Source organism: Stenotrophomonas sp. 99219_Sma (assembly GCF_056480785.1).
Window position 1 is genome coordinate 3,495,163 of the sequence record NZ_CM151117.1, and the last position, 57,671, is coordinate 3,552,833.

The 57,671-nt window shown below is 67.3% G+C and carries 47 protein-coding genes (2 of these 47 only partly in view); 18 read left to right on the forward strand and 29 right to left on the reverse strand.

The window, feature by feature from the left end:
• Positions 1-874, forward strand: partial view of a serine hydrolase domain-containing protein gene (locus ACZK13_RS16045; RefSeq protein ID WP_032130059.1) — the 3' portion only. 524 nt of this gene lie to the left of the window's left edge; only the last 874 of its 1,398 coding nucleotides appear in the window; the start codon falls outside the window, past its left edge; it ends in the stop codon at positions 872-874.
• A 107-nt stretch (positions 875-981) separates the two neighbouring features.
• Here the strand turns inward: ACZK13_RS16045 and ACZK13_RS16050 are convergent, their stop codons facing one another.
• Complete coding sequence (locus ACZK13_RS16050; RefSeq protein WP_032130070.1) at positions 982-1,740, reverse strand: SDR family NAD(P)-dependent oxidoreductase; 759 nt, start codon at positions 1,738-1,740, stop codon at positions 982-984.
• 114 nt (positions 1,741-1,854) lie between these two features.
• Between ACZK13_RS16050 and ACZK13_RS16055 the strand changes: the two genes are divergently transcribed.
• Entirely contained in the window at positions 1,855-2,748 is an 894-nt protein-coding gene (locus ACZK13_RS16055) for a LysR family transcriptional regulator (protein WP_478481912.1), read from the forward strand.
• 119 nt (positions 2,749-2,867) lie between these two features.
• Here the strand turns inward: ACZK13_RS16055 and ACZK13_RS16060 are convergent, their stop codons facing one another.
• Complete coding sequence (locus ACZK13_RS16060) at positions 2,868-3,386, reverse strand: hypothetical protein (RefSeq protein ID WP_032130057.1); 519 nt, start codon at positions 3,384-3,386, stop codon at positions 2,868-2,870.
• Between the two features lie 183 nt (positions 3,387-3,569).
• On the opposite strand from ACZK13_RS16060, the gene ACZK13_RS16065 reads away from it, so the two are divergent.
• Entirely contained in the window at positions 3,570-3,869 is a 300-nt protein-coding gene (locus ACZK13_RS16065; RefSeq protein ID WP_125895567.1) for a hypothetical protein, read from the forward strand.
• Between the two features lie 292 nt (positions 3,870-4,161).
• Here the strand turns inward: ACZK13_RS16065 and gcvH are convergent, their stop codons facing one another.
• From gcvH to nudE, 9 genes are all read right to left on the reverse strand, one after another.
• Positions 4,162-4,557 carry a glycine cleavage system protein GcvH gene (gene gcvH, locus ACZK13_RS16070; protein ID WP_005410701.1) on the reverse strand — a complete coding sequence of 132 codons (396 nt, stop codon included), beginning with the start codon at positions 4,555-4,557 and terminating at the stop codon, positions 4,162-4,164.
• A 93-nt stretch (positions 4,558-4,650) separates the two neighbouring features.
• Entirely contained in the window at positions 4,651-5,763 is a 1,113-nt protein-coding gene (gene gcvT / locus ACZK13_RS16075) for a glycine cleavage system aminomethyltransferase GcvT (RefSeq protein ID WP_125895566.1), read from the reverse strand.
• A gap of 476 nt (positions 5,764-6,239) precedes the next feature.
• On the reverse strand, positions 6,240-6,674 hold the full coding sequence (locus ACZK13_RS16080; protein ID WP_121504657.1) for an NfeD family protein: 435 nt from the start codon (positions 6,672-6,674) through the stop codon (positions 6,240-6,242).
• Between the two features lies 1 nt (position 6,675).
• A complete protein-coding gene (locus ACZK13_RS16085; RefSeq protein WP_005410704.1) occupies positions 6,676-7,635 on the reverse strand; it encodes an SPFH domain-containing protein in 960 nt (319 codons plus the stop codon).
• 66 nt (positions 7,636-7,701) lie between these two features.
• Positions 7,702-8,004, reverse strand: a complete 303-nt coding sequence (locus ACZK13_RS16090; protein ID WP_049422150.1) for an Mpo1-like protein — start codon at positions 8,002-8,004, stop codon at positions 7,702-7,704.
• Positions 8,005-8,249: 245 nt separating this feature from the next.
• Positions 8,250-8,579 (reverse strand): YnfA family protein, encoded by a 330-nt coding sequence (locus ACZK13_RS16095; RefSeq protein ID WP_032130110.1) that lies wholly within the window; start codon positions 8,577-8,579, stop codon positions 8,250-8,252.
• Positions 8,576-9,415: a nucleoside triphosphate pyrophosphohydrolase gene (gene mazG, locus ACZK13_RS16100; RefSeq protein WP_049422149.1), complete on the reverse strand. Its 840-nt coding sequence runs from the start codon at positions 9,413-9,415 to the stop codon at positions 8,576-8,578. Before mazG ends, ACZK13_RS16095 begins: the two co-directional genes overlap by 4 nt.
• A 13-nt stretch (positions 9,416-9,428) precedes the next feature.
• Positions 9,429-10,232, reverse strand: coding sequence for a 3'(2'),5'-bisphosphate nucleotidase CysQ (gene cysQ, locus ACZK13_RS16105; RefSeq protein WP_478481914.1), 804 nt, complete (start codon positions 10,230-10,232; stop codon positions 9,429-9,431).
• Complete coding sequence (gene nudE / locus ACZK13_RS16110; protein ID WP_010482713.1) at positions 10,229-10,792, reverse strand: ADP compounds hydrolase NudE; 564 nt, start codon at positions 10,790-10,792, stop codon at positions 10,229-10,231. Before nudE ends, cysQ begins: the two co-directional genes overlap by 4 nt.
• Before the next feature lie 77 nt (positions 10,793-10,869).
• Here nudE and bioA point away from each other — a divergent pair, with 77 nt between their 5' ends.
• Both bioA and ACZK13_RS16120 read left to right on the forward strand, forming a co-directional pair.
• A complete protein-coding gene (gene bioA / locus ACZK13_RS16115; RefSeq protein ID WP_285303450.1) occupies positions 10,870-12,261 on the forward strand; it encodes an adenosylmethionine--8-amino-7-oxononanoate transaminase in 1,392 nt (463 codons plus the stop codon).
• Positions 12,252-12,989 (forward strand): 16S rRNA (uracil(1498)-N(3))-methyltransferase, encoded by a 738-nt coding sequence (locus tag ACZK13_RS16120; protein WP_478444924.1) that lies wholly within the window; start codon positions 12,252-12,254, stop codon positions 12,987-12,989. Before bioA ends, ACZK13_RS16120 begins: the two co-directional genes overlap by 10 nt.
• Positions 12,990-13,097: 108 nt before the next feature.
• Here the strand turns inward: ACZK13_RS16120 and ACZK13_RS16125 are convergent, their stop codons facing one another.
• The 7 genes from ACZK13_RS16125 to pilG form a co-directional block, all read right to left on the reverse strand.
• Complete coding sequence (locus tag ACZK13_RS16125; protein ID WP_478450942.1) at positions 13,098-13,562, reverse strand: chemotaxis protein CheW; 465 nt, start codon at positions 13,560-13,562, stop codon at positions 13,098-13,100.
• A complete protein-coding gene (locus ACZK13_RS16130) occupies positions 13,559-14,899 on the reverse strand; it encodes a chemotaxis protein CheB (RefSeq protein WP_478481916.1) in 1,341 nt (446 codons plus the stop codon). The genes ACZK13_RS16125 and ACZK13_RS16130 overlap by 4 nt, the downstream gene beginning before the upstream one ends.
• Positions 14,886-21,584 carry an Hpt domain-containing protein gene (locus ACZK13_RS16135; RefSeq protein ID WP_478481918.1) on the reverse strand — a complete coding sequence of 2,233 codons (6,699 nt, stop codon included), beginning with the start codon at positions 21,582-21,584 and terminating at the stop codon, positions 14,886-14,888. Before ACZK13_RS16135 ends, ACZK13_RS16130 begins: the two co-directional genes overlap by 14 nt.
• 100 nt (positions 21,585-21,684) lie before the next feature.
• Positions 21,685-23,721 carry a methyl-accepting chemotaxis protein gene (locus ACZK13_RS16140; protein ID WP_032130100.1) on the reverse strand — a complete coding sequence of 679 codons (2,037 nt, stop codon included), beginning with the start codon at positions 23,719-23,721 and terminating at the stop codon, positions 21,685-21,687.
• 41 nt (positions 23,722-23,762) lie between these two features.
• Positions 23,763-24,293: a chemotaxis protein CheW gene (locus tag ACZK13_RS16145; RefSeq protein WP_005410716.1), complete on the reverse strand. Its 531-nt coding sequence runs from the start codon at positions 24,291-24,293 to the stop codon at positions 23,763-23,765.
• Positions 24,293-24,655, reverse strand: a complete 363-nt coding sequence (locus tag ACZK13_RS16150; protein ID WP_005410717.1) for a response regulator — start codon at positions 24,653-24,655, stop codon at positions 24,293-24,295. The genes ACZK13_RS16145 and ACZK13_RS16150 overlap by 1 nt, the downstream gene beginning before the upstream one ends.
• 18 nt (positions 24,656-24,673) lie before the next feature.
• The gene (gene pilG, locus ACZK13_RS16155; protein ID WP_005418455.1) at positions 24,674-25,075 is read right to left on the reverse strand and encodes a twitching motility response regulator PilG; all 402 of its coding nucleotides are present in this window, start codon (positions 25,073-25,075) and stop codon (positions 24,674-24,676) included.
• A 240-nt stretch (positions 25,076-25,315) separates the two neighbouring features.
• Between pilG and gshB the strand changes: the two genes are divergently transcribed.
• Together gshB and ACZK13_RS16165 are read left to right on the forward strand one after the other, a co-directional pair.
• A complete protein-coding gene (gene gshB, locus ACZK13_RS16160) occupies positions 25,316-26,263 on the forward strand; it encodes a glutathione synthase (protein WP_012511876.1) in 948 nt (315 codons plus the stop codon).
• Positions 26,263-27,147 carry an energy transducer TonB family protein gene (locus ACZK13_RS16165; RefSeq protein ID WP_253145515.1) on the forward strand — a complete coding sequence of 295 codons (885 nt, stop codon included), beginning with the start codon at positions 26,263-26,265 and terminating at the stop codon, positions 27,145-27,147. The genes gshB and ACZK13_RS16165 overlap by 1 nt, the downstream gene beginning before the upstream one ends.
• Before the next feature lie 158 nt (positions 27,148-27,305).
• Here the strand turns inward: ACZK13_RS16165 and ACZK13_RS16170 are convergent.
• The 5 genes from ACZK13_RS16170 to mrcB all read right to left on the reverse strand — a co-directional run bounded on the left by ACZK13_RS16170 (position 27,306) and on the right by mrcB (position 35,485).
• Positions 27,306-28,657 (reverse strand): IS3-like element ISStma2 family transposase gene (locus ACZK13_RS16170; protein ID WP_132810585.1). Its coding sequence is split into 2 segments (ribosomal slippage): positions 27,306-28,210 and positions 28,210-28,657, totalling 1,353 coding nucleotides; the frame shifts between segments, so codons are not numbered across the junction.
• Positions 28,658-29,160: 503 nt separating this feature from the next.
• Positions 29,161-29,874, reverse strand: a complete 714-nt coding sequence (gene tsaB, locus ACZK13_RS16175; protein ID WP_164081508.1) for a tRNA (adenosine(37)-N6)-threonylcarbamoyltransferase complex dimerization subunit type 1 TsaB — start codon at positions 29,872-29,874, stop codon at positions 29,161-29,163.
• Positions 29,875-29,883: 9 nt separating this feature from the next.
• Positions 29,884-31,932, reverse strand: coding sequence for a DNA repair helicase YoaA (locus ACZK13_RS16180; RefSeq protein WP_125892802.1), 2,049 nt, complete (start codon positions 31,930-31,932; stop codon positions 29,884-29,886).
• 578 nt (positions 31,933-32,510) lie between these two features.
• Positions 32,511-33,050 (reverse strand): hypothetical protein, encoded by a 540-nt coding sequence (locus tag ACZK13_RS16185; protein WP_180837845.1) that lies wholly within the window; start codon positions 33,048-33,050, stop codon positions 32,511-32,513.
• Positions 33,047-35,485: a penicillin-binding protein 1B gene (mrcB, locus tag ACZK13_RS16190; RefSeq protein WP_032130201.1), complete on the reverse strand. Its 2,439-nt coding sequence runs from the start codon at positions 35,483-35,485 to the stop codon at positions 33,047-33,049. Before mrcB ends, ACZK13_RS16185 begins: the two co-directional genes overlap by 4 nt.
• A gap of 96 nt (positions 35,486-35,581) precedes the next feature.
• Between mrcB and ACZK13_RS16195 the strand changes: the two genes are divergently transcribed.
• Entirely contained in the window at positions 35,582-37,681 is a 2,100-nt protein-coding gene (locus ACZK13_RS16195) for a glycosyltransferase (protein ID WP_134950716.1), read from the forward strand.
• Here the strand turns inward: ACZK13_RS16195 and ACZK13_RS16200 are convergent.
• On the reverse strand, positions 37,678-39,243 hold the full coding sequence (locus ACZK13_RS16200) for a hypothetical protein (protein WP_253145831.1): 1,566 nt from the start codon (positions 39,241-39,243) through the stop codon (positions 37,678-37,680). The genes ACZK13_RS16195 and ACZK13_RS16200 overlap by 4 nt on opposite strands.
• 30 nt (positions 39,244-39,273) lie before the next feature.
• Positions 39,274-41,430 carry a RelA/SpoT family protein gene (locus tag ACZK13_RS16205; protein WP_049400498.1) on the reverse strand — a complete coding sequence of 719 codons (2,157 nt, stop codon included), beginning with the start codon at positions 41,428-41,430 and terminating at the stop codon, positions 39,274-39,276.
• Positions 41,431-41,560: 130 nt separating this feature from the next.
• Between ACZK13_RS16205 and ACZK13_RS16210 the strand changes: the two genes are divergently transcribed.
• Positions 41,561-42,097, forward strand: a complete 537-nt coding sequence (locus ACZK13_RS16210; protein ID WP_032130197.1) for a hypothetical protein — start codon at positions 41,561-41,563, stop codon at positions 42,095-42,097.
• Positions 42,098-42,150: 53 nt separating this feature from the next.
• Here ACZK13_RS16210 and hrpA read toward each other — a convergent pair whose 3' ends face one another.
• On the reverse strand, positions 42,151-46,233 hold the full coding sequence (gene hrpA / locus ACZK13_RS16215) for an ATP-dependent RNA helicase HrpA (RefSeq protein ID WP_253145821.1): 4,083 nt from the start codon (positions 46,231-46,233) through the stop codon (positions 42,151-42,153).
• 86 nt (positions 46,234-46,319) lie between these two features.
• Here hrpA and ACZK13_RS16220 point away from each other — a divergent pair, with 86 nt between their 5' ends.
• The 6 genes from ACZK13_RS16220 (at position 46,320) to ACZK13_RS16245 (ending at position 53,145) form a co-directional block, all read left to right on the forward strand.
• Positions 46,320-46,868 (forward strand): Dps family protein, encoded by a 549-nt coding sequence (locus ACZK13_RS16220; RefSeq protein WP_006439098.1) that lies wholly within the window; start codon positions 46,320-46,322, stop codon positions 46,866-46,868.
• A 529-nt stretch (positions 46,869-47,397) separates the two neighbouring features.
• Positions 47,398-49,203: a DNA helicase RecQ gene (gene recQ, locus ACZK13_RS16225; RefSeq protein ID WP_478481922.1), complete on the forward strand. Its 1,806-nt coding sequence runs from the start codon at positions 47,398-47,400 to the stop codon at positions 49,201-49,203.
• Positions 49,204-49,288: 85 nt separating this feature from the next.
• Positions 49,289-49,672: a CopL family metal-binding regulatory protein gene (locus ACZK13_RS16230; RefSeq protein WP_329914569.1), complete on the forward strand. Its 384-nt coding sequence runs from the start codon at positions 49,289-49,291 to the stop codon at positions 49,670-49,672.
• Between the two features lie 75 nt (positions 49,673-49,747).
• Positions 49,748-51,559 (forward strand): copper resistance system multicopper oxidase, encoded by a 1,812-nt coding sequence (locus ACZK13_RS16235; RefSeq protein ID WP_032128515.1) that lies wholly within the window; start codon positions 49,748-49,750, stop codon positions 51,557-51,559.
• The gene (locus tag ACZK13_RS16240) at positions 51,556-52,551 is read left to right on the forward strand and encodes a copper resistance protein B (protein WP_478481925.1); all 996 of its coding nucleotides are present in this window, start codon (positions 51,556-51,558) and stop codon (positions 52,549-52,551) included. Before ACZK13_RS16235 ends, ACZK13_RS16240 begins: the two co-directional genes overlap by 4 nt.
• An 81-nt stretch (positions 52,552-52,632) precedes the next feature.
• A complete protein-coding gene (locus ACZK13_RS16245; RefSeq protein ID WP_032128517.1) occupies positions 52,633-53,145 on the forward strand; it encodes a GNAT family N-acetyltransferase in 513 nt (170 codons plus the stop codon).
• Positions 53,146-53,268: 123 nt separating this feature from the next.
• On the opposite strand, the gene ACZK13_RS16250 is transcribed toward ACZK13_RS16245, so the two are convergent.
• Complete coding sequence (locus tag ACZK13_RS16250) at positions 53,269-53,577, reverse strand: TFIIB-type zinc ribbon-containing protein (protein ID WP_132810656.1); 309 nt, start codon at positions 53,575-53,577, stop codon at positions 53,269-53,271.
• Positions 53,578-53,726: 149 nt separating this feature from the next.
• Here ACZK13_RS16250 and ACZK13_RS16255 point away from each other — a divergent pair, with 149 nt between their 5' ends.
• Both ACZK13_RS16255 and ACZK13_RS16260 read left to right on the forward strand, forming a co-directional pair.
• Complete coding sequence (locus ACZK13_RS16255; protein ID WP_478481927.1) at positions 53,727-54,494, forward strand: CPBP family glutamic-type intramembrane protease; 768 nt, start codon at positions 53,727-53,729, stop codon at positions 54,492-54,494.
• Between the two features lie 94 nt (positions 54,495-54,588).
• A complete protein-coding gene (locus tag ACZK13_RS16260) occupies positions 54,589-55,014 on the forward strand; it encodes a response regulator (RefSeq protein ID WP_032128520.1) in 426 nt (141 codons plus the stop codon).
• 107 nt (positions 55,015-55,121) lie between these two features.
• Here the strand turns inward: ACZK13_RS16260 and ACZK13_RS16265 are convergent, their stop codons facing one another.
• Positions 55,122-56,060 carry an alpha/beta hydrolase gene (locus ACZK13_RS16265; protein WP_478481930.1) on the reverse strand — a complete coding sequence of 313 codons (939 nt, stop codon included), beginning with the start codon at positions 56,058-56,060 and terminating at the stop codon, positions 55,122-55,124.
• Between the two features lie 84 nt (positions 56,061-56,144).
• Positions 56,145-56,996: an alpha/beta hydrolase gene (locus ACZK13_RS16270; RefSeq protein ID WP_478481932.1), complete on the reverse strand. Its 852-nt coding sequence runs from the start codon at positions 56,994-56,996 to the stop codon at positions 56,145-56,147.
• A 586-nt stretch (positions 56,997-57,582) separates the two neighbouring features.
• Between ACZK13_RS16270 and ACZK13_RS16275 the strand changes: the two genes are divergently transcribed.
• On the forward strand, positions 57,583-57,671 hold the start of the coding sequence (locus tag ACZK13_RS16275; protein WP_049463266.1) for a hypothetical protein. 229 nt of this gene lie beyond the right edge of the window; the window shows 89 of its 318 coding nt (coding positions 1-89); its start codon is at positions 57,583-57,585; its stop codon lies beyond the right edge, outside the window.

The window sequence follows — 57,671 nt, forward strand, 5'->3', positions numbered from 1 at the left end:
CGTGGCCGACGTGCTCAGCCACCGCGTCGGCCTGCCGTACAACGCCTACGACCGCGACATCGAAGGCAACGCCGAGTACTACGCACTCACCCAGAAGCTGGCCAATACCAGCCTGAAGTGCCTGCCGGGCGACTGCTACGCCTACCAGAACGTGGCCTTCAGCCTGATCGGCGACGTGGTCTATGCCGCCTCGGGGAGCTTCTACGAGCAGTCGGTCGAGCGCCGCATCTTCAAGCCGCTGGGCATGAACGATGCCAGCCTCGGCCTGGCCGGCATCCAGGCCAGCTCGCGCTGGGCGCGTCCGCACGTGCGCAGCCGCAATGGCTGGGTGTCGCTGACACCGAAGCCGACCTACTACCGCGTCGCCCCGGCCGCCGGCGTCAACGCCAGCGCCAGCGACATGGCGCAGTGGCTGCTGGCCCACACCGGCCATCGCCCGGACGTGCTGCCGGCACCGCTGCTGGCCACCCTGCATTCGAGCCTGATCAACACCCCGGGCGAAATGCGTTCGGGCTGGCGCCGCGAGCGCCTGCATTCGGCCGGCTACGCACTGGGCTGGCGCACCTTCGACTACGCCGGCCACGATGTGGTGTTCCATGCCGGTGCCGTGCAGGGCTATCGCGGCCTGGTCGCGCTGGTGCCGGAACGCGATCTCGGCATCGCCATCATGTGGAACGGCGAAAGCGGCCTGCCCAGCGGCCTGCTGCCGACGGTGCTCGATTCCGCGCTCGGCCTGCCGACGCAGCGCTGGCTGGACGTGGACACCGACTTCGGCAGTGACAACCTGATGGCCGAAGGCGCGAGCCCGGCGCAGCAGGACAAGCGCAAGGGCAAGGGTGCTTCGAGCAACCGTGCGGTGGCCTCGCCGCGCTGAGTTGGCGGGCTTCACCGTGTGTGCGAAGGGCGGCCTGCGGGTCGCCCTTTTTGTTGGCAGTTGTAGAGCAAAGCAGTCGAGCACCGCTCGACTCTACAAACGGAAGGCTAATGCGCGAAGTAGTGCATGCCGCCATCCACCGGAATCACCGCGCCGGTGATGTAGCCGGCCAAGGGCGAGGCCAGAAAGGCCACCAGCGGCGCCACCTCCTCCGGATCACCAAAACGCCCGATCGGAATGTTGCGTTCGATGAACTCACGCCGGCTTTCTTCGGTGGGATGCAGCCGGTCCCGGATCTGAGCACTGTTGATGCGTCCCGGCGCGATTGCATTGACCGTGATGCCCTGTGAGGCCAGCGCCGACGACAGCCCTTTGCTCCACAGATGCAACGCCGCCTTCGCCGCCGTGGCAGCATTCACCGCGCGCGGTTCCATTGAACCGCTGAGGTTGATCACCCGCCCCCAGCCCTGCGCCTGCATCGCCGGCAGCAGTGCCTGGGTCAGGCGTCGTGCCGAAGAGAAGTTCAAGGCCATGGCTTCCTCCCAGACATCGTCCCCCGCATCCACGGTGGTCGGCCGGCCTCCTCCAGCCGCATTGACGAGGATGTCGACACGCGTCAGTGCCGCCGAGGCTGCATCCGCAATGTGGCGTACCTGCTCCGCATCGGTGAGGTCGCCCAGCAGGACGATCGGTGCCGGCGCGCCTGCAGATTCGATCTCTGCCGCCAGTGCATGCAGCGGCTCGGCACGCCGTGCACTGATCGCAATGCGTACTCCCTGTGCCGCCAGCAGCCTGGCCACACCGGCACCGATGCCACTGCCCGCCCCGGTGATCAGCGCGGTACGCCCTTCAAGCCCCAGATCCATGATGTTCTCCCAATCCGCCAGCCGGTACATCCGGCCCGTGCAGTACATGCTGTTTGATCACCCCTGATTGATAAACTCCGCGCAGGTTTCAGCATTCAACACCCGGGGTGTCAGATGAATCTGCTGGAGAGCATGCAGGTCTACGTGCTGATCGTGGACAAGGGCAGCCTCAGCGCTGCTGCGGCGGCGATGGATATCTCGGCGACGATGGCCGGCAAGCACCTGCGTGCGCTGGAAGCACGGCTGGGGATGCAGCTGTTGAGCCGTACCACCCGGCGCCAGCACATGACGCCCTTCGGCGAGGACTACTACACCCGCTGCCGGGAGATCCTGCGGCTGGTGGAAGAAACGGACGCACAGGCGCAGCACCAGCAGCTGGCACCGGCGGGCACGTTGCGCATCAGTGCGCCGGTGATCTTCGGCACGCACGCACTGGTACCGGCACTGGCCGAATACATGGCGCGCCATCCGGATGTCCGGGTCGAAGTCACGCTGAGCGACCGCGTGGTCGACCTCGCCGAGGAGGGTTTCGAAGCGGCGCTGCGCATCGGCACGCTGGCCGACAGCAGCATGCTGGTGGCGCGTGCGCTGGCACCGTATCGCTTGATGATGTGCGCATCGCCGGCGTACCTGGCCAGGCGTGGCACGCCTCGCAGCCTTCAGGACCTCGCCCTGCATCAGTGCCTGTCCTTCGAACCGAGCGCACTCGCACAGTGGCTGCAGGCCGATGCTGGCGAACTCGAGCGTGTGCCTGGCGGCCGGCTGCAGATCAACAACGGCGAAGCGCTGCGCACGGCAGCGCTGCACGGGCTGGGCATCGTGCTGCAGTCGGCACTGCTGCTGGCTGCCGACATCGACACCGGACGCCTGGTGCAGCTGTTCCCTGAGTTCGGCCAGACCGGTCGGCCGATGCACGTGGTCTACGCCCACGATCGCTACCACTCGACCCGCCTGCGCAGCTTCCTGGACTTCCTGGTGGAGCGCTTTCCACCGGCGCCGCACCGCTAGCGTCGACCGTCAGAAAAGCAGTCGAGCACGGCTCGACCCTGCAAACGGCCCATAAAAAAACCCCCTCCCCGCTGGGCAGTCAGGGAAGGGGGTTTCAGGATGCGGCTATCGGGAAGTACTTAGATCAGCGGCGCCGGGGTTGCCGGCAGAGCGACCGGAGCAGCCTTCTTCTTGCGGGCGGCCGGCTTGCGCTTGGCAACCTTCTTCGCTGCCTTCTTCGGGGCAGCCTTCTTGGTCGCCTTCTTCGCGGTCTTCTTTACTGCCTTCTTGGCGGTCTTCTTGACGGCCTTCTTGGCAGTTGCCTTCTTCGCGACCTTCTTGGCCGGCTTGCGGGCCGTTGCCTTCTTGGCAGTCTTCTTGGTGGCCTTCTTGGCTACCTTCTTGACGGCCTTCTTCGCGGTCTTCTTGACGGCCTTCTTGGCAGTGGACTTCTTGGCTACCTTCTTCGCCGCCTTCTTCACTGCCTTCTTCGCAGTGGTCTTCTTGGCGACCTTCTTCGCAGCCTTCTTCACTGCCTTCTTGGCGGTCGCCTTCTTCGCGACCTTCTTCACTGCCTTCTTGGCAGCGGCCTTCTTCGCGACCTTCTTCACCGCTTTCTTGGCGGCGGGCTTCTTCTTCGCAGCTTTCTTGGTTGCCATGGGATGGCTCCTCGTCAGTGATAGGGAGTTGAAACGCCCAGGTGGATCAAACCCGCGGATGCTGCGTGCGGGGACCGCCGGCGCGTCAGGCGCGCCGTTACGGATGCGGCAATGCCCGCCTCGATCGGCGGAGCGGACATCGGAACGGGAGTTGCCTTGCATTTCTCCGGGGGAAGCGGGGCCATGTCCACCGTCATCAGGGTCGCGGTGGTCTTGAAGGGGCTGCTTCGCATCGGACGATTGATTCTGCGCACTCGGTTGGGCAGGCAAGGTCTGCTGAGGCGAAACCTAATCACGGTTTTTTTTACTGTCAACAACCCCCGCGAAAAATTTTCACATCCGCGCCATCCCGGACGCCGTCCTCGCCACCGCCGTGCGCGCCCTGCAACGACCATTGAAGCGGCGCGCACGCGCGCCGCATACGACGAAGTCGATGCGCTCTCTGAACAAAAAACACTTGAAATAAGCACTCTGCGCAGATAGGCACATGTTCCGGACAACAGCGCACGTGCATCGCCGATGGTCACCCGCACCGTCGCCAACGCCAGCACAACGGGGCCGCAACGGGGGGCGAAAAGTTTTCACATTCGATCGCTTCGGCGCGGGGCGGAAACGCGGATTTGCGCAAAACTGCGCACGCTGATCGGCACCGTTCGTCTGTCGGCTGATGCCACGCCGAGGGTGCAGAGCGAACCCGCCGTCATGAGTCCGACGCACTCGCCAAAACAAAAACGGCCACCCGAAGGTGGCCGTTCCAGAACCCGGAAGTGACGACTCAGTGGTCGTCGTTTTCCAGGGCTTCGGCATACGCGTCCGGATCCAGCAGTTCGTTGACCTCTTCAGCGTTGGTCAGTTCGACCACGAACATCCAGCCTTCGCCGTAGGCATCTTCATTGATGGTTTCCGGCTTGTCGGACAGCGCCGAGTTGACCTCGACGACCTTGCCGCTGATCGGGCTGTAGACGTCCGAGGCGGCCTTCACCGACTCGACAACGGCGATCTGCTCGCCAGCCTTTGCGTCGGCGCCGACTTCCGGCAGTTCGACGTAGACCAGGTCACCCAGCAGGCCCTGGGCGTGGTCGGAAATACCGACGGTGACACGGCCATTGCCTTCGACACGGGCCCACTCATGGGACTTGAGGAACTTGAGGTCGCCGGGGATCTCGCTCATGGGACTGCTCCAGAGATATGCAGGGGTGGAAAAAACGGGGCTAGTGTAACCAACCGGCCGCCACTGCTGTCAGTGACGATCGGCAGTTTCGGATCAGGCGTCGGCGAGCACGCCGGGCTGGGCCTGGCCTTCGCGCACGAACGGGAACTTGACCACGCGCACCGGCACCTGCCGGCCACGGATGTCGACGGTGACCTCGCCGAGTTCACCGGCCGGTACACGGGCGAAGGCGATGCCCTTGGCCAGGGTCGGCGAGAAGGTGCCGGACAGGATCTCGCCCTGGCCGCCGGCGGTGGTCACCGCCTGACCATGGCGCAGCACGCCCTTCTCGTCCATCACCAGACCGATCATCTGGCGGGCGGTGCCGGCAGCCTTCTGCGCTTCCAGCACCTCGCGGCCGATGAAGTCGCGGCCTTCGTCCAGCGACACGGTCCAGGCCAGCGCCGCTTCGTACGGGCTGATCTCTTCGTCCATGTCCTGGCCGTACAGGTTCATGCCGGCTTCCAGGCGCAGCGTGTCGCGTGCGCCGAGGCCCGCCGGCTTCACGCCCGCCGCCAGCAGGCGGTTCCAGAACGCGACCACGGCGTCCTGCGGCAGCAGGATTTCGAAGCCGTCTTCGCCGGTGTAACCGGTACGGGCGACAAACAGTTCGACGCCGTCATCGGACTGCACCTGCAGGGCGGCGAAACGGCCCAGCTTGGCCAGCGCTGCGCGATCGCTTTCGCGGGCCAGGCCGATGACGATGTCGCGCGCCTGCGGGCCCTGCACGGCGAGGATGGCCAGGTCCGGGCGCTGCTCGACGGTGACGCCGAACGGTGCAGCCTGCTCGCGCAGCCAGGCCAGGTCCTTCTCGCGGGTGGAGGCATTGACCACCATGCGGAAGAAATCGTCGCCCAGGTAGTAGACGATCAGGTCGTCGATGACGCCGCCGCGCGGATTCAGCATGCACGAGTACAGCGCCTTGCCGGTCACCTTCAGCTTGTCGACCGAGTTGGCGAGCAGGCGGCGCAGGAACGGCTTGACCTGGTCACCGCGCAGGTCGACCACGGTCATGTGGCTGACGTCGAACACACCCGACTCGCGACGAACGAGGTGGTGCTCGTCGAGCTGCGAGCCGTAGTGGATGGGCATGTCCCAACCCCCGAAATCGACCATCTTGGCGCCAAGGGCGCGGTGGGTATCGTTGAGCAGCGTCTTCTGGGTCATGACCGGGTCCGGCAGCAGAGGAAACAAGAATCCCCATTATCCCAGATCGGTCGCCCGCAGGTCGCGCCGCAGCGCAGCGGGGTGTTTGGCCGGCCTGCGGCCGGCCGCCGCTTTCTACAGCTAGAGCGCAAAGCCTGAGTTCATCGGCTCTGGATTGACTCGGCCTGGGCGGGTCGGAGCGAGTGCTTTTGCTCTTTGCTCTTTTTCTTTTTCCGTGGGCTGGACGCGCACGGAAACTGTCGGGGGTCGGGCGGGTTGGGTTCGCGGGACCGTTGCGCCATCGAGCCCCCATGGGTGAGGGCGCTTTGCTTGCGAAGCACTGCTTCGCAAGCGACCGAACGCGCAGCCGCCAGCGGCTGGGCCGGACCGCGGAGCGGGGTCTACGGCGTGTCCCGCGAACCCAACCCGCCCGACCCAAACACATGAACCACCTTCCGCGACCACCCACGAGGGGTTCCGCCGTTGGCTGGGAACCCCTAGGCCACCGCTTCGACCAGCAGCGTGCTGCCCTGCACCGCCACCACCCGTACCAGGCTGCCGGCCTGCAGATCCGGTCCACTCACCTGCCAGGACGCATCGTCAATGCTGACCCGTCCCTGACCACCGACGATGGCCTGCTGCAGTACCACCTCCCGGCCGACCAGCTGCTCGGCACGGCGGTTGAGCAACGGCGCATCGCTGGGCCGTGCCCGCGGCCTCCCCCAGCGCCGGTAGCACTGGATCGAGACCACACTCAGCAGGACGAAGGCGATCACCTGCCACAACAGTGGAATGTCGCTGAACACCGCAACCAGTACGAACACTGCCGCCGCGCCAATGCCGATCCACAGCATGAACGCACCCGGCGCCAGCGCTTCGGCAGCGAACAGCAGCAGCGCCAGCGCGCCCCAACCGACGACTTCCCAGCGCATGTCAGCCTCCGAGCGGCGGCGGCCGCTTGCCGGCGGCCTTGTTGTCCTGGCTGGCCAGCGCCTGCTTCGCCAGTTCGGCCACGCCCGCGATCGAACCGATCACGCCACTGGCCTCCATCGGCATCAGCACCAGCTTCTGGTTCGGCGAACTGGCCAGCTCCTTGAACGCTTCCACGTACTTCTGCGCGACGAAGTAGTTGATCGCCTGCACGTCACCCTCGGCAATCGCGGCCGACACCACCTTGGTCGCCATCGCTTCGGCCTCGGCCAGGCGCTCGCGCGCCTCGGCATCGCGGAACGCGGCTTCGCGACGGCCTTCGGCTTCCAGCACGGTGGCCTGCTTCTCGCCATCGGCGCGCAGGATCTCCGACTGCCGTGAACCCTCTGCCTCGAGGATCTGCGCGCGCTTTTCGCGCTCGGCCTTCATCTGCCGCGCCATCGCATCCAGCAGATCGCGCGGCGGCTGGATGTCGCGGATCTCGATGCGGTTGACCTTCACTCCCCAGGGATTGGTGGCATGGTCGACCACGCTCAGCAGCTGGGCATTGATCACCTCGCGCTGGCTGAGCGATTCATCCAGGTCCATCGAACCGATCACGGTACGGATGTTGGTCTGCACCAGGGCGATCATCGCCACTTCCAGGTTGGCCACCTCATAGGCGGCCTTGGCGGCATCCAGTACCTGGAAGAACACCACGCCGTCCACGCGCACGGCGGCGTTGTCCTTGGTGATCACTTCCTGGCTGGGCACGTCCAGCACCTGCTCCATCATGTTCACCTTGCGCCCCACCCCGTACACGATCGGGATCAGGAAATGCAGGCCGGGGGTCATGGTGTGCGTGTAGCGCCCGAAGCGCTCGACGGTCCACTCGTAGCCCTGGGGCACCATCCGTACTGCCTTGAACAGGATGACCACGGCCACGAAGGCCAGTACCACGGTAAAGAACATGGTCGGGAACATCTTGCTTTCCTTATCTATGACGTCCAGGCCCCAGCATAGCGCGTGAAGGCCACATTCACAGCGGAGCTACCAAGGCACGCGCCCGCGCAGGATGTCGGCGAACATCACCCAGTCGCCCATGAACGAGTACAGCGGGTGCTGGAAGGTGGCCGGGCGGTTCTTCTCGAAGAAGAAATGGCCGACCCAGGCGAAGCTGTAACCGCAGAAAAGGGCGGCCAGCAACAGCACCGGCTGCCCGCGCAGGATCGCTGCAACGACCAGCAGCAGCACGCCGCAACTGCCGACGAAGTGCAGCCGGCGCGATACCGGGTGGCGGTGCTCGCTGAGATAGAACGGATAGAACTCGCGGAAGCTGGCGAAGCGGGACATATGCGTGTTCCGGGGGCCGTGGTCACCGCCATCATGCGCCTTCCTGGGAGGGAAAGCGGCCTGGACGGCGTGGCCGATTCTGACAAGGCAGTGCATGATCCGGTGGCGCTGCCTTTGTAGCGTCGAGCCATGCTCGACTGGCCCTCCCAGTTGCAGTCGAGCATGGCTCGACTCTACATAAGAGCGGAAGCCGTCGAGCCTGGCTCGACGCTAAAAAAGCGGAAGCCGTCGAGCATGGCTCGACGCTACACCGGGGGCGTGCGCGGCCCGAACATGATCACCGCCATGCCGGCCAGGCACAGGGCTGCGCCGAACAGGTCCCAGCGGCTGGGGCGGATGCCATCGACCAGCCACAGCCAGAACAGCGCGGTGCCGATGTAGACACCACCGTAGGCCGCATAGACCCGGCCACTGGCGGTCGGGTGCAGGGTCAGCAGCCAGGCGAACAGGGCCAGGCTGGCGGCAGCCGGCAGCAGCAGCCACACGCTGCCGCCCTTGCGCAGCCACAACCACGGCAGGTAGCAGCCGACAATTTCGGCCAGCGCGGTCAGCAGGAACAGCGCGAGCGTCTTCACGCCTTCTCCGCCGCCTTGGCGTGCTGCCACAGTGCTTCCTGCGCATCCAGGTCCATCGACGCCAGCGCTCCACCCTGGGCGTCAGCCTGCGCTTCCATCGCACGGAAGCGGCGTTCGAACTTGTGGTTGGCCCCGCGCAGCGCCGCACCCAGATCGATATCGGCGTGGCGTGCCAGGTTGGCGCAGACGAACAGCAGATCGCCCAGCTCTTCCTGCAGGCGCGCTTTGTTGCCGGCAATATCGCCGCGCTCGAACTCCTCGCGCAGCTCCTGCAGTTCCTCCGCCGCCTTGTCCAGCACCGGCAACGGGCCCGGCCAGTCGAAACCGACCTTGGCCGCGCGCGACTGCAGCTTCACCGCTCGCTGCCATTCGGGCAGGCCACGCGAGATGCCGGCCAATGCGGAGGTGTCCTGCTCGCCCTTGGCGGCACGCTCGGCACGCTTGATCGCATCCCAGTTACGCGTCACCCCGTCGGCGTCATCGACGCTGACATCGGCGAACACGTGCGGGTGGCGGCGCTGCATCTTGTCGCTGATCGCGCGTGCGACCTCGGCGAAGGCGAAGGCACCCTGCTCCTCGGCCATACGTGCATGGAACACCACCTGCAGCAGCAGGTCGCCCAGCTCATCGCAGAGATCATCGAGGTCGCCACGGTCGATCGCATCGGCCACCTCGTAGGCTTCCTCGATGGTGTACGGCGCGATGGTCGCGAAGTTCTGTTCCAGGTCCCAGGGGCAGCCGCCCTGCGGATCGCGCAGGCGCGCCATGATCGCCAGCAGGCGTTCCAGTTCGTTGCTGGCTGCACTGCCGGCGATGGGGGTGTCATGCGCGCTCATGCGGTCTCCAGGGTCAATCGGACAACCAGTCGCGCCACGGCAGGCTGGTATCACCAATGGCAATGAAATCGCCGTTCAACAGGGTCTCGCGGCGGTTGTAGCGGAACGGCTTGCCGGTCGCTGCCGACAGTACCGCACCGCCGGCGGCGTGCAGTACGCACTGGCCGGCGGCGGTATCCCATTCGGAGGTCGGGCCCAGACGCGGATAGACATCCAGGCCACCTTCGGCGATCCGGCAGAATTTCAGCGACGAGCCCTGCGCGATGGTCTCGATGCGCCCCATCCTCGCCAGCAGCGCCTCGGTTTCCGGTGAGCGGTGCGAGCGGCTGGCGGCAACCCGCAGCGGTGCGGTGGCCGGCGTGCGGGTGCGCAGCACGGTGTCGTGCAGGCCCTGGCGACGGTATGCCAGCTCACCACGCATGGCATGCCAGACGATGCCGGTGACCGGCGCCAGCACCACGCCGAAGGCCGGCGCGCCCTGGTAGATCAATGCGATGTTGACGCTGAACTCGCCGTTGCGCTTGACGAACTCACGGGTGCCATCGAGCGGATCGACCAGCCAGTAGGCGCCCCAGTGGCGGCGCTGCTCCCAGGGTACCTGCGCCGATTCCTCGGACAGGATCGGCAGATCCGGGGTCAGCTGCTGCAGGCCCTGTTCGATGACCTGGTTGGCGGCCAGGTCGGCGGCGGTGACCGGGCTGTTGTCGTCCTTGAGCTGCACGTCGAAGCCATCGGCATAGACCTGCATGATGGCCTGTCCGGCTTCCTGGGCAATGGCGATGGCGGTCTCGCGCAGGTCCGTGGTCAGTTTGATCATCGCAATCCCTGCAGCCACTGGCGGGCAATGAACAGCGCCGCCAGCGAGCGTCCCTCGGAGAAGTCCTCGCGCAGCATCAGCTGGTCCAGCTCGGCCAGCTTCCACGGGACGACTTCCAGCTCTTCCGGCTCGTCGCCGGCCAGCTTTTCCGGGTACAGGTCGCGCGCCACCACCAGCCACGACTGGTGGCTCATGTAGGTCGGGGCCAGGGTCATCGCGCGCAGCACATCCACCCGGCGCGCGCCGTAACCGGCCTCTTCCTTCAGTTCGCGGTCGGCGGCCTGCTCGGGGGTCTCGCCGGCATCGATCCGGCCCTTGACCAGGCCCAGTTCGTAGCGGTGCATGCCGGCGGCGTATTCACGTACCAGCAGCACGGTTTCGTCGTCGAGCATCGGCACCACCACCACCGCGCCATGCCCCCGGCTGACCAGCCGCTCGAAGCGGCGGCGTTCGCCGTTGGAGAACTCCAGGTCCAGGTGCTGGCGCTGGAAGGGACCGTTCTCCTCATCGGTGATCCGATGGATGATCGGCAAGCGACGGCCGGCACGGTCATCGTTCATGCGGAATCTCCGCGGCGGCCGGCGCCTGCGCCGGGGCCGATAGAATGTGCAGGCAGCAACATGTTCATGAGCCCGAAATGCTAGCAGACCCAACCCCCTCCCCGCTGGCCCGCCATTGGCGGCAGCGCGACCTGCAGGTGCTGTGGCACCCCTGCACGCAGATGCGCGAGCATCCGCACACCCTGCCGCTGGTGCCGATCGCCCGCGGCGAAGGTGCCTGGCTGATCGACCACGACGGCAATCGCTATCTGGATGCGGTCAGCAGCTGGTGGACCAACCTGTTCGGTCATGCCGAACCGCGCATCGGTGGTGCCATCGCCGCCCAGGCCACGCAGCTGGAACAGGTGATGCTGGCCGGCTTCGGTCATGAGCCAGCCATCACCCTGGCCGAACGCCTGCTGGCGCTGGCCCCGCGGCAGCCCGGCCGCGAACCGCTGGCCAAGGTGTTCTACGCTGACAACGGCTCCGCCGGCGTGGAAGTGGCGCTGAAGATGGCCTTCCAGTATTTCCAGAACCGTGGCGAGCCGCGGCGCACGCGGTTCATCGCACTGGAGAACGGCTACCACGGCGAGACCTTGGGCGCGCTCGCGCTGGGCGACATCCCGCTGTACCGCCGTGTCTATGCACCGCTGCTGGCCGAAGGCCTGTTCGCGCCCTCGCCCGACGCTTACCTGGCCGAGCCGGGCCAGAGTGCGGCAGATCGCGCGCGGCAGGCCGCGGATGGACTGGCCACGCTGTTCGACCAGCACCCGGGCGAGATCTGCGCGGTGATCCTGGAACCGCGCCTGCAGTGCGCCGGCGGCATGCGCATGCACGACCCGGTGTACCTGCAGCGCGTGCGCGAACTGTGCGATGCGCACGGTGCATTCATGATCGCCGACGAGATCGCCACCGGTTTCGGCCGCACCGGCACCCTGTTCGCCTGCGAGCAGGCCGGGGTGATGCCGGACCTGATGTGCCTCTCGAAAGGCCTGACCGGCGGCTTCCTGCCGCTTGCCGCGGTACTGGCCACGCAGGCCCTGTACGACGCGTTCCTCGACGACTCGCGCGAGCGCGCCTTCCTGCATTCACACAGCTACACCGGCAACCCGCTGGCCTGCGCGGCCGCGCTGGCGACGCTGGACATCTTCCGCGACGACGATGTGATCGCGCGCAACCGCGGCATCGCCTCGGTGATGGGCACGCTGGCCGCACCGTTCAGCGACCATCCGCACGTGGCCGACGTGCGCCAGGCCGGCATGGTGGTGGCGTTCGAGCTGTCGCGCGATGGCAACAAGCGCACACCGTTCGACCCGGCCATGCGGCTGGGCCTGCACGCCTACAAGGCCGCGCTGAAGCGCGGTGTGGTACTGCGTCCGCTGGGCGACGTGCTGTACTGGATGCCACCCTATTGCGTGGATGACGAACAACTGGAGCTGCTGGCACATACCACGCTGGCGGCGATTGACGAGGCGATTGCATGCGCGTGACCCGCTGCCCCATCGACCTGGCGCTGCACAGCGGCCAGACCGTGACCCTGCCGGAAGAGACCGCCAACCACCTGGTACGGGTGATGCGCCTGCGCGAGGGAGACACCTGCGTGCTGTTCAACGGCGACGGCCATGACTACAGCGCCACGCTGACCGTGGCCGGCAAGCGCGAGGTTCAGGTGCGCATCGACGCGGTGCAGGCCATCGACAACGAATCGCCGCTGGCGATCACCCTGCTGCAGGGCATCGCCCGTGGCGAGAAGATGGACCTGATCCTGCAGAAGGCCACCGAACTGGGCGTGGCGGCGATCATTCCGGTCAACGCCGAGCGCACCGAGGTGAAGCTCGATGCAGCACGCGCGGAGAAGCGCGTGGCGCACTGGAACAACGTGGTGACCTCAGCCTGCGGCCAGTCCGGGCGCGCGCGCATTCCGCAGGTGGGATCCCCGCTGTCGCTGGCGCAGGCGGCAGCGGCGCTGCCGCCCGATACGCTGCGGCTGACCCTGGACCCGCTGGGCACACATCGCTTGTCGACGCTGGCGGCCGCTCCGGCAGGCGGCATCGTGATCGCGATCGGCCCGGAAGGTGGCTGGTCGCCGCGCGACCGGGATCAGTTGGCGGCGGCAGGATTCCAGGGCCTGCAGCTGGGCCCGCGCATCCTGCGCACGGAAACGGCCGGCCTGGCCGCGATTGCAGCACTGCAGGCGCGGTTGGGGGATCTGGGGTAAGGCCCGATTCCTGGTAGTGCCGGCCGCTGGCCGGCAACCGCATGATTCCGTGGATGCCGGCCAGCGGCCGGCACTACCAGGAATTCAAAATGCCCGGCGGATGTCCGGTCAGGCCGCCAGCGAATCCAGGGCGGCTTCCAGCGCGTCTAGGTTCGGCAGCAGCGCGCTCTGCTCACCCAGCAGCACACGCATGTGCACAATGTCCGGCAGGGTTTCTTCCGAGGCATCAGCCAGCAGCCCGTCGCGCGGCACCGAAATCAGCTGCGGGAAGTTCTGCGTCAGCAGCGCGTAGTACGGACGCTGCGCGTTGCCGCTGAGGGCCTTCAGTACCACCACCTTGTTATGGCCGCTCACGGCTTCTTCGCCCAGTCCCGAAAGACGTGCGAACGACACCAGCGGCACCTGCCAGCCATGCCAGCCGATCTTGCCGACCAGCCAGCGCGGCGCATCGGAGACCGGCTGCACCGGCACGCGCGACATCATTTCGGCCACGGTGGCATTGGGCAGCAGCACGCGCGCGTTGCCGGCCTGGATCAGGACGCCACGGATTTCGTCATTGCTGGCATAGCTCATGGTGCTTCTCCGTTGTCGTCCTGCTCACCCCAGCGCGCGGCAATCGCCTGCGCCAGTTCCTGCGGTTCACCGGCCACCATGCCGGCAGCAACCACCGCCGTGGCTGCAGCCGGGTCGTAGCAGCCCTCGCCCACCTGCCCGGCCACCCATGCACCGGCGGCGGCCAGATCCAGCGCCGGACCAACATGCGCAAGGTCAGCGCCGCTGAGCAGGACCAGCGCGGTGTGGTCAGCTGGCAGCGCGGCAATCGCAATGCCCTGCGCGTCGCTGACGAAATGCAGGCCGTCACTGGCTGCCTGCACGCCGATGTCATCGGCCAGCACGTGCACTTCACCCGGAGCTGCACGCTGGCCGGCTTCAGCCAGCTGCACCGGCAACGGCGACACGCGTGCCATCTGCTTGACCAGGTTGCCGTAGCGCCCGCCATCCAGGCGCATGTGCACCAGGACCGGCACGCTCAGCGAAGGCGGCAGCGCGCCGAGCAGGCGACGCAGCGCATCCGGGCCACCGATGCCGGCCAGCACCAGCAGCGATCCGGCGCGTGCGCCCACGGGCGCTGCGGCATCCAGATCGACCAGGCTCAGATGACCGGTATCGAAGGAAGGCAGCGGAGCCTCCACCGCAGCGTGGTGCGGAGCGGTTGCCGAGGCATCGGCCTCGTCCTCGACCAGCGACCAGGCGGTGTGGTCGAAGGAGACCGGCGGTAGCGGCGGTACTGCGGACGCGGTCTCTGCCAGCGACGGCAGTGCGGGGGCCTGCAGCGGCTCAGGCACCACCGGCTGCAGCGCGGCCAGCGCCTGTTCCAGCGCGATCGGTTCGTGCAGCTGCGCAGGCGGCGAGTACAGAGTGTCAGCGGGGACCTCGTCGGCCCAGCTCAATGCCTGCTCCAGGTGCGGCTGCAGCGCTTCTTCCTGCGGCGCCGGTGCCGGTGCCGGGTGGCCCGGCTCCAGCTGCAGGCTGGGTTCTTCTTCGGCCCCCGGCGGCAACACCTGCTGGTGGCCATGCAGCTTGGCGGACAGATGACGGCCCCAGCGCTGAGCCTCCCAACCAGCACGACGTGCAGCCAGTTCGGCCTCGTCGAAGACCAGGGTCAGACCCGGTGCGGACAGCACCGCTTCCAGGCGCTCCAAGGCGTCCTCGATGGCGGCTTCCAGCGCGATCACCACGAACTGTGGGCGCGCCTCCTGCAGGACCCGCGCCTCCAGCGTGTTGGGATCATCTTCCAGCACCAGCTGCACATCGGCGTGCGACAACGCCTCACGCAGGCGCTCACGCGCCGCGCCGGGACGGGCCAGCAGGGCCACGGCCGGAGCCGCTTGGGTTTCACTCACGGACACGGGCGATCCCCAGCAGGTCGTACACGTTACGCATCAGGTCCAGTTCCTGGTACGGCTTGCCCAGGTAACGCTGGACACCGATCTCGAAGGCGCGCTGGCGGTGCTTGTCACCGCTGCGCGAAGTGATCATCACGATCGGCACGTCCCTGTAGCGCGGGTCGGCACGCATCGCGGTGGCGAGCTCGTAGCCATCCATGCGCGGCATCTCGATATCCAGCAGCATCAGGTCCGGCACGCGCTCTTCCAGGCGTTCCAGCGCTTCCACGCCATCGCGGGCGACGCTGACCTCGAAGTTGTGGCGTTCGAGGATGCGGCCGGTGACCTTGCGCATCGTCAGCGAGTCGTCGACCACCATCACCAGCGGCACCTGGCGCTCCTGGCGCGGTGCGTTGGCCAGCACAGGCAGCGTCGGGTTGGCGAGGAAGCGGCGCACCAGCGGCGCCACGTCCAGGATCACCACCACGCGGCCATCGCCGGTGATGGTCGCGCCGTAGATGCCCGGCACCGACGCGATCTGCAGGCCGACCGGCTTGACCACGATTTCGCGGTTGCCCAGCACCTGGTCGATCGCCACGGCGGCACGCAGATCACCGGCACGGACCAGCAGCAGCGGCACCTGGTCCTGGCCATCGGCACGCGCCGGGGCCTGCCCGACCAGGCTGCCGAGGTCGTACAGCGGATAGTCTTCGCCGCTGTAACGGTAGCTGCTGTCGGCGGCTTCGAAACGCTCGCGCGACAGGCGGCCGATACCACTGACCGAGGCCACCGGCACCGCGAAGGTGGTTTCGCCGATCTGCACGAACACCGCCTGGGTGACGGCCAGCGTCTGCGGCAGGCGCAGGGTGAAGCGTACTCCCTGGCCCCGCACCGACTGGATGTCGACCGAGCCACCGAGCTGGCGCACTTCGTTGCGCACCACGTCCATGCCCACGCCACGACCGGCCAGCTGGCTGACCTGGTCGGCGGTGGTGAAGCCGGACGCGAAGATCAGGTTGTCCAGCTCCTGCTCGTTCGGCTGCGCATCGGCGGCCAGCAGGCCACGGTCGATGGCGCGGCGGCGGATCGCCTCGCGGTCCAGGCCAGCACCGTCATCGGCCACCTCCAGCACGATTTCCGAACCTTCGCGGTGCAGGCGGATGGCGATCTCGCCCTCCTCCGGCTTGCCGGCGGCGCGGCGCTGTTCCGGCGCTTCCAGGCCATGGGCCACGGAGTTGCGCAGCATGTGTTCCAGCGGCGCGACCATGCGGTCGAGGACGTTGCGGTCCAGTTCGCCGTGGGTTCCTTCCAGGGTCAGGTGGACCTGCTTGCCGGTATCCATGCCGGACTGGCGGACCACGCGGCGCAGGCGCGGCACCAGGCCATCGAACGGCACCATGCGCGCGCGCATCAGGCCATCCTGCAGCTCGGAGCTGACGCGCGACTGCTGCTGCAGCAGCGAATCGTACTGGCGCGACAGATCGTCCAGCACGCCCTGCAGGCCACCCAGGTCGGCCGCCGACTCGTTCAGCGCACGGCTGAGCTGCTGCAGGGTGGAGAAGCGGTCCAGCTCCAGCGGATCGAACTTCTGGTCGGCCTGGTCCTGCTCGCGCTGGTAGCGGGCGACGATCTGCGCCTCGGTTTCCAGGTCGAGTCGCCGCAGCTGGTCGCGCAGTCGCGCATTGGTGCGCTCCAGTTCGCCCATGGCACCACGGAAGGCACCCAGCTGCTGTTCAAGCCGCGAGCGGTAGATCGCCACTTCACCGGCATGGTTGACCAGGCGGTCGAGCAGGTCGGCACGCACGCGCACCTGCTCCTGCTGCGGACGCGCCAGCGGATCTTCATCGACCACGCCCTCGGCCGGAAGCGGAGCCGACAGCGGCGCTTCGATCGGGGCCGCCAGTGGGCCCGCGGCCTGTGCGGGCACGGTCTCGATCTCGCTGGCCGCACGCACGGCCGCAGCGGCTGCGGCGATATCGATGGTGGTGCGGACCTCGAAGGCTTCGACCAGATCCTGCGCCGGCTCCACCACGCGGTGCGCGCCGGTGCGGGTGAGCAGCTGGTGCAGGCGGTCAAAGCCACGCTCCAGCAGCTGCACGTCGCGACGTTCGATCTCGGTACGGCCAGCGGCCACCGCCTCCAGCAGCGATTCGATGCTGTGGCCAAGGTCGCCGATGGCATTGATGCCAGCCATGCGTGCGCCACCCTTCAGGGTGTGCAGATCACGCTGCAGGCCGGCCAGCACCTCGCGGTCCTGCGGTGCATCGCGCAGTTCGCTGATCAGGCCATCGCAGTGGTCGAGCAGGTCCTTGCCTTCCTCGACAAAGATATCGACCAGCTCGCGGTCGTACACGCTGAAGTCGAGTGCATCGGCGCCGTCTTCGGCATCCGCCGCAACAGGTGCCTGCTCGTGGTGCGGCGCACGCGGCACGATGTCGGTCGCTGCAACCTGTGCATCGGTATCGACCGTGCCCTGGCCCGGTGCGTCTTCCATTTCGAAGAAGCGCACCGCAGCAGTGCCGCCCTGCGGCGCCTCTGCGGTGATCTCCTCAATCACCGTCGCCGGGGACGGCTGATCGGCGCTCTCTCCTTCACCGACCGCCGCCTCCCCGCCGACGTCCGCATCCTCGGCAAAGGCATCTGCCTCACCCGGCGCGAGTTCGCTGGCCTGGAGGCCGATCACGGGCCATTGCCCGTCGTCGTCCAGGGTCTGCTCCTCCTCGATCACGTGCAGGCCGGCCTCGAGCGCGGCTGCCAGCGTGACCGGTTCTGCAAAACCCGGCACAGCCATTTCATCCTGCAGGCTCGACAGCTCGCTGTCGAGTGGCAGTGCAGCAGCGTCGTCAATGACGTTGTCATCGTCACTGTCCGAATCAAACGGCAACGGCGTATTCAGGTCGATCGCGTCAACTTCCGCAGACACCGGAAACTCTTCCGCGTCGCGGTCATCCACCGGCAGCGCACTGGCGTCGAGGTACGGCGACAGATCGTCCGCCATGGTCAGGTCAGCGTCGTCGACCGTCGCGATCGCCGGCACGGCATCTGATTCGTCCTGGGCGACATCAGGCGCACTTTCAATCGGCTGGATCGATTCAATCGCGCCGGTGTCGTCCGCGGCAGGTTCACCTTCGCCCGGCACCGACGGCCAGCCGGCGTCGAAGTAACGCGAAAGATCGTCGCTGGCGGTCAGCTCACCCACGTCCAGGCCGCTGTCGGCTGCGACGTCCAGCGCCTCCAGCCCGGTTGCAGCTGGAACCGGTTCCAGCGCATCTTCGGCATGCGACTGCGGCTCGGCAATGAGATCGGTCGCCGCATTGAAAGCGGACGGCATGCTGGTTTCGTCCAGCGTGTCCAGCCCGGCCAGCGGCGCTTCGGCCGCGGATGCCTGCTCGGCATCAGGCGCCAGCTCGACGCCCTCTTCGTCCTCGTCTTCCAGCGCGAACAGCGGCCAGCGCGCTTCCGGCAGCTCGCCGGCCAATGCCTGCAGCCGCTGCACCAGCGCGCCCTGCGGAACAATCCGCGGCTGTTCGGCCTGCAGCGCCTCCATGGTCGCGGTGATCGCCTGCGCGGTCGCATCCAGTGCGGCTACGCCCTCGTCGCCAGGCACCACGTCGGCGGCCAGGGCGCGCTTGATGTAGGACTCGGCACCGCCGGTGACCGCCGTGATTTCCGGCACTTCGGTCATCGCGAAGGCGCCGTTCATGGTGTGCACCGCACGCAGCAGTGCGTCGCTGACCGGCTGCGGTGCCTGCTGCGCCGAGCGCAGCCATTCCTGCAGGGTCGCCTGGTGGACTTCGACCTCGGCCTCAAGGATCTCGCGCAGTACGCTGTCGATGTTGGCCGGGGTACCGGCGTCTTCCGCCACCGCCGTGGCATCGGCCTGCGCCGACGCAGCGGCCTCGGCTTCCAGCAGGCGGCTGATTTCGTCTTCGCCTTCGGACTCGGCCAGTGTCGCTGCCGGTGCGGCCGCAGCCGGCAACGGCACGTAGAAGGTCTCCTCGCCGGCACCGACCCGATCGGCAATGGCCTGCATCGCCTGCAGGTCCACGCTGATGCGCTGGCCATGGCGCAGCGCGGCGTTCAGCTGCGGCAACGCGGCATGGGCGTTGTCGACCATCGCCAGCACCGCCGGAGTCGCCGGGCGACTGCCATCGAGCACGCGATTGAGCATGCCTTCGATCTTCCAGGCGAACTCACCCAGGGTGCGTGCACCCACCAGGCGGCCACTGCCCTTGAGGGTGTGGAAGATGCGGCGGATCGGCCGCAGCCGATCCATGTTGTCCAGCTGCATGCGCCATGCCGGCAGCAGCGTGCCCAGGTTGGCCAGCTCGTCGTCGAACTCTTCCAGGAACACCTCGCGGATATCCTCGTCGATGTTCTCGGCATCGTCGTCGAAGCCGGCCTCGAAGCCGGCCTCGGTCCCGGCCACGACCGGGATGTCCGCAACGGGCGGAGCCGCCATGGCCTGCGGATTGAAATCGGCCGCCGCCGCGCTCAGCTCGGCGAAGAACTGCGCGTCGGCTTCGCTGAAGTCGATGGGCGCGATGGTGTCGATATCAATCACCGACACCGCCGGTGCCGGTGCCGGTGCATCGGAGACCGGCGTCAGCACCTCGGCCATCGGCGCGGGCACGTCCTCCTGCACATCCGCCGGAACCGCGTCCGCTTCGGCAACCACAGGGCTTTCGTCCACCCGCACGGGTGCAGCGGGATCGACGATCTCCAGCGCCGGGTGCAATCCGGCATCGTCGTCCAGCGACAGCATCTCCATCGCGTGCAGCGACAGCACGTCGTCGGCATTGTCCAGCGCATCGGCGTCGAAACGGAACACCACGTCGTCACCGGCGGCGACCACATCGTGCTCGGCAGCCACCGGGTCGAACACGGGCGCGGCAACGTCAGCGGTGTCGAAGGGCACCGACGCGTCGACGTCATCCTCGACATCCATCTCAGCCACATCGGCCAATGCCGGCGGTGTTGCCTCCAACAGTGTCCACTGCGGCGCCGGTTCCACGCTGGTTTCGGCCCGTTCGAAACTGACCGGGTCGAAGCTGGCGAAGGTCGGACTGCGCTCGTCTTCGGCACTCGCGGTCGGCTCGGAGTCCGGATGGAACGGTGCGAGATCCCATTGCGGCACCTCGGGCGCAGGCGCGCTGGAGGCGGCGAAGACCAGCGGTGCATCCGCGTCGTCATGCAGCGACAGCGGTGTGGAGGCAACACTCCCCAGCGCCCCGAACATCAGGCGGTTGTCCACCACCTCCGGTGCAGGCGCGGCCGGTGGCGGATCGAAGGTGAAGTCCGGCAGCGGCACCGGCACCGTGCCGGCGGCGGGCGCGGCCGGCTGCACCGGAATCTCGATGGGCTCCGGCTGTACCGGCTCGGCCTGCAGCGCGATCGGCTCGCGGTCCACCAGCAGCGATGCGAACGGAATCGGCGCGGCGGCAACAGGCGCCACCGCATTGCGGTCCGGCAACGGCCAATAGCGCAACGCTTCAAGGCTGCTGCGGGTGATGTCGAGGATGTCCTCGCGGCCCGGGCGGCGGTCGCGCAGAGCCTCGAGGTAGTACTCCAGGCTGGCCATGGCATCGGCCAGGGTGTCCAGCTGGCGGCCACTGGGCACGCGCTGGCGACCGATCAGCTCGGCTTCGATGTACTGCTGCACACCGCGCAGGTAATCGGCGGCGGTGTTCAGGTCGAGCATGCGCAGCGCACCGGACACATCGCCCAGCAGGCGCGGCACGTCCTGCAGCTCGGCATGGTTCCAGCTGGTTTCAATGAAAGCGACGAAATGCTCGCGGGCGGCGGCGAAGTTGGCGATGGCCTCATGTGCCAGCACCTCCACCGTGCGCCGGTTCTCCATCGCGCTGGGGTCATCTTCGCCACTGCCGCCGGCGCCCAGATGGGCGACCTGGTCGTCCAGCGACGCGTCCACGTAGAGCAATGCGCCGGCGATATCCAGCAGCAGGTTCTCGTCGATCTGCTGGCGCCCTTCGACCACGCCACGCAGCGCATCGCGCTGCTGCACGACCACCCCGCGGGCAACGCCCAGGCCCATCATGCCCAGCGTATCGGCCACGGCGCCAAGTTCGTTGGCCTGGGTCTGCAGCTGTTCGGGCGCACCGCCAGTACGCAGGTGCAGGTCCAGCGCATCCTTGATACGCAGCAGTTCTTCCTTCACCGCGCTGCCCACGGTATCCAGCAGCTCGCGGTTGCGCCCGCTCAGGCTGCCACGCGCATGGTCCAGCTCGGCCTCGGTGGCGCTGACGCTGTCCGGCGCGAACGCCAGCAGCACGCTGTCATGCACCCCTTCTTCGCCCCGCGCGGCACGGATTTCGTTGAGCAGCGGCATCAGCACGATCGGAATGTCGCGGTGACCGTTCTGCAGGCGCTCCAGGTAATCGGGCAGCAGCACGCTGCCGCGCATCAGGGTCGCGCAGGCTTCATCCCGATCAGCCACGCTACCGGCGCCGATGGCATTGGCCAGCTGTTCCAGCTCCTCGGCCACCATCGCCGGGGCGTACAGCTCGACCATGCGCAGGGTGCCCTGCACCTGGTGCAGGTAGCCGGCGCAGATGCGCATGCGGCTGGCATCGGCCGGGTCTTCCGCGTAGTACTCGACCTCGTTGCGCACCTGGCGCAGGGTCTCGTCCAGCTCGGGCTTGACCCAGCCCAGCGCTGCGTGGCTCATCGCATCGCGCAGACTGCTCATGGACGCGCTCCGTTCGCCGCCGCGCGGAAGCCGCGCGAGTTCTGGCGTGGGGAATGGAAATGCTTCATCGACTGGTTCCTTGCTCGCCGCCCTGCCCGCGTCACGCCGGCAGCTTGAAGTCGGCGACCGAACGACGCAGGTCGGCCGCCAGCTGCGCGAGGTGACCGATCGATTCGGCGGTCTGCCCGGCACCCTGCGAGGTCTGGCCGGTGATCTGCCGGATCACGCCCATGGTGCGGGTGATGTCCGAGGCCGCAGCCGACTGCTGCTGGGCGGCGATGGAGATGTTCTTGATGAGGGTGTTCAGTGCATTGGACACGCGCTCGATTTCGGTCAGTGCGGTGCCGGCGTCCTCGGCCAGGCGTGCACCGGACACCACTTCGGCGGTGGTCTGTTCCATCGAGGTGACCGCTTCGTTGGTATCGGCCTGAATGGCCTGGACCAGGTTCTCGATGCGTCGGGTTGCGCCCGAGGTGCGTTCTGCCAGGCGCTGCACTTCGTCGGCCACGACCGCGAAACCGCGGCCCGCTTCACCGGCCGAAGCCGCCTGCACCGCCGCGTTCAATGCCAGGATGTTGGTCTGCTCGGAAATGTCGTTGATCAGTTCCACGATCGAGCCGATTTCCTGCGACGACTCGCCCAGGCGCTTGATGCGCTTGGAGGTTTCCTGGATCTGGTCACGGATCTGGTCCATGCCCTGGATGGTCTCGCGCACCACGCCGGCACCTTCGGCGGCGATCACCACCGAGCGCTGTGCCACGTCGGCCGACTCGGCCGAGTTGCGCGACACCTGTTCGATGCTCGCCGCGATTTCACCGATGCGGTCCGAGGCCGAGGTGATCTGGTTGGCCTGATGGCCCGCCGCCTCTGCCAGCTGCATGGCGGTGGCCTGGGTTTCCTGGGTGGACAGCGCGACCTTGGCCGAGGTGTCGTTGATGGTGGTCACCAGGTGGCGCAGTTCGTCGACGGCGTAGTTGATCGCGTCGGCGATGGCGCCGGTCATGTCCTCGGTCACCGAGGCCTTCACGGTCAGGTCGCCCTCACCCAGCGAGGAGATTTCGTCCAGCAACCGCATGATCGCCTGCTGGTTGCGGCTGTTGAATTCCACCTGGGTCTGGTAGCGCAGTTCCTGCTCGCGCGAACGGCTGCGCACGTTGGTGGAGACGAAGCCGATGATCGCGATCAGCGACAGCGCACCGGACACCACGCCGATCCAGAAGTTCGGGAACAGGCGGGTATCGGACACCGAGCCGAACGAGGAGAACGCCTCGAACAGCTTGCGGCTGTCGTCCAGCATGTGCGCCGAACCCTGGCCCAGCGCGGTGGCGGCGGACTGGGCGGCAAACAGCTGGCGCGAGCTGGCCAGGATCGCATCGGCGTCCTGCTTCATCGCTTCCCACTTCTGCTGCGACTGCTCCAGCGCGGCCACGGCGGCGGCACCGCGCACGGCGGTGATGCCCAGTTCCTCGTTGCCGTTGCGCAGGCCGTCGAGCACCTGCGAGAACACGGTGATGTCGCGTGCCAGTGCATCGCCCGAGGTGGCAGCGGCGCTGCCACCGGCACGCATTTCGGTCACGCGGCGGGCCATCGAACCGGCCACCACGACCTGCTGCAGTGCGCTGTACACCTGCGACGACGGCGCACCCGAGGCGGACATCGCGCGCACCAGCTCGTTCAGCTGGGCCTGCAGGCCCGGCACCGCGCCGGTGAAGTTGTTGGCATTGCCGGCCAGCGCCAGCACCGCCGGTTCACTGGCGACCAGCTGCCCGGCCTGCTTGCCCAGCGGCGCCCAGGTCTCGGCCAGGGTGGCGATCGCACCCGACACGCCCGGTTCCTTGCCGTAGCGCCCCTGCAGGGTCGACACGTTCTGTTCGATCGCGTTGCGGGTGGCCTTGAAGGCGGTGAACGCCTGCGCGTTGCCGCCCACCGCATCACGGCCCTGGTTGGCCAGCTGCTGTGACAGCACCTGCAGGTCGGCCGCCTTGGAGCCGGCATCGGCCAGGCGACTGCCCTGCCAGGTGGCGACGCCGGTGTTGACGCCGAACAGGATCATCGATGCCAGCAGCAGGAACAACCAGAGGTTGCTGCCGCCCAGCCGCAGCTTGCCGGTCTTGGTGGCGTCCGAAGCAGTACTCATCGTTCAACCTCGATCTTCAATGCAGGGGGCGATGCCCGGCCTCAGGCCGCGGCTTGCCGGAATTCAGGGGTACGCGACAGCAGCGAGAGCGAGAACACGCCCCAGTCGTGGCCGTCGGCGTGGAAGGCGCGATCGACGAAGTGGCCGTAACGTCCTTCGGCCAGCGTGCCGGCCGCGATCTGCTGGTCCAGTTCGAAGCTGCGCTGGCCGAACAGTTCATCGATGGTCAGCGCGACGTCGCCGCCCGCCTGGCGCATGATCAGCACGCGCTGGCCTTCCTGCTGCACGGTACGCGTGCCTTCCAGGAAGTACTTCAGGTCGACCACCGGGAACAGGTTGCCGCGCAGGTTGCCCACGCCCAGCAGCCACGGCTGCGCGCACGGCACCGGGGTCACCGGCGGCATCGGCACGATTTCCACCACTTCGCGGAAATCGGACACCAGCCGGCGCTGGCCGACGCGGTAGCCCACGCCACGCCAGAGGTCCTGGGCGAACTGCCGTTCGGGCAGCTGCACCGCATGGGCCAGGCTGCGCCGTTCGTAGGCTTCGAGAATGTCGAAGGGCGAGCGCATCAGGCCACCAGTTCGTTGATCCGCGCGATCAGTTCATCCTCGCGCGGCGGCTTGACGATGTAATCGGCTGCACCCTGGCGCAGGCCCCATGCCTTGTCGGTTTCCATCGCCTTGGTGCTGACGATGATCACCGGGATGTGCTTGATCGCTGCGTCACGGGCCATCGCGCGGGTGGCCTGGAAGCCGCTCATGCCGGGCAGGACCACGTCCATCAGTACCAGCTGCGGCACCTGGTCGCGGACCAGCTGCAGTCCATCCTCGGCGTTGTCCGCTTCCAGCACCTCATGGCCGGCACGGCGCAGCCACTGGGTGAACACCGCGCGGTCGGTCGGTGAATCCTCGATCAGAACGATACGAGCCATTGTGCCTTTCCCCCCTGGTCAGGCGTTGACGTATGTGCGGATGGCACCCAGCAGTTCTTCACGCGTGAAAGGCTTCGTCAGGTACTGCTCCGAGCCGACGATGCGTCCCCGCGCCTTGTCGAACAGGCCATCCTTGGACGACAGCATGATGACCGGGGTCGCCTTGAACAGCTGGTTGCCCTTGATCAGCGCACAGGTCTGGTAGCCGTCCAGGCGCGGCATCATGATGTCGACGAAGATGATCTGCGGTTGCTGGTCTGCGATCTTCGCAAGCGCTTCGAAGCCGTCGGTGGCGGTGACCACCTCGCAGCCTTCGCGCTTGAGCAGCGTTTCCGCAGTCCTGCGGATGGTCTTCGAATCATCGATGACCATCACCCGGAGTCCTGCGAGTTCCCCGCCCGCAGTCGTGTTTTCAGTCATTGCCTATCCCCAAGCGCACGGCCCGATCTCTGGCGGGGGCCGCTACGAAAGCGTATCTATATCGCACTTTCCGCGCCCGCTTCAAGGCCGCCCCATGGCGCGGGGCATGGCACCCTCCTGAACGTGACGGGTTTCGCAATGCGTGCGCGACCGCCGGGCGGACGCTGCGTTGCAGTAAGGCGGGGAGGCGCGCGACCGGCGTTGCCGCTACCATCAACGCCTTGCCAGACAGGTGCGCCCATGCCGTTGAACGTCATCGTGGTGATGGACCCCATCGCCCACATCAAGATCGCCAAGGACACCACCTTCGCCATGTTGCTGGAAGCCCAGCGCCGCGGCCATGCCCTGCACTACGTGCGCCCGGGCGGGTTGGCCCTGGAAGGTGGCGTAGCGGTGGCCCAGACCGCACCGCTGCAGGTGCGCGACGACCCGGCCGGCTGGTATGAGCTGGGTGCGTTCAGCCGTACCGAGTTCGGTCCCGGCCAGATCGTGCTGATGCGCAAGGACCCTCCGGTCGACGCCGAGTACATCTACGACACCCAGGTGCTGGACGTGGCCGCCGCTGCCGGTGCCTGCGTGGTCAACAACCCGCAGGGCCTGCGCGACTACAACGAGAAGCTTGCCGCCCTGCTGTTCCCGCAGTGCTGCCCGCCGACCCTGGTCAGCCGCGATGCCAAGGCGCTGAAGGCCTTTGCCCTGGAACACGGCCAGGCGGTTCTGAAGCCGCTGGATGGCATGGGCGGCCGCTCGATCTTCCGCAGCGGCCAGGGCGATCCGAACCTGAATGTGATCCTGGAAACCCTGACCGACGGCGGCCACAGGATGGCGCTGGCACAGAAGTTCATTCCCGACATCACCGCCGGCGACAAGCGCATCCTGCTGGTCGATGGCGAACCCGTCGACTACTGCCTGGCGCGCATCCCGCAGGGTGATGAATTCCGCGGCAACCTCGCCGCCGGTGGCCGCGGCGAAGGCCGCCCGCTGAGCGAGCGCGACCGCTGGATCGCCGCCCAGGTCGGGCCGGAGATGAAGCGTCGCGGCATGCGCTTCGTCGGCCTGGACGTGATCGGTGATTACCTGACCGAGGTCAACGTGACCAGCCCGACCTGCGTGCGCGAACTGGACGCACAGTACGGCCTGAACATCGCTGGCACCCTGTTCGACGCACTCGAGGCCGGCCTGCGCTGATGCCGTCCGCACCTGCCGTACTGCCCCCGCCGCCGCGCGAAGCGCAACGGCTGGGGGCGACCATCGCGCTGTCGGTGCTGGTCCACGCCCTGCTGATCCTGGGCGTGGGCTTCGCCGTGAAGGGCGATGCACCGCTGGTGCCGACGCTGGAAGTGATCTTCAGCCAGACCCGCACCGCATTGACGCCGAAGCAGGCTGATTTCCTGGCCGCAGCCAACCAGGAAGGCGGTGGCGAACACGACCGCGCACAGCGTCCGCGTGACAACCAGGCCGGCATCGTGCCGCAGGCCCAGTCCGGAATCAGCCCGGTGCCACAGCAGCAGCAATCGGCCGCACCGGTTCCGCCGCCGCAGGCGCGGGTGGTCAGCAGCCGCAATGGCGAAGAGGTGGTCACGCAGGCGCAGTCCCGGCCCACGCCGGATCAGCCCGAACCGGATGCGCCCTTGAGCGCACGCGAACAGCGCGACGTGGAGATGGCGCGCCTGGCCGCCGAAGTGCACCTGCGCTCGGCGCAGTACGCCAAGCGCCCGAACCGCAAGTTCGTGTCGGCCAGCACGCGCGAATATGCCTATGCCAACTACCTGCGTGCCTGGGTCGATCGCGCCGAGCGCGTCGGCAACCTGAACTACCCGGACGAGGCCCGGCAACGCCGCCTGGGTGGCCAGGTGGTGATCAGCGTGGGTGTGCGCCGCGATGGCAGCGTGGAAAGCAGCCGGATCCTGCGTTCGAGCGGGACGCCGTTGCTGGATGAGGCGGCACTGCGGGTGGTGAAGCTGGCACAGCCGTTCCCGCCGTTGCCGAAGACCGAGGATGAGATCGATATCCTGCAGGTCACGCGCACGTGGGTGTTCCTGCCGGGCGGCACCCTGCACGACGATCGGTAGGGTTTGTTGCCCGGACCTGCGGCCCGGGACCCGCTGAACGTCAACGTCAACGTCAACGTCAAAGGCGGCGGTTGGACTGTGGATTTGGTGTGGCGGGGTGGCTGGGCAGGAGACGCCGTAAACCCATCCTTGAAGTGACCCCCGAGACTTGGACGGGGTCAGGCGGCCGATTGGGCCTGCTCCCGGTACTTTATCGGGCTCAGACCTTTCAGTTTCAGTTTGATGCGCTCTTCGTTGTAGTACTGGATGTATTCCACCAGCCCAGCCTCCAGACTCTCGAGGCTGTCAAAGCTGTTCAGGTAGAAGAACTCCGACTTCAGCGTTCCAAAGAAGCTCTCCATCGCCGCATTGTCCAGGCAGTTGCCGCGCCGGGACATGCTTTGCTTCAACGAGTGCTTTTCCAGCATATGCCGGTAGTTTTCATGCTGGTACTGCCAGCCCTGGTCGGAGTGGATCATGGGGCGCTCATCCGGGGAAAGCTTCTTGATGGCCTCCTCCAGCATTTGACCCACCAGATCAAATACGGGCCGACGCTTGATCTGATAAGCCACGATTTCACCGTTGTAGAGGTCCATGATCGGCGACAGGTACAGCTTCATGCCCTGCACCTTGAACTCGGTCACGTCAGTCACCCACTTCTGGTTGGGCCGCTCGGCATGGAACTGGCGATTGAGGTCATTGCCAACCACAACATTGGCCGCCCCCTTGAAGGCCTGGTAGCGCTTCACACGCACCCGCGATTTCAGTCCCATCTCCCCCATCAGGCGCTGAACCCGCTTGTGATTGGTCCGATGACCCTGATTGGCTAATTCCAGCGTCACCGTGCGATAGCCATAGCGCCCTTGGCTTTGATCGTAGATTGCACGGATGCGCTCGCACAGGGCTGCCTCATCCTGATCCGGATGGGCCAGGACATGGTTCTGGTAATAGAACGTACTGCGTGACAGCTCAGCTGCTTCGAGCAGAAGCGACAGCGTATGAACCTGCCTCAATCCTTGGACGGCTTGCGCTTTGCGTCCTGCGCCGCCTGCTCTTCCCGGATCAAGGCATCGAGTTTTTTTAGGTAGTCGGTCTCCGCACGCAGATAGGCGACTTCCTTGAGCAGCTCATCGCGGCTCATATCCTCAGGTGGCTTGGACGAACGGGTCTTTTTCATCGGCTTTCGGGGCGGCGGCGGAGGGGGTGCCAACGCTTGGGCACCGCCTTGAGCATACAGGCGCCGCCATCGTCCCACCGCGCCGGCATCGCCAATTTGAAAGTAGGTGGTGGCCTCCCGCCCGGACAAGCCGTCCTGGCTCATCTTCTCCAGGACAGCCAGTTTGAACGGGAGGTCATAGGACCGGGCCTGGCGATGAAATCCCCGCCTACCATGCAGCCGATAGGTCGCCACCCAGCGCCTGACCGTGGAGAACTCCAGGCCGTGGCGACGGGCAATGGCTTTGACCGATGTGGAGGTCTTGCAGGCCTCTTTGGCGACCTGCAGTTTGAAACGCGCGTCGTATTTGTTCATGTATCCCTCGGGGTTGGATCTGGTGTCCAACTCCCGGGGGTCACTTCACCTTGGGGGCTCGATGGCGCCTTGCTCGTCCGCGCTGTCCTGCGCACACGGCAAGACCGGGGTTGGGCATCCTTCCCAACCCGCCCGAGGCATGCCTCGGGCCCATGGCGCCAACGGTCCTGCCCAGCCACCCCGCCCCACCTCTGACAGATCCCGGCGCATCGCGTCCCGCTCCGCTGTTGGTAGGTGTCGACCTTGGTCGACACACATCCACGCTATGCGTGGATGCGAGCGAAGCGATCCGCTTTTGACTTTGATTTTCTTTTGATTTTCCGTGGCGGACGCACACGGAAACTGTCAGAGGTCGGGCGGGGTGGGTTCGCGGGGGTATCCGCGCCATGGATGGCGCGGCTAAGCCCCCAGGGACGGGTTCACGGCGTCCCCCGCGAACCCACCCCGCCCGGCCAAGCGCGGCTTTTGATTTACGCGATCCCCCCCCCCCCGCCACGAGGGGCTCAGCCGTTGGCCTTCGCCTTCGCCTCGCGCGCGGCCTGTTGCTCGACCAGGGTCAGTGCCACGTTGTCGCGCAGGTACGCCGGCTCGACCTTCTCCGGTGCGATGGCTTCGCCGCGGGCGAAGGCCGGCACCGCCAGTGCCAGCACGTCCGACGCCCGCGGCAACGCAGTGGCATCAACGCCGCGCAGGCCAGCGCCCAACTGCGTAACAAGCGCACCCTCGGCCGCACCAAACCCGGTACCCACACCGTAGGCGGACAGCCCTTCCGGCAGCGATACCGCAGCGGGTGCGCATACGCGCTCGGCATCACGCGCCACCGGCAGGCCGTCCACGCGCTCGAAGCGGGCAACGTAGAGTTCGCCCATCCGCGCATCGATCGCCGACAGGATCTGCGTTTCCTCGGCCGGTGCCCGCAGCGCCAGCACCTGCAGCGTCGAGACCGGCAGCAGCGGACGGTCCAGTGCCAGTGCGATGCCCTGGGCGATGGCAATCGCTAGGCGCACGCCAGTGAACGCACCGGGGCCGCGACTGAGCGCGATGCCGTCCAGCTGGCGGCGGCTGATGCCGGCGTCGGCCAGCAGCGCCTCCGCCCACGGCAGGCTCAGTTCGGCGTGCCGGCGCGGGGCGATCTCGAAGCGTTCCAGCACCTGCCCATCGACATGCAGGGCAACGGAACAGGCTTCGGTGGCGGTTTCAAAGGCGAGCAGTTTCATCGGATCGGGTCAGAACAAGGGGAACGTGGCACCGGGCGCCGGCTCGGGGCCGGTCGCAACAGCGACTGGGGCAGCCGCATCATCGGCCGCAGGCGACCATTGTGGCGTAAAGAAGGCCTGCACATCGGCCAGGCTGCGAGTACGCCGGAACGGCGGCAGCGAATCGAGGAAGACCCGGCCATAGCCACGGTTGAGCAGGCGCGGGTCACACAGTACCAGCACGCCACGGTCGCTCTCGCTGCGGATCAGGCGGCCGACGCCCTGCTTCAGCGCGATCACCGCCTGCGGCAATTGCTCGTCGCGGAACGGATTGCCGCCCTGGCTGCGGATCGCCTCCAGCCGCGCCTCGTACACCGGGTCATCCGGCGCCGCGAACGGCAGCTTGTCGATCATCACCACGCTCAGCGCTTCGCCGACCACATCCACGCCCTCGCGGAAACTGGCCGAGCCCAGCAGCACGCCATTGCCCGATTCACGGAAGCGCTGCAGCAGCGTCGCACGCGGCGCCTCACCCTGCACGAACAGCGGCCACGGCCCGTCGCGCAATGCCTCGGCGGCCTCACGCAATGCACGGTGCGAGGCGAACAACAGGAAGGCCCTGCCCTGCGAGGCCTGCAACACCGGCCGCAAGGTCTGGATCAGCGCGGTGCCAAACCCGCGCGCCGCCGGATCGGGCAGGCCTTCGGGCAGGTAGCACAGCGCCTGCTCGGGCCAATTGAACGGGCTTGGCTGCACCAGCGTGTGCGGATCGTCCAGGCCCAGGCGGGTGGCGATGTGATCGAAACCACCGCCAACGGTCAGCGTTGCCGAAGTGAAGATCCACGCGGCACGGCTGCGCTCGCGATGCTCACGCAGCGGACCGGACACATCCATCGGCGTGCGCTGGCAACGGAAACCACGCGGCGTAAGCTCGTACCAGAGCACATCGGCCGCACTGCTCGCTTCCGACGGATCGGTGTCGAAATCGAGAGTGGGTTCGTCATCGCCCAGCCAGCGGCTGAGCCGCGAGACCGCCTCGCGCGCCCGCGCATGACAGGCATCCAGACCCGCCGCCGCTTCGCGCAGCGGCTGCAATGCCTGCTCCAGGGTCACCAACCCTGCCATCACCGTATCGAATCCGTCGCGCACCTGTGGCATCGCCAGCGCGCGCCATTGCGTGCCACGCGGAGGCAGTCCCTCCATCGCCGAACGCAGCGCCAGCAGCGCCTGCTGCAACTGGTCGACCGGTTCCTGCAGCGCCGACTGCGCGCCGCCCACACCGCGTGCTTCAGCCAGGCAATCGCGCCCGAGCTCCTGCCACGGGCGCATGCCAAAACCCTCGCCGAAGAACTGCGCGGCCAGTTCGGGCAACTGGTGCGCCTCGTCGATGACGAAGGCCTGGGCGCCCGGCAGCAGTTCACCGAAGCCATCCTGCTTCAGGGCCAGATCGGCCAGCAGCAGGTGATGGTTGACCACCACCACATCGGCAGCCTGTGCACGCTGCCGCGCACGCACCACGAAGCAGTCATCCCAGAACGGGCAATCGGTGCCCAGGCAGTTGTCGACGGTGGAGGTGACCATCGGCAGCAATGGGGAGTCGTCGGCCAGCCCGTCGAGCTCGGCGATGTCACCGAACTCCGAGCGACCGGACCAGGCCAGGATGCGCTGGAACTGCGCCGCCTGTTCAGGGCTGGAAAAACGCGGCTCGCCGCGCGCCTGCTGCAGGCGATAGCGGCACAGGTAGTTCGCACGCCCTTTCAGCAGCGCACTGCGCAGGCCGACCCCGAGTGCTTGACGCACCCGTGGCAGATCGCGGTGGTAGAGCTGGTCCTGCAGCGCGCGGGTGCCTGTGGAGATGATGGTGCGCAACCCGGACAGCAGCACCGGCACCAGATAGGCAAACGTCTTGCCGGTGCCGGTACCGGCCTCGGCCAGCAGCAGATCACGCTGCTGCAGCGCATCGGCGATGGCTTCGGTCAGGTGCAGCTGTGCCGGACGCGGGACGAATGCATCCAGGTGCGAGGCGAGCGCGCCGCCGTCGCTGAGGGCTTCGCGGCTGGCATGGACAAGGTCGGACATCAGAGGGAAAGGATACCCGGCCGGGCGCTGCCCGGCACCCGTTTCAAGCCAGAGCCAGAGCACCAGCAACGGCAACGGTGTTGTTCACGGCTCTGGGTTTCTGCGTGCAGGGTGGGGCGGGAGGGGCAGGCAGGACACGCCGTAAACCCATCCATGGGGGCTCGATGGCGCCATCCATGGCGCCAACGGTCCTGCCTGCCCCTCCCGTCCCACCCTCGACAGTTTCCCGGTGACGGATGCACGGGCGGTGTAGCGTCGAGCTTGCTCGACTGGGATTTCAGAAGCGGTGGGTGGAACAGGAAAGAAGAATGACGGCGAGTGCGCGCAGCGCGCGACCCGCTCTTGATCTGATTTTTTCTTTTCCGTGGCTGGACGCACACGGAAACTGCCAGGGGCCGGGCGGGTGGGCTGCGCAGGGGCGTGAGCCGCATGGATGCGGCGACCGAGCTTACACGGACGTGCTTGCAGCGCCCCCTGCGCAGCTCACCCGCCCGGCCCACCTCGCCGACCCGCAGTCGAGCAAGCTCGACTCTACGCAGTATGCCCAGCCACGAGGGGCTGCGCCGTTGGCCGGAAACTCAGTACCGCTTGATCCCCGGCACGGTGCAGCCTTCCAGCTGCGCATGCGCCGACACCGCATTCTCCTTCTCGCCGCGCGCCAGACGCGACTGCTCGATCGTCGCCCAGTGCCGGCGGCACAGCGGCCCGGTCTTCGAGCCCAGATCCACCGCCTTGCGCGCGAACGTCTCAGCCTGTGCCCATTGGCCCTGCAGCAGCGCCAGCTCGGCACGCTCCTGCAACACCGCCGGGTCACCGGCCACGATTTCCAGCGCGTGGTCCAGGCTGCTGGCGGCACCGGCCAGGTCGTTGGCCTGGCGCTGCGTCTGTGCGGTCACCCGCAGGTCTTCCACCTGCGAATCACGCAGCGGCTGCACCGACAGCTCCTTGTCGTCCGGACCTGCGGCCGCATCCACCGCAGCCAGGCGCTGTGCCGGCGTAGTGGTATCAACCGGCGGCTTGGCCACCGGCGGTGCGCTGCTGACGCAGGCGGCCAGGGCCAGGCTGAGGCCGGTCAGGGCCAGGGGCTGCAGCATGGATCGCATGTTCATCGGCATCATCGGCTCGGAGGAGGAGTGGCGGCGGCGGGCGCCGCAGCAGGTTCAGCAGGCGGCTCAGGCTTGCGGTCCAGGCCGAACCAGCTACGCCAGCCACCGCCCTCGCCTTCGGCACCCTGCCCGTCCGGCGACACCGCCGGCGCACACGGTGCATAGGCCGGCGCGTAGCCCACCACGAACGGGAAACGACGCGCGCCCGGACAGCCTTCATCCGTGCTGTTGAGTCCGGTCGGCGCCACCGACTGCCAGTCCAGGCCCTTGTTGCTGACCCGCAGCGGCGCACTCGGCAGGCGCTGGAAGATGCCCGACCAGACCCGCATCGCGCCGGTGGCACCGTACAGGCCGGCCTGCTCGTTCTGGTCGTTGCCGATCCAGATCACCGCCAGATGATCGCCGGTGTAACCGGCGTACCAGCTGTCGCGGCCATCGTTGGTGGTACCGGTCTTGCCGGCCGGCTGCAGGCGGCCGAGGCCATCGGCGTTGAGCCGCTGCGCGGTGCCGCTGGCAACCACCTGCTGCAGGCCGACACTGATCAGGTTGGCGGCAATCGAGTCGCCTTCCTGGGCCGGTGCCGGGGTCTTGTCGTAACGCTTGAGCAGCTTGCCCTGCGGATCGAGCACGCCACGCACCGCATGCAGCGGCTGGATTTCGCCACCGGACGCGAGGAACTGGTACAGCTGGGCCATCGCGTACGGGCTCTGGTCGGTCGAACCGAGAATCACCGCCGGATTCGCCTCGGCCTTGATGCCGGCCAGCACGTGGATCAGCTGGGTCACGCGCTCGGGGCCGACCTGCATGCCCACGCGCACCGTGGCCTGGTTGTAGGAATGCGCCAGCGCGTCGATCAGGCGCACGGTGCCGTGGCTGCGGTTGTCGGCATTGCCGGGATTCCAGTTGCGGCCGCGGCCGAGCTGCACGGTCACCGGTGAATCGTCGACCCAGCTGGCCAGCGAGTAGCGGTCCGGCTGCGCCAACGCGAGCAGGTACACGAACGGCTTCAGCAACGAGCCGACCGGGCGCTGTGCTTCGATCGCACGGTTGAAGCCGACTTCGGACACTTCACGGCTGCCGATTACCGCCAGCACGTCACCGTTGTGCACGTCGGTCAGCACCATGCCGGCCTGCAGTTCGGGGCGACGCTTGCTCTCCAGCGACTTGATGGTGCGGGTCACCGCGCCTTCGGCATAGGCCTGCGCGGACGGCGACATGCCGGTCATCACGCTCAGGCCGGCGCCCTGCAGGGCAGATTCCGGATAGTCGTGACCCAGTTGGCGGCGGACCAGATCGACATAGGCGGGGAAGCGGTTGGCGGCAACCAGGCCCGGCGTCTTGGGCACGCCCAGCGGGGCCTTCAACGCACGCTGGTACTCGGCGTCATCGATCAGCGTGGCTTCGTGCAGTTTGCCCAGCACGAAGTTGCGGCGATCCAGCGCGCGTTCCGGATTGCGCCGCGGGTCGTAGAAGGACGGGCCCTTGACCAGGCCGATCAGCAGCGCGATCTGCTCGGTCTCCAGCGACTGCAGGTCGCGACCGAACCAGAACTCGGCGCCAGAGGACATGCCATGGATCGCCTGGCTGCCACGCTGGCCCAGATACACCTGGTTGAGGTAGGCCTCGAAGATGGTGCGCTTGTCGTAGCGCGCTTCCATGATCAGCGCGTAGAGCACTTCGTTGAATTTGCGGGTAACCGTCTGCTCCTTGCCGATGCCAAGCAGGCCGCTGCGGGCCAGCTGCTGGGTCAGCGTAGAGGCGCCCTGACGGCTCTGGCCACCGGAGCGGATGGTTACCCACACCGCACGGGCGATGCCGGACAGGTCGATGCCGTGGTGGCGGTTGAAGTCCTTGTCCTCCACCGCCTGCAGGCCGGTCACCAGCAGGTCCGGCGCCTCGTCCATGCGGATCAGGCGGCGTTCTTCCTGCTTCTGGCCGTACAGGGTGGCGATGCGGGCCGGGTCCAACCGCGCGGCCTTCAAGGCCTTGCGGTTGTCGGCGTCGCGCAGCGAGGCGACCGCACCATCGGCCAGTGACAGCTCGAGCCGGCGCGGGGCAACCCGGCCATCGACGTCGTTGTAGCCGCGGCTGGAGATGACGAAGCGCCCGCCGTTCACCGCATAGGTGGCCGGCTCCTTGCCCTGGCCGTCATCGCGGTAGGCGGAGGCGGCCAGCTCGGTCTTCAGCGTGGACGCATCCATCGCCTTGCCGGGGGTGAGCACCAGCGGGCGCGCGTAGACGCGCGTCGGGATCTGCCAGCGCAGCTCGCCGAAACGCTGGGTCACCTGCTGGTTCAGGTACAGCGTATAGGGAATGAGGAAACCCAATCCCAACGCGACCGCAGCCATGCTCCAGGTGATCAGCCGGCGCCGCCACAGCGGGCCGTTGTCCTGCTGGTCGTCGTCGTCGAAATCGTCGATGTCGTCGGAATCGTAGCGTCGGGGCACGGGAATGCGAGAATGTAGGGTCTGGCGAGTCTACCCCAGCCGCTGCGGCTGGCGAATTCTCCCAGGTTCCCCTGCTTAAGCTGGAGTTGCAACCGGATGGCGATGTCCCTGGCCGAGATCCGATACCTGATCAACCGCCTCACGGGCCTGGCCCGCCGGAGCCTGGCCAGCCTGCGTACCCGTGGGTGGCGGGCGACCTGGCAGCGCATCCGCGTGCATACCCAGCGCGCCGTTCCCGCGCCGCGAACGCCGCTGTTCCTGCCGCCGGCACAGGATTTCGCCCCCTTCACGGTGCCGTTCAGCGAAACGCCGGAAGTGAGTATCGTCATCCCGGTCTACAACCACGTCGGCCATACCCTGGCCTGCCTGCGCGCCCTGGCGGCACATCCGCCGCTGGCGGCGTGCGAGATCCTGGTCGTGGATGACGGCAGCAGCGACGCCACCGTGCAGTGGATGCCGCAGGTCGCCGGACTGCGCTATGAGGTGCGCGAGCACAACGGCGGCTTCATCGAGGCCTGCAACGATGGCGTGTCGCGCGCACGCGGCCGCTATGTGGTGCTGCTCAACAACGATACGGTGCCACAGCCGGGCTGGCTGGATGCCCTGCTGGACACGTTCGCCAGCACACCCGACGCCGGCCTGGTCGGCAGCCAGCTGCTGTACCCGGATGGCCGCCTGCAGGAATCAGGGGGTGTGATCTTCGCCAACGGCAGCGGCTGGAGCTACGGCCGTTTCGAGGCGGCGGACGACCCACGCTTTGCCAGCCTGCGGGACGTCGACTACTGCTCCGGCGCGGCGCTGATGCTGCCGCGCGCCCTCTGGCAGCAGCTGGGCGGCTTCGATACCCGTTACAAGCCGGCGTACTACGAGGACACCGATCTGGCCTTCCGCGTTCGCGCCCAGGGCCTGCGTGTGCTGGTGCAACCAGCCAGCCGGGTGATCCACGATGAAGGCACCAGCAACGGCACCGATACCGGCAGCGGGGTGAAGGCCTACCAGGTGCGCAACCAGGCCATCTTCGCCGCCCGCTGGGCCACCGAGCTGGCCCACCATCCGGCGGTGGGCGAAGTGCCGTCACCCGCGCTGCTGCTGCGTGGCCGACGCCAGGTGTTGATCCTGGACGAGGAAGTACCCCAGCCGGATCGCGATTCGGCGTCACTGCGCCAGGTGAACCTGATCCGCCTGCTGCTGCAGGGCGGCGCTCATGTGGTGTTTGTTCCCACCCGCCGCGAACATGGCGGTGCCGCCACCGAAGCACTGCAGCGGATGGGCGTGGAAGTCTGGTATGCGCCGTTCCTCGATGGCGTCGCCAGCTGGCTGCGAACGCACGGTGCGCGTTTCCACGTGGCGCTGCTGGTCCGCCACCATGTCGCCCACGAGTGCCTGCCGCTGCTGAAGCGCTATGCGCCGCAGGCCCGCACCGTGTTCGACACCGTGGACCTGCACTACCTGCGCGAACGTCGTGGTGCCGAAGTCGCCGGTGATGCCGGGTTGCTGCGCGCCGCCGAGCGTACCCGCGCCAGCGAGCTGGCGGTGATGGAGCAGTGCGACGTCACCGTGCTGGTCAGTGCCGCCGAGCGCGAGCAGCTGCAGGCCGACGCCCCTTCCGTGCAGGTGGAGCTGATCTCCAACCTGCACGACGTCGCCGGCGCCGGCAAGCCGTTCGAACAGCGCCATGATCTGGTGTTTGTCGGCGGCTTCCGCCATCCGCCGAACCTGGATGCCATGGAGTGGTTCATCGGCGAAGTCTTTGCCGGCATCCGCGCCCGCCTGCCCGAGGTACGCCTGCACTGCATCGGTGCCGCCACACCGGAATCGCTGCTGGCATTGGCCGCACGCCAACCCGGCGTGCAGATGCACGGTTTCGTCGAGGACATCACGCCCTACATGGACGGCGCACGCATTTCCATCGCGCCGCTGCGTTTCGGCGCCGGCGTGAAGGGCAAGATCAACCTGAGCATGGCCCATGGCCAGCCGGTGGTAGGTACCACCTGCGCTGTGGAAGGAATGCACCTGCACCCGGGCCAGGACGTGCTGGTGGCGGATGATGCGGCGGGCTTCGCCGATGCGGTGGTCCGCCTGTACCAGGATCCGCAGCTGTGGCAGCAGTTGTCCGACGCCGGCCTGGCCAACATCGCAGAGCACTTCTCCCTCGACGCTGCCCGCGCGACCGTGCAGCGGGTGTTCTTCACCTAATCCGGGCGACCGCCGGCGCGGCGCAGGCGGTCTTCGAACGCCGGCAGCTCGGCCAGGTCCGGTTGCAGCAACCGGGCCTGTTCGGCGGCGTGTGCCGCGAAAGCCAGATCGCCGTTGCCGAGCCGTTCGCTGCCGATCGCCAGCCAGCGCTGGGCCAGGCGCAGGCGTGCCGAGGGAAGCCCGGCCGCGGTCGGCGACAGAGTCTGCCACGCCTGCAGGCAGGCACCGGCCGCCTGCACGCGATTCTGCCGCAGGTTGTCGTCGAAGCAGCGGCGACTGGCGGGCAGCAGCCGCGCTGCGGCAGCCTTCACCCGTGCATCGCGTGGCGCCAGTGACTGCGCTTCGCGCAACGCGTCGAACGCACTGTGCCCGGGGGGGCTGATCCATTGCCCGGCACGTTCGGCGCGCTCGATCCTGCGCAGGTGGTCGCGCAGTTGGCGCTCGCGCTGCGTGTTGCTGACCGCCGGCTGCTGCAGCGCCTTCTGCGCCTGTTGGGCGCGCTGCAGGCGTTGCGCGAGCTGCTGTTGCGCGGCCGGCGAAGCACCCAGTTCCGCTGCCAGCGCGGCATCGGCCTGCGCCGCTTCGAACTGGAAATCGTCGGCCTGCTGCTGGCTGCGTGCCAGCACCGCCTGCAAGGTCTGTTCGCGGCCGCGCTGGGCACTGGAATCATCAACCGCCACTGCCAGCACGGCGAGGAATCCCTTCGCTGCGGATTCCAGCTGCCGACGCTGCAAGGCGCGCTGGGCCTGGCGCAGGCGCTGGTCGACGGCCTGTGCCAATGCTTCCTGGCTGGCGGGCAGATCGGCGTGGCCGGCATCGAACTGGCGCGCACGCTGCAGCATCGCGGCTGCCTCGGCCAGTTCGCCGCGTCCGGCCAGGATGCGGGCCTGCTGCAGCAGATCGCTCAGTGCGTCCTCGCGACCTTCCAGCGCCGGCAGATTGTCCGGCTGCAGTACCAGGATGCGCTGGAACAGGGGCAGCGCGCTGCTGTCACCGTCGTCCAGCCGGCCCGCTGCAAAGGCGTTGCGCGCCTGCGCCAGCAGTGCACCGACGCCGGCGCCTGCGCTGCGCCGGGCCTGCAGCTGGCGTGCCACGGCGTCCGCATCGCCCTGCGGCACCTGCAGTTCCCGGGCCAGTGCCAGCGCCTGCGCGCTGCCTTCGAGGTCGTTGGCCTGCAGTTTTTCGCTGGCCTGCTGCAGGGCCGCGGCGCCGGTACGGGCCAGCCCCTCACGGGCCTGCGGACGATCACCATCCAGCGCCAGCACGGCCTGGTAGCGCTCACGCGCACCACTGCCATCGGCGGCACTCAGCCGCCCAGCCGCCAGTGCGCGATCGCCTTCGGCCAGCAACTGTTCAATCTGAGGCTCATCCCAGAACCAGTCGGCCAGCGGCTTGCGCAGCAGCACCAGCAGCACGAACACCGCCAGCGCCGCGACCAGCGCCCAGCGCCACACCCGGCGCGCGTGACGTGCCTGCAGCCACCACCAACGGCCTTCGCGGCGGACGCGGTCCAGCGCAGGATGTTCAGCGCCATGCGGGCGATGCGGAGGCTCGCGTTCCATGCGTGCAGGGTAGCCGGGGCAGCGTGAAGCTCAGCCGAGGCGACGCGCCTCGCTCACGCCGGGCAGCGCATCCAGCTTGCCCAGCAGGGTCGACAGCTGGCCGTAGTCGCTCACCTTCAGGCGCAGGCGCAGGTGGGCACGGCCACTGTTGCGCACGTTGTCACTGTGGATGTCGAGCACGTAGGCGTCTTCCTGGGCGATCAGGTTGGTGATGTCCTTCAGCAGCCAGCGGCGGTCGACCGCAGTGACCACCACGTCCACTTCGTAGCCGCCACCGGCCTGGCCCCACTCCACCGGCAGGATGCGCTGCGGGCTGGTGGCTGCCAGCCGGGCCAGCGCGGCACAGTCTGCACGATGCACGGTGACACCCCGGCTACGGGTCAGGTAGCCGACGATCGGTTCACCGGCCACTGGCTGGCAGCAACGCGCCAGCTGCACCAGCAGGTTGCCCACGCCCTGCACGGTGAACTTGGACTTGCCCAGGTTCTCGCGGCGCGCGGTCGGCCGCGGCAGGGCTGGCGCGGGCGTCGGCTGGCTCGCTGCACGTTCGGCTTCCAGCAGGGTACGACTGACCTGGTTCGGGCCGGTGTCACCCAGCGCCACCTGGATGTAGAGGTCGTCAACGCTGTCGGCATGGAACTTCTTCGCCGCCACCGCCAGATCAGAATGCTGCAGGCCCAGACGCTTCAGCTCGCGCTCGAGCAGCTCGCGCCCGGCCTGCACGTTGCGCGCGCGGTCCAGCTTGTGGAACCAGCTGCGTACTTTTTCGCGCGAGCGGTTGCTGGCCAGGAAGCCGTTGGCCGGCATCAGCCAGTCGCGGCGCGGATCGGCCTCCTTGCCGGTCAGGATCTCGACGCGGTCGCCGCTGCGCAGGCGGTAGGTCAGCGGCACGATACGGCCATTGACCTTCGCACCACGGCAGCGGTGGCCCACCATCGTGTGCACCTGGTAGGCGAAATCAAGCGGCGTGGCGCCCTGCGGCAGGTCCAGCACCTCGTCCTTCGGGCTCAGTGCATAGACCCGGTCCTCGGTCAGCTCGGCATCGAGCGCCCCGGCCAGTTCATTGCCCTGCCCGTCCTGCGCCTGCTCCAGCAGCTGGCGCATCCAGGTGATCTTGCGGTCGAAGGACTTCTCCGCGCCCTTGCCGCCTTCCTTGTACTTCCAGTGCGCGGCCACGCCCAGCTCGGCCTGCGAATGCATCTCGTGGGTACGGATCTGCACTTCGATGGTGCGCCCTTCCGGGCCGACCACGGCGGTATGCAGCGAGCGATAGTCGTTGGCCTTGGGCCGGGCGATGTAGTCGTCGAACTCGCTGGGCACCGGCGCCCACAGTGCATGCACCACGCCCAGCGCGGCGTAGCAGGCGGCGACATCGTCGACCATGACGCGCACCGCACGGATGTCGTACAGCTGGTCGAACGCCAGCCGCTTCTTCTGCATCTTCCGCCAGATGCTGTAGATGTGCTTCGGGCGGCCACTGACCTCGGCCTTGATGCCCTGCGCGACCAGTTCGCGCGACAGCACCTTCTTGACGTTCTCGACGTAACGCTCGCGGGCGATGCGGGTTTCGTCCACCTCCCGCGCAATGCGCCGGTAGGTCTCCGGTTCCAGGTGGCGGAACGCCAGGTCCTCCAGCTCCCACTTCAGCTGCCAGATGCCCAGACGGTTGGCCAACGGCGCATGGATGTCGCGGGTCAGCTGCGCCAGCGCGCGGCGTTGCTCGTCGTCCAGCTTGTCGGCCGCGCGCATGCGCGCCAGCTGCCGCGCCAGCAGGATGGGCACCACGCGCAGGTCACGGATGATCGCCAGCAGCAGGCGGCGCAGGCCCTCGCTGTTGCGCCCGGCCTCACGGCCGGCATGCAGTGCCCAGACCGGATCGGCCGCATCCTGGCCATCCAGCAGGCCGATCACTGCGGCCTTGTGATTGCCCAGCGGCAGTTGCTCCAGGCTGGCGCGCAGGCCGGGCAGATCGAACAGCAGGGCCGCGACCACCGCGCCTTCGTCGGCCGAGAGCATCGCCAGTGCGTCGAGGGTGTCGCCCAGCACCGACCAGCTGGCGCGCATCTGATGGTCGCAGTCCGGTGCTTCCCAGTGCCCGCGCAGGGCCTGGCGCAGCGGAGCAGGCAGCACGGCTGCCGAGGGGCGGTTCAACAAGGCATCCAGGCCGGGGACGGAAGCGCGGTTCACAGCATCGAGCAGGCAAGACAGAGGCCCCTACACTAGCGCCGGCGCCGTTCAGGGACAATCACCGCGGCCACCATCACCCGGCATGAAGACATGCCGCTACACTCGCGGGCAAACCCAGGAGAGTCCCGACATGTCCTCGATCGTCCCGCGTTTCCGCCTACGGCTGCTGGCCTGTGCCGCACTGTTGCTGTCCCTGTCGGCGCCTGCGCTGGCCCAGCGCGTGGTGGAGGGTGACCTGCAGCAGCAGATGTCACCGGCCGAGTTCAAGGCGGCCGGCCTGGACAAGCTCAACGCGCAGGAACTGGCCACGCTGAACCGCTGGCTGCAGGGCAAGGTCGAAGCGGCCACCACCCAGGCGGTTGCGGCCGTACGGGAAACGGCGCGCGAGGAAGGCCGTCAGGAAGTGATCGTGAAGAATCGCGGCTTCTTCGATTTCGGCAGCAGCGAGCCGATCACCGGCGTGCTGCAGGGCGAGTTCCGCGGCTTCGGCAAAGGCCGCGTCTACGTGCTGGACAACGGCCAGGAATGGGAGCAGACCGATGCAAGCACCCTGGCCGGTGTGCGCAAGCAGTCCCCCGCCGTCAGCATCAAGCCCGGTGTGATGGGCGTGTGGTACCTGAAGGTCGACGGCGTGAACACCCAGCCGAAGGTGCGCCGAACCAAGTAACGCCGTGACGTTGCTGCAGAGCCGAGCGTGGGCTCGGCTCTGCAGCAACGACGTCACGCCTGGCGCAATGCGGTCACCCGCTGCGCCAGCTTCTTCGCCGAGATGCCGGTGCGCGCACCCAGCTCCTGCGCGAACAGTGACACCCGCAGCTCTTCCAGATCCCAGCGCAGCGCCTGCCATTGCGGGCGTTCGCGCAGTCCCTGCTGCTCCCCCGCTGCCAACGCCTCCAGGAACGGATGCAGTTCCAGCATGCGTGCCTGGTCACGTGGCGGATCACGCTTGGCACGCTCGGTACGCAGGATCATCGCCTTCAGATAGCGCGGGTACTGCGCCAGCGCGTCGGCCGGCGTGTCACGCAGGAAGCCGGGATGGATCAGCCCGACAAGCTGCGCTTCCATGTCGTCCAGATTGCCGCGCGCCCAACCCATCAACGGTGCTTCCAGCATCGGCTTCAGTTCCGCCACCAGCGCCAGGATGGTTTCGGCCAGCTTCAGCCGCGACATGGCCTCGCCGAACAGCGCCTTGGCCGCATGCTCACGACGCTGCTCGAAGGCTGCCGCATCGCGGATGTCTTCCAGCCCCTCGGCCAGCACCGCGTTCATCGCCGCATCGACCAGGTCACCACGCAGGCGCTCCTGCGACTCGATCGCCGCATACAACAGGCCGGTCTTGGCACCGACCGGCAGCTGCTTGCGCGCCTGCTTCACCTTCTCGGCCAGGGCAATCTCCAGCAGCCGGCGCACGCCCAGCGGATGGGCCTCCTGCGCCTGCTGGCGATCGGCGAAGATGCGCAGCGCCACGCTGTCGCCCTCGTCCAGCAGCGCCGGATAGGCCGGCACGCCCGCTTCACCGGGTACCTGCAGCGGAATCGGCGTGGCCGGGAACGTGCGCAGGCCATCGGCGGCCATCTCGCGCCCAGCGCGTGCAGCGAACGCATCGCCGGCACGACCACCGAATTTCGCGCGCAGTGCGTCCAGATCGCGCGAGGTCGCCAGCACCTTGCCCTGCTCGTCGCGCAGCCGCAGGTTCATGTGCAGGTGCGGTTCGATCGAACCAGGCTCGAAATCGAGCGCGGTCACCGTTGCGCCGGTCGCACGTGACAGGAAGCGCGCCAGTTCGCCGGTAATGGCATCGGCGCTGGGCTGCGGGAACGCCTCGTAGAACGCGCGGCCGAAGTCCGGTGCCGGCACGTAGTTGCGGCGCATCGCCTTGGGCAGGCTGCGGATCAGTGCCGAGGCCTTGTCGGCGACGAAACCCGGCGCCAGCCAGCCCAGTTGCACCGGGTCCAGTGCGTTGAGCAGGTGCAGCGGTACGTCCAGGGTCACGCCATCGTCGTCGGCACCCGGTTCGAAGCGGTAATGCAGTGGCAGGCGCGCCTGGCCCAGCGGCAGGTACTTCGGGTAACGCTCCTGTTCGCTGCCCTCACCCGGCAACAGATCGACCAGCGACCAGTGCAGGGTCTTGCGCTGTTCCGGCGCCAGCCCCTTCCACCAGGTATCCAGCCCCGCGGCCGAATGGATCTGCGGCGGCACCCTGTCCAGGTACCAGCGCGCCTGCCAGTCCTCGTCGGCGACGATGCCGGCGCGGCGCAGCTTGGCTTCTTCTTCGCGGGCGACCTCCAGCACTTTCTGGTTGTCGGCCACGAAGCTGGCGCGGGTGTTGATCTCGCCGGTCACCAGCGCCTGGCGCACGAAGATGTCATGTGCCTCGCCCGGCGCGATGCGGGCGTAGTGCACCGGCTTCTTCGGCGCCAGCACCAGGCCGAACAGGCTGATCTGCTCGGAGGCCAGCACCTGGCCCTGCGCGCGCGACCAGTGCGGGTCGAAGTGCTTGCGCAGCAGCAGGTGCGGCAGCTCGGCGATGACCCAGTCCGGCTCGATCGCCGCCAGGGTCATGCCCCACACCTTCTGCGTATCCAGCAGATTGGCCACCAGCAGCCACGGCGGCGGACGCTTGGACAGCGCCGAGCCCGGGAACGGCAGGAAGCGGCGCTGGCGCGGCGCCTGGAAGTCACCCTTCTCGGTGCGGTGGCCGATCTGCGTCGGCAGGCCCGCCACCAGCGCCCGATGCAGGGTCTGGTACGCAGCGGCACGCACGCGTTCGCTGAAACCGCCGCCCACCGGTGCCTGTTCCTTCTGCGCACGCACGGGCACTGGCGCCGGGGCCGCCTCGGCCTTGCCTTCGCGGGCCAGGCGCGCGGCACGGTGCAGCTGGCCACGGGTGGCCTTCACTGCAGCGGCGTCATCGCGCGCCGGAGCCGGTGCACTGCTGCCGGCCAGCAGCGGTGCCATCGAGGCCTCGTTGGCTTCTTCCTTCCAGCCCAGTTCCTCGCACAGCAGGCGCAGTTGGCGATGCAGCTCGCGCCACTCGCGCATGCGCAGGAAGCCAAGGAAGTGGCGGCCGCACCAGTCACGCAGCTTGGACTGGGTCAGGTCTTCATGGGCCTGCCGATAGGCATCCCACAGGCGCAGCACTCCGACAAACTCTGACCGCCCATCGGCGAACTGCGCATGCGCGCTGTCGGCCGCGCCACGCGCTTCCGGCGGGCGTTCGCGCGGGTCCTGGATGCCCAGGAACGAGGCGATCACCAGCATCGGCCGCAGGCAGCCGGCAGCCTGCGCCGCCACCAGCATGCGCGCCAGCTTCACGTCCACCGGCAGGCGTGCCATCTGCTTGCCGATGGTGGTCATGCGCCGCTCGGCGTCGATCGCGCCCAGTTCGGTCAGCTGCTGCCAGCCATCGGCCACCGCACGCTCGTCCGGCGCTTCCAAGAACGGGAACTCTTCGATGCGGCCCAGGCCCAGCTGCAGCATGCGCAGGATCACCCCGGCCAGGCTGGAGCGGCGGATTTCCGGATCGGTGAACTCGGGCCGCGCCTGGAAATCGGCCTCGGCGTACAGGCGGTAGCAGATACCCTCGGCGATACGGCCGCAGCGACCCTTGCGCTGATTGGCGCTGGCCTGCGAGATCGGCTCGATGTGCAGACGGTCGAGCTTGTTGCGCGGACTGTAGCGCTTGACGCGGGCAAAGCCCGGATCGACCACGTAGCGGATGCGTGGCACCGTCAGCGAGGTTTCCGCCACATTCGTGGCCAGCACGATGCGGCGGTTCGGGCCGGGGTTGAACACCCGGTCCTGGTCCTGGTTGGACAGGCGCGCGTACAGCGGCAGCACCTCGGTATTGCGGTACTTGCGGCGTTCCAGCGACTGGTGCGCATCGCGGATCTCGCGCTCGCCCGGCAGGAAGATCAGCACGTCGCCGCGCGAATCCAGACGGGTGATTTCGTCGATGGCCGACACGATGGCGTCGTTGACGGTGCGCTCGCCCTCCTGCTCGCCCTCGCCTTCCAGCGCGCGGTAGCGCACTTCCACCGGGTAGGTGCGGCCTTCAACGCTGATCACCGGCGCATTGTCGAAATGCTGGGCGAAGCGTTCGGTGTCGATGGTGGCCGAAGTGACGATCAGCTTCAGGTCCGGGCGCTTACGCAGCAGCTGCTTCAGGTAGCCCAGCAGGAAGTCGATGTTGAGGCTGCGTTCGTGCGCCTCGTCGACGATGATCGTGTCGTAGTTCGACAACCAGCGGTCACTGGCGATTTCCGCCAGCAGGATGCCGTCGGTCATGAACTTGATTCGGCTGTCTTCGCTGACCTTGTCGTTGAAGCGCACCTGGTAGCCGACCAGCTGGCCCAGTTCGCTCTGCAGTTCCTGCGCCACGCGGCTGGCCACCGCACGTGCGGCAATCCGTCGCGGCTGGGTGCAGCCGATCATGCCGGCCTGGCCACGGCCTGCGGCCAGGCACAGTTTCGGCAGCTGGGTGGTCTTGCCCGAGCCGGTTTCACCAGCGATCACCACGACCTGGTGGTCGCGGATCAGCCCGATGATGGCGTCGGCTTCACGCGCAATCGGCAGCTGCGGGTCCAGAGTAATGGACGGCTGCTGCTGCGCCCGTGTCATCCGGCGCTGCACCGACGCCTGCAAGGCCTGCTCGAAAGTGGCGGCCAATGCCGCATCCTGTGGCTTGGCCTGGCATCGCGAGAGCATCCCCAGCAAACGGCCCCGGTCGCGGCTCATGGCGCCGTCGATGGCGGCGCGCTGTTGGCGCAGGCGGGGCGATGGATTTTTATCGATAGAGTTCATCAATCGGTTCGTTCAAAACTTTGAAAGCGACCAGTCATCACGACCGGTTTATTGTGAAGGCCAACGATTCCACAAGGAGGAACCCCATGGCGAAGACCAAGAGCACGACCAAGGCCAAGACCGGCAAGCAGAAGCTTGCAGCGGCGGCACCGTCGGCGCCGAACATCGATATCGGGATCACCCAGGGCGACCGCAAGAAGATCGCCGACGGTCTGTCGCGCTTCCAGGCCGATGCGTTCACGCTCTACCTGAAAACGCACAACTTCCACTGGAACGTGACCGGGTCGATGTTCAACTCGCTGCACACCATGTTCGAGACGCAGTACACCGAGCAGTGGGCGGCACTGGACGACGTGGCCGAGCGCATCCGCGCGCTGGGCTTCAATGCCCCGGGCTCCTACCGGGAATTCGCTGCGCTGACCTCGATCGCCGAGGAACCGGGCCTGACCGACAGTGCGGACTGGCGTGAAATGGTACGCCAGTTGGTGGTCGCCAACGAAGCGGTCTGCCGTACGGCACGTGAAGTGCTGGACGTGGCGGCCAAGGGTGACGACGCCCCGACCGAGGATCTGATGACCCAGCGCCTGCAGACCCACGAGAAGTACGCCTGGATGCTGCGCTCGCTGCTGCAGTAAGGGTTGGGGGTGTTCGGCAGGGCTGCGCCCTGCACCCGCAGAGGCCTTGAAGCCAAGGCCAGAGCCAGAGCAGAAGCTGGCTATCTGTGGGTTGGCGGGGTGGGTCCGGTTGCGGGGGACGCCGTAAATCCATCCATGGCGCTCACGCCCCCGCAACCGGACACCCCCCGCCTTCGACAGTTTTCTGCGATCTGCCGGAACAGCGTCCGCTCTGGTAGGTGTCGACCTTGGTCGACACGGATGAATTCAGTCGATATCTGACAGATGTGTCGACCAAGGTCGACACCTACCAACAGCCGCGTGAACCTGTCGAGGGCGGGGCGGTGTCGGATTGCGGGGTGTCAGCCGCATGGATGCGGCTGCCAAGCCTACACGGACGTACTTGCGGCGTCCCCGCAATCCGACACCGCCCCGCCAACCCACGGATCACCCCAGAGCCGGCTGTTGCCTTTGACGTTGCTCTGGCTTGAAGGCTTCTGCAGGTGCAGGGCGCAGCCCTGCCGAACCCCCGCCGGGGTAAACTAGCCGGATGGCTTCCCGTCCCGCGCACGACCTGCTCCAACGCGTCTTTGGTTACGACGATTTCCGTGGTCCCCAGCAGGACATCGTGGAGCATGTGGCTGCCGGTCATGATGCCCTGGTGCTGATGCCCACCGGCGGCGGCAAGTCGCTCTGCTACCAGGTGCCGGCCCTGCTGCGTGACGGTTGTGGCATCGTCATCTCGCCGCTGATCGCGCTGATGCAGGATCAGGTCGAAGCCCTGCGCCAGCTCGGCGTGCGTGCCGAGTACCTGAATTCCACCCTGGATGCCGAGACCGCCGGGCGCGTCGAGCGCGAACTGCTCGCCGGCGAGCTGGACATGCTCTATGTCGCTCCCGAGCGGCTGCTGACCGGCCGCTTCCTGTCACTGCTGTCGCGCAGCCAGATCGCCCTGTTCGCCATCGACGAAGCACACTGCGTGTCGCAGTGGGGCCATGATTTCCGCCCCGAGTACCGCCAGCTGACCGTGCTGCACGAGCGTTGGCCACAGATCCCGCGGATCGCGCTCACCGCCACCGCCGATCCGCCGACCCAGCGCGAGATCGCCGAGCGCCTCGATCTGCAGGAAGCACGCCACTTCGTCAGCTCCTTCGATCGCCCCAACATCCGCTACACCGTGGTGCAGAAGGACAACGCCCGCAAGCAGCTGACCGATTTCCTGCGCGGCCACCGCGGCGAGGCCGGCATCGTCTACTGCATGTCGCGGCGCAAGGTCGAAGAGACCGCCGAATTCCTCTGCGGCCAGGGCTTCAACGCCCTGCCCTACCATGCCGGCCTGCCACCGGAAGTACGCGCCAACAACCAGCGCCGCTTCCTGCGCGAGGATGGCATCGTGATGTGCGCCACCATCGCCTTCGGCATGGGCATCGACAAGCCGGACGTGCGCTTTGTCGCGCATACCGACCTGCCCAAGTCGATGGAAGGCTACTACCAGGAAACCGGCCGCGCCGGCCGTGATGGCGAGGCCGCCGAGGCCTGGCTGTGCTACGGCCTGGGTGACGTGGTGCTGCTCAAGCAGATGATCGAGCAGTCCGAAGCCGGCGAAGAGCGCAAGCAGCTGGAGCGGTCCAAGCTGGACCACCTGCTGGGCTACTGCGAATCCATGCAGTGCCGCCGCCAGGTGCTGCTGGCCGGTTTCGGCGAGACCTATCCCCAGCCCTGCGGCAACTGCGACAACTGCCTGACGCCGCCGGCCTCGTGGGACGCGACCATTCCGGCGCAGAAGGCACTGAGCTGTGTCTATCGCAGCGGCCAGCGCTTCGGCGTCGGTCACCTGATCGATGTGCTGCGCGGCAGTGAAAACGAGAAGGTCAAGCAGCAGGGCCACGACAAGCTCAGCACCTATGCGATCGGCCGTGACCTGGATGCACGCACCTGGCGCAGCGTATTCCGCCAACTGGTCGCCGCCAGCCTGCTGGAAGTGGACAGCGAGGGCCACGGTGGCCTGCGCCTGACCGATGCAAGCCGCGACGTGCTGACCGGCCGCCGCCAGATCAGCATGCGCCGCGACCCGGCCAGCAGCACCAGAGGGCGCGAGCGCAGCGCGCAGCGCACCGGCCTGTCGGTGCTGCCGCAGGATCTGGCGCTGTTCAACGCGCTGCGCGGCCTGCGTGCCGAACTGGCCCGCGAACAGAACGTGCCGGCCTTCGTGATCTTCCACGACAGCACTCTGCGCAACATCGCCGAACAGCGCCCGACCAGCCTGGACGAACTGGCCCGGGTCGGCGGCATCGGCGGCACCAAGCTGAGCCGTTACGGCCCGCGCCTGGTCGAGATCGTGCGCGAAGAAGGGTAGCGGCTCTACATTGGTGCTGCTCCAACCTTGAACCGGCCATTCAGCCGGAAGTGCATCCGCAATCACTTGCAGCTAGATTAGCGCCATGTCCCTGGCCTCGACCCTGCTCCGTGTCGTGCTCATGCTCAGCCTGTTGCTCAACGGGCTGAACGCGGCCATGGCCAGTGGTCATGAGGAAATGGGCCGGATGGCCCACGCCGCAGCCGCTGCCGTTGATGGCGGCACCGCCGACTGCCACCACCACGCCGGCATGCAGGCCGACCCGGCCCCACAGGCCAAGGCGCCGCCCCACGACGCCCACTGCCAGATCAAGGACTGCGTGCGCAGCTGCGCCCAGCACCCGCTGCTGGTGGTGCAGCCGTTGCCGTTCATGGCCGGTCCGACGTTATCGCTGGCCCCGCAGCCGATGCCGGCCACTGGCCGTCCGGCGCCGCCTCTGCCGCCGATTTCGCGTCCTCCCATCGGCTGATTCCACACGCATCGTGCGCCCTGCGCACCGCAGCCGGCCGCCTGCCGGCGTCTTTACGTGTCTGGAGTCACCACCATGAATACCCGCATTCCCCCCGGTCCGGGCGCTGTGCCCATGCCGTCGCGCCGCCTGTTCGTGCAGGGCCTGGCCGCCGGCGGCGTGGTTGCCGGCATCGCCGCTGTCGGCGTGCCGCAGCGCGCGCTCGCCGCCGCCACGGCCGCCCCACGGCTGGCCGGCGCCCCCGCCGTGCTCAGCGACACCCGCATCGAACTGGCCATCGGCGAATCGCTCGCCAATTTCACCGGCCGCACCCGCCCGGCGATCACCGTCAACGGCTCGCTGCCGGCACCGATCCTGCGCTGGCGCGAAGGCCAGACCGTCGACCTGTTCGTGCGCAACACGCTGGAACGCCACCCGACCTCGATCCACTGGCACGGCATCCTGCTGCCCGCCAACATGGACGGCGTGCCCGGCCTGAGCTTCAACGGCATCGGCCCCGGCGAGACCTACCACTACCACTTCGAGCTGAAGCAGTCGGGCACCTACTGGTACCACAGCCACTCCATGTTCCAGGAGCAGGCTGGTCTGTACGGCGCGCTGATCATCGACCCGGCCGAACCGGCGCCGTACCACCACGACCGCGAGCACGTGATCATGCTGTCGGACTGGACCGACATGGACCCGGGCGCGCTGTTCCGCCGCATGAAGAAGCTGGCCGAGCACGACAACTACTACAAGCGCACCCTGCCCGACTTCCTGCGCGACGCGAAACGCGACGGCTGGTCGGCGGCGCTGTCCGACCGTGGCATGTGGGGCCGGATGCGGATGACGCCCACCGATATCTCCGACATCAACGCGCACACCTATACCTACCTGATGAACGGCACCGCCCCGGCCGGCAACTGGACCGGCCTGTTCCGCAGCGGCGAGAAGGTGCTGCTGCGCTTCATCAATGGCGGGTCGATGACCTACTTCGACGTACGCATTCCTGGCCTGAAGATGACCGTGGTCGCTGCCGACGGCCAGTACATCCACCCGGTGAGCATCGATGAGTTCCGCATCGCCCCGGCCGAAACCTACGATGTGATCGTCGAACCGAGCGGCCAGGACGCCTTCACCATCTTCTGCCAGGACATGGGCCGCACCGGCTACGCCGCCGGAACATTGGCGGTTCGCCATGGCCTGCAGGCACCGATTCCCGCGCGCGACCCACGTCCGTTGCTGACGATGAGCGACATGGGTCACGACATGGGCAGTGGTGGCCACGGCGGTCACGACATGGCCGCGATGAAAAGCATGGAAGGTGGCTGCGGCGCCAGCATGGGCCACGGCGCGCACGGCGGCGGCGATGCCGCCAGCAAGGCACCGAAGCACCCTGCCAGCGAACGCAACAACCCGCTGGTGGACATGCAGAGCTCGGCCTCCGAACCGAAGCTGGACGACCCCGGCATCGGCCTGCGCGACAACGGCCGCCAGGTGCTGACCTACGGCGCGATGCGCAGCCTGTTCGAAGACCCGGATGGCCGCGAGCCGAGCCGCGAGATCGAACTGCACCTGACCGGACACATGGAGAAGTTCTCCTGGTCGTTCGATGGCATCCCATTCGCCAGCGCCGAACCACTGCGGCTGAACTACGGCGAGCGCATGCGCATCGTGCTGGTCAACGACACCATGATGCAGCACCCGATCCATCTGCACGGCGTGTGGAGCGACCTGGAAAACGCACAGGGCGAGTTCCAGCTGCGCAAACACACCATCGACATGCCGCCGGGCACCCGCCGCAGCTATCGCGTGCGCGCCGATGCTCTCGGCCGCTGGGCCTACCACTGCCATCTGCTGTACCACATGGAAGCGGGCATGATGCGCGAAGTGAGGATCGAAGAATGAGCCGCTCACTGCTTTCCCCCAGCCTGCTGGCCCTGGGCCTGGCCGCTGCATTGCCGGTGTTCGCGCAGTCGCACGCTGGTCACGACATGGCCGCGATGGATCCGCCCGCGAAGACCGTGAAGGCACCGGTCGAACCGGTCGATCATTCGAAGATGGATTCGGGCGCGATGGACCACTCAGCCATGGATCACTCGAAGATGGACCATGGCGCGAGGCAGCCGGCGACGATGGACCATTCCACGATGGACCACGCCGCGATGGGCCACGGATCGCCTGCACCGACCGAACCGCGCGAACCCATCCCGGTGCCGACCGATGCCGACCGCGCCGCGGCCTTCCCGCCCATCGCCCACGGTGCGATGGAGCATGCGCCAGAGATCAACAGCCTGCTGCTGATCGACCGTCTGGAACATTGGGATGGCAAGAGCAGCAACGGCCAGGCCTGGGAGGCGACCGGTTGGATCGGCGGCAACATCAACCGCCTGTGGCTGCGCACCGATGGCGAACGCAGCCGTGGCCGCACCGAATCGTCGTCGCTGGAAGCGCTTTATGGCCGCAGCGTGTCGCCGTGGTGGGACGTGCTGGTCGGCGTGCGCCAGGACTTCCGCCCGGCTGACTCGCGCACGTGGGCGGCCGTCGGCATCCAGGGCCTGGCGCCGTACAAGTTCGAGAGCTCGGCCACGCTGTACATGGGCTCCGGCGGCCAGGTGCTGGCCAAGGCCGAGGTCGAGTACGACGTGCTGCTGACCAACCGCCTGATCCTGCAGCCGCTGCTGGAAGCCACCGTCGCGGCCAAGGACGAAAAGGAGTACGGCATCGGCCGTGGCCTGAACAAGGTCGAAGCCGGGCTGCGACTGCGCTATGAGTTCAGCCGCCGCTTCGCGCCCTACATCGGCATCAGCCACGAACGCACGTTTGGTGACACCGCCGACTACGCCGGTGACCACGCACGCGACACACGCTGGGTGGCCGGCGTGCGCATGTGGTTCTGAGCAGCAGTTCGTGAGCAATGGCCAGCCCCGGCAGCCGCCGGGGCCGGCTACACTGCGCCACGTTCCAATGCAGGCACCGCCATGTCGTTGCAGATCCGCCGCGCCACCCTTGCCGACGTCGACGCGCTGTCGGCCATCGCGATTGCCACCTACAACGAAACCTGGGGCGATTCCTATCCGCCGCAGGAGCTGCACGATTTCCTGCAGGCGCACTACAGCAGCGAGCCGCAGCGCATCGAACTGTCCGATCCACGCAGTGCCATCTGGCTGTTGATGGACGGTGACGCCGTGGTCGGCTATCTGGCCGCCGGTGCCAACACCCTGCCGCACACGGATGCACGCGACGGCGACATCGAACTGAAGCGGTTCTACATCCTGGCCGCACACCAGAACGGCGGCCATGGTGCACGCATGATGGACGCGTTCATGGCCTGGCTGGACCAGCCGCAGCGCCGCACACTGTGGGTGGGCGTGTGGGAAGAGAATTTCGGCGCACAGCGCTTCTATGCGCGTTACGGCTGCAGCAAGGTTGGCGAGTACGACTTCATCGTCGGCGACACCCACGACCGCGAGTTCATCCTGCGGCGGCCGTGATCACGCGCTCCATGTAGAGTCGAGCCATGCTCGACTGCACCTAACCTGTAGAGTCGAGCCATGTTCGACTCTTGGCGGCAACAGCCAGTCGAGCATGGCTCGACTCTAAAAAGCGCGAAGCGCCTAGAAGTCGAACAGTTCCGACAGGAAGCTGTCCTTCTTCTTTTTCTTGTATCCGTGGCCCCGATTGTCCTCGTAGCGCTGGCCCAAGTGGCGGGTATCACGGTGCATCACCGGCGGCGGAGAGGATGCCGGATGCTGCTGCACAGGCGCGGGCGGCGGCACGGCCGCACCGGCACCGGCACGCTCGATGATCTTGTCCAGTTCACCACGATCCAGCCACACGCCCCGGCAGCCGGGGCAATAGTCGATCTCGATGCCATGGCGTTCGGCCATCTGCAGGGTCTGGGTCTTGCACACGGGGCACAGCATCGGCATTGCTCCTGTCGGTCCTGCATCGACTGTACCTGTGCGGTGATGACTGTGCGGCAACGCATGACCGATGGCACAGGGACTTCCGACGCGCGCCGATGCGGCGGCAGTCGCACACACTGGGCCCCTGTTCCGCAGGGAGTGCGTACATGACCGCGTTGTCCCGCCTGCCCACCGCCGCGCGCCTGCTGCTGGTCCTGCTGGGCGTTGGCCTGGGCCTGAACCTGCGCGATATCGCCTCAGCCATCGGCACACCGATTCCCGCCCTGCCCATACCCTACGGCGGCAGCCTGCTGGACAACGCGCTGGCGGTGCTGGTGGCACTACTGCTGGCCACGCTGCTGCGGCCCCGTGGCATGGGCCTGCTGGCCAGCCTCGGGCTGCGCGGGAATGGTTGGGGAGGCCCGATGTGGGTGCTGTTGGCCAGCCTGCCGTGCTGGCTGGGCCTGGCGCTGCTCGGTACCCCGAACACGGCGTTGACCACGCTGGATGCCACGATGCTGGGCGTGCTGTTCCCGCTGGCCGAGGAAGTGCTGTTCCGCGGCCTGGGCTTCGTGCTGCTGGTGAAGATCGTGCGTAGTCCGTGGCCGCTGCTCGCGCTGCCGCAGGCGCTGCTGTTCGGCATGGTGCACTGGCTCGGCTTCGGTGGGTTCGACGGTGGCGGCATCGCGCTGTTCGTCGGCGCGGTGATCGCCGTGGGCGGCTTCATCTTCGCCTGGCTTGACCACCTCGACGGCGACACCCTGTGGTGCGGCTTGGTCCTGCATATTTCGATGAACCTGGCCTGGAATGTGTTCAGCCTTGACGACGCCGTCGCGCTCGGCTGGCAGGCCACCAGCCTGCGCATCGGCACCGCGCTGCTGGCGGTGGCGATGCTGGCCTGGCACGTGCGCCGCCAGCGACGCGGACAGCTGTAACGCCCACTTAGCTTGCCGTGCACGCCGGGATCACTACTGGCTTGCGCATACTTGCGCGCCTTTCGCTCCCCTTGTTGTCCGGAGTTGCCGCGTCATGTTGCTGTCCAAGCGCTTTGTGGAACCGCGCGTCCTGCTGATCGAGGACGCCGAGGAAACCCAGGAACTCAGTCGTCTCGCCCTGGAAAGCCAGGCCTGCCAGGTCACCGCTGTCAGCAGCGCCGAGGCCGCGCTGGGCCTGCTCAACGCCGGTGAACCGTTCGACCTGCTGTTCACCGACGTCTGCCTGGGCGGCATCAGCGGCATCGAAACCGCCAACCGCGTGCGTGAGCACCTGCCGCAGCTGCCGATCCTGGTCACCTCCGGCATGGACCAGCACCGCGTGCTGCCGCAGCTGCGCGCCGGCATCCACTTCCTGCCCAAGCCGTACAGCATGAGCGAGCTGCTCGATGCCATCCGCCTGTGTTTCCGCCATGCAGCAGATGCCACCTTGATACCGCCGCCGCACGCCAGCGCGGCCTGAGGCAATCATCCACGCCTGGCGTGGATCTACTGATTCCGTTTCTCTTCGGCATGGATCCACGTCAACACCACCGGTAGATCCACGCAATACGTGGATGCAGCCCTCCATCAACCGCCGGTGTACGGCCCTTCACCCGGCATCACCTCCAGCAGTGCGCGAGTGATCACCTGCGGGTAGACCGTAAGATGGTCCTCGCCGTCAATCACCACGTTGTCCACCTTCAACTTGCGCCCCGTGCGCTTCAGCTGGGCAGCGAAGTCCGCGGTCTGCTTCAGCATGTCATTGCCGGTGGAATAACGCGGCCCTGGCTTGTCCGTCTCGTAACTGCCCACCGACAGCAGCACGCGCGTAGGCTGCGTCGGGATGACTGCGGCATCCTGCATGCGCGGCAGCAGAAGCTGGTCGAACCACAACGAAGGACTGGACAGGATGTAGGTACTGAACAGGTCCGGCTGGGTGGTCAGCACGTAGGTACCGAACAGCGCGCCATAGGAATGACCGGCGAACACGCGCCGGGCGGGATCGGTGCGATAACGCGCATCGACCATCGGCAGCACCTGTGTCGCCAGGAAATCACGGTAGTGCGCGGCACCGCCGTAGGTGACGTCATCACTGTAATAGCCATCGACCGTGCGCGCCGGATTGCTGGGCGTGTAGTCGCGCGAGCGGCTCTGCTTTGAAGTCAGGCCTTCCTGCGGCGGCAAACCGACCAGGATGAAATTCTCGATGTTGACGCCCTGCTGCCCCACCAGATTGCGCACGCTGCGCACCAGCGGGAAGCTGTACAGCGCATCGGTCACGTACAGGACCGGATAGTGCTTTTCCGGATGCGCCGCATAGTCGGCCGGCAGCGCCACCCAGATCGGGTAGTCGCGCCCCACCGGGTCATGTACGCGCAGCGCTTCGGTATCCGGCAGCACTACGCCCGGCACCGCCGTTGCCGCGCCTTCCTTCGCGTCACTCTGCGTTGCCGGTGGTGCCACCGACATCGCACAGCCACCCACGGCCAGGCAGGCCGCCACACTCCATCCACGCACACGCTGCATCCACGCTCTCCCGTTGCGGGCGACGCCCTCAGGTGGCGCCGCTACCGCATCCTCACACGTCATGCGGTGCAGTGCCACGCCGGATCAGGGCGACGCCGGCGGCGGTGCCGGGAACAGCGTGCGCAGCGCCTGCAAGGCGGCTGGGTGATAGATCGTGGCGTGGGTTTCCTCCGGCAGCGGCAGGTACTTCACCAGCGGCGACGGCGACGCCTGCTGCAGCAGCGTGGCCAACTGCGCGGCGGACGCAGCCAGCTCCGGCTGCCCACTGCTGGCCAGGAACACGCGCGGCTGCGCACGCGTCACCGCCGGCAACTGCTTGGCCGCAGCGGCCAACATCGTGCCCCGATTCCACCACAGGCTGGGGTCCAGCGCGATGTAGCTGTTGAACAGTGTCGGCTCCTGCAGCAACGTCTCGACCACGAACAGTCCAGCCAACGACTCGCCGATCAGCGCGCGCTCGTCGGTGGTCGGGTAGCGTTGGCGCACCTGCGGCATCAGTTCATCGCGCAGGAAGCTGCGGTAGGCCGCTGAACCGCCGATGCGGGGCGCGATCTTCTGGTCCTGCGGGTCGCTGCTGGGGCCCGTCATGTCGCGGCGGCGCTCGGTGTTCTCGATGCCTACCAGCAGGAACGGACGCATGCTGCCGTTGCCGCTCAGCACCTGCACCAGCCCGGCCACATGCAGGAAGTCCTCGCCGATGCCGCCATCGGCCATGTACAGCACCGGCAACGCCGCCTTCGGGTCCAGGCCCCACGGCTGCGGGCGGTAGACATTGATGCGGCGGGTTTCGCCCAGCGCCTTCGATTCAAGGGTGAAGGTCTCGCCGATGACCAGCGGGGTTGCGGCGGCGGCCTGTGCGGACGGCGCAGGCTCGGCGGCCATCAACGGCGCGGCGGAGACAGCGGACAACAACAGCGACAGCACGATCAAGCGCATGGAGCGGCCCATCCTGGGAAAGTGCCGAGCATAACGCCAAGGCCAAGGCGTCGGCCGATTCGGCAAGCCTGTACGTATGCTACGGCGCTGCGCGATGCTTGAACTGTATCGGGAAATGACTGCAATCGGGTTTGCTAGCATTCGTCGTTTCCTACAAGGAGTTGGGACATGGGGGGCTTCAGCATTTGGCACTGGATCATTCTTCTGGCGGTCGTCCTGATCCCGGTCGGCATCGCAGCCGTCATCGCAGCGATTGTTCTCAGGCGAAAGTAGATCCACGCCATGCGTGGATGCGCATTCTGGGGATGCCTCAAGCGCATCCGCGATGGCACGCGCGAAGCGTGCCGCCGTTGGCATGCTGACCGTGGCGGAAATGCTGCACGCCGCTGAGCGCTGCCGGTCGATGGCCACGCCCGACTGCCATCTGGATGAAAAGGGGGGCGATGGGTTGTTCTTCGCCTGCCGCGGGCTGGCGGAACGGGTGTGCCGGGATATCCGGCCGGCGTACCCGCCGTTGCACCCAGAACCGGTCCATACTTGGGACCGACTGGTCACCAGCCACTTCGAAACCTACAAGGAGGTTTGCATGTTGAGTGCAGTACTCATCGCCGCGCTGGCCGCCAGCCCGGCCGCGCCCGTACCGTATGCCGATTGCCTGCTCGGCAACATCCAGCC

Coding starts and splice junctions, on each gene's coding strand:
- ACZK13_RS16140 (WP_032130100.1), bottom strand. CDS start 23,721: ATGAGTACTGCTTCGGACGCCACCAAGACCGGCAAGCTGCGGCTGGGC.
- ACZK13_RS16050 (WP_032130070.1), bottom strand. CDS start 1,740: ATGGATCTGGGGCTTGAAGGGCGTACCGCGCTGATCACCGGGGCGGGC.
- gshB (WP_012511876.1), top strand. CDS start 25,316: ATGCCGTTGAACGTCATCGTGGTGATGGACCCCATCGCCCACATCAAG.
- tsaB (WP_164081508.1), bottom strand. CDS start 29,874: ATGAAACTGCTCGCCTTTGAAACCGCCACCGAAGCCTGTTCCGTTGCC.
- nudE (WP_010482713.1), bottom strand. CDS start 10,792: ATGAACGATGACCGTGCCGGCCGTCGCTTGCCGATCATCCATCGGATC.
- ACZK13_RS16080 (WP_121504657.1), bottom strand. CDS start 6,674: ATGCGCTGGGAAGTCGTCGGTTGGGGCGCGCTGGCGCTGCTGCTGTTC.
- ACZK13_RS16235 (WP_032128515.1), top strand. CDS start 49,748: ATGAATACCCGCATTCCCCCCGGTCCGGGCGCTGTGCCCATGCCGTCG.
- ACZK13_RS16055 (WP_478481912.1), top strand. CDS start 1,855: ATGAATCTGCTGGAGAGCATGCAGGTCTACGTGCTGATCGTGGACAAG.
- ACZK13_RS16180 (WP_125892802.1), bottom strand. CDS start 31,932: ATGTCCGACCTTGTCCATGCCAGCCGCGAAGCCCTCAGCGACGGCGGC.
- gcvT (WP_125895566.1), bottom strand. CDS start 5,763: ATGACCCAGAAGACGCTGCTCAACGATACCCACCGCGCCCTTGGCGCC.
- ACZK13_RS16210 (WP_032130197.1), top strand. CDS start 41,561: ATGTCCTCGATCGTCCCGCGTTTCCGCCTACGGCTGCTGGCCTGTGCC.
- ACZK13_RS16165 (WP_253145515.1), top strand. CDS start 26,263: ATGCCGTCCGCACCTGCCGTACTGCCCCCGCCGCCGCGCGAAGCGCAA.
- hrpA (WP_253145821.1), bottom strand. CDS start 46,233: ATGAACTCTATCGATAAAAATCCATCGCCCCGCCTGCGCCAACAGCGC.
- ACZK13_RS16085 (WP_005410704.1), bottom strand. CDS start 7,635: ATGTTCCCGACCATGTTCTTTACCGTGGTACTGGCCTTCGTGGCCGTG.
- ACZK13_RS16270 (WP_478481932.1), bottom strand. CDS start 56,996: ATGCGCTTGATCGTGCTGTCGCTGTTGTTGTCCGCTGTCTCCGCCGCG.
- ACZK13_RS16265 (WP_478481930.1), bottom strand. CDS start 56,060: ATGCAGCGTGTGCGTGGATGGAGTGTGGCGGCCTGCCTGGCCGTGGGT.
- mazG (WP_049422149.1), bottom strand. CDS start 9,415: ATGAGCGCGCATGACACCCCCATCGCCGGCAGTGCAGCCAGCAACGAA.
- ACZK13_RS16245 (WP_032128517.1), top strand. CDS start 52,633: ATGTCGTTGCAGATCCGCCGCGCCACCCTTGCCGACGTCGACGCGCTG.
- recQ (WP_478481922.1), top strand. CDS start 47,398: ATGGCTTCCCGTCCCGCGCACGACCTGCTCCAACGCGTCTTTGGTTAC.
- ACZK13_RS16185 (WP_180837845.1), bottom strand. CDS start 33,050: ATGATGCCGATGAACATGCGATCCATGCTGCAGCCCCTGGCCCTGACC.
- ACZK13_RS16240 (WP_478481925.1), top strand. CDS start 51,556: ATGAGCCGCTCACTGCTTTCCCCCAGCCTGCTGGCCCTGGGCCTGGCC.
- ACZK13_RS16060 (WP_032130057.1), bottom strand. CDS start 3,386: ATGGCAACCAAGAAAGCTGCGAAGAAGAAGCCCGCCGCCAAGAAAGCG.
- ACZK13_RS16200 (WP_253145831.1), bottom strand. CDS start 39,243: ATGGAACGCGAGCCTCCGCATCGCCCGCATGGCGCTGAACATCCTGCG.
- ACZK13_RS16150 (WP_005410717.1), bottom strand. CDS start 24,655: ATGGCTCGTATCGTTCTGATCGAGGATTCACCGACCGACCGCGCGGTG.
- ACZK13_RS16220 (WP_006439098.1), top strand. CDS start 46,320: ATGGCGAAGACCAAGAGCACGACCAAGGCCAAGACCGGCAAGCAGAAG.
- ACZK13_RS16250 (WP_132810656.1), bottom strand. CDS start 53,577: ATGCTGTGCCCCGTGTGCAAGACCCAGACCCTGCAGATGGCCGAACGC.
- gcvH (WP_005410701.1), bottom strand. CDS start 4,557: ATGAGCGAGATCCCCGGCGACCTCAAGTTCCTCAAGTCCCATGAGTGG.
- ACZK13_RS16145 (WP_005410716.1), bottom strand. CDS start 24,293: ATGCGCTCGCCCTTCGACATTCTCGAAGCCTACGAACGGCGCAGCCTG.
- pilG (WP_005418455.1), bottom strand. CDS start 25,075: ATGACTGAAAACACGACTGCGGGCGGGGAACTCGCAGGACTCCGGGTG.
- ACZK13_RS16090 (WP_049422150.1), bottom strand. CDS start 8,004: ATGTCCCGCTTCGCCAGCTTCCGCGAGTTCTATCCGTTCTATCTCAGC.
- ACZK13_RS16120 (WP_478444924.1), top strand. CDS start 12,252: ATGCGCGTGACCCGCTGCCCCATCGACCTGGCGCTGCACAGCGGCCAG.
- ACZK13_RS16195 (WP_134950716.1), top strand. CDS start 35,582: ATGGCGATGTCCCTGGCCGAGATCCGATACCTGATCAACCGCCTCACG.
- bioA (WP_285303450.1), top strand. CDS start 10,870: ATGCTAGCAGACCCAACCCCCTCCCCGCTGGCCCGCCATTGGCGGCAG.
- ACZK13_RS16230 (WP_329914569.1), top strand. CDS start 49,289: ATGTCCCTGGCCTCGACCCTGCTCCGTGTCGTGCTCATGCTCAGCCTG.
- ACZK13_RS16260 (WP_032128520.1), top strand. CDS start 54,589: ATGTTGCTGTCCAAGCGCTTTGTGGAACCGCGCGTCCTGCTGATCGAG.
- ACZK13_RS16125 (WP_478450942.1), bottom strand. CDS start 13,562: ATGAGCTATGCCAGCAATGACGAAATCCGTGGCGTCCTGATCCAGGCC.
- cysQ (WP_478481914.1), bottom strand. CDS start 10,232: ATGATCAAACTGACCACGGACCTGCGCGAGACCGCCATCGCCATTGCC.
- ACZK13_RS16065 (WP_125895567.1), top strand. CDS start 3,570: ATGTCCACCGTCATCAGGGTCGCGGTGGTCTTGAAGGGGCTGCTTCGC.
- ACZK13_RS16255 (WP_478481927.1), top strand. CDS start 53,727: ATGACCGCGTTGTCCCGCCTGCCCACCGCCGCGCGCCTGCTGCTGGTC.
- ACZK13_RS16135 (WP_478481918.1), bottom strand. CDS start 21,584: ATGAGCAGTCTGCGCGATGCGATGAGCCACGCAGCGCTGGGCTGGGTC.